This is a genomic window from Nonomuraea sp. NPDC001699, from assembly GCF_053596455.1.
Genome location: NZ_JBSFGF010000027.1, coordinates 1 through 57671, shown reverse-complemented (window position 1 = coordinate 57671; position 57671 = coordinate 1). Strand labels below are relative to the sequence as shown.

47 protein-coding genes (1 of these 47 running past the window's edge) are annotated in these 57671 nt (G+C 73.2%); 33 read left to right on the top strand and 14 right to left on the bottom strand.

Going from position 1 to position 57671, the window contains the following annotated elements:
* The 7 genes from sufD to ACWCSU_RS44695 all read left to right on the top strand — a co-directional run.
* A protein-coding gene (gene sufD / locus ACWCSU_RS44725) for a Fe-S cluster assembly protein SufD (RefSeq protein ID WP_449942520.1) crosses the window boundary here: on the top strand, positions 1-209 show its end. 913 nt of this gene lie to the left of the window's left edge; 209 of the gene's 1122 nt are visible here — the last part of the coding sequence; its start codon lies beyond the left edge, outside the window; the stop codon is at positions 207-209.
* Positions 206-523, top strand: a complete 318-nt coding sequence (locus ACWCSU_RS44720) for a non-heme iron oxygenase ferredoxin subunit (RefSeq protein WP_357705767.1) — start codon at positions 206-208, stop codon at positions 521-523. The genes sufD and ACWCSU_RS44720 overlap by 4 nt, the downstream gene beginning before the upstream one ends.
* Positions 524-527: 4 nt before the next feature.
* A complete protein-coding gene (gene sufC / locus ACWCSU_RS44715; protein WP_352325533.1) occupies positions 528-1274 on the top strand; it encodes a Fe-S cluster assembly ATPase SufC in 747 nt (248 codons plus the stop codon).
* Entirely contained in the window at positions 1271-2527 is a 1257-nt protein-coding gene (locus ACWCSU_RS44710; protein WP_357705768.1) for a cysteine desulfurase, read from the top strand. The genes sufC and ACWCSU_RS44710 overlap by 4 nt, the downstream gene beginning before the upstream one ends.
* A gap of 2 nt (positions 2528-2529) precedes the next feature.
* On the top strand, positions 2530-2967 hold the full coding sequence (gene sufU / locus ACWCSU_RS44705) for a Fe-S cluster assembly sulfur transfer protein SufU (protein WP_357705769.1): 438 nt from the start codon (positions 2530-2532) through the stop codon (positions 2965-2967).
* Entirely contained in the window at positions 2964-3323 is a 360-nt protein-coding gene (locus ACWCSU_RS44700; RefSeq protein ID WP_357705770.1) for a metal-sulfur cluster assembly factor, read from the top strand. The genes sufU and ACWCSU_RS44700 overlap by 4 nt, the downstream gene beginning before the upstream one ends.
* 306 nt (positions 3324-3629) lie before the next feature.
* A complete protein-coding gene (locus ACWCSU_RS44695; protein WP_449942519.1) occupies positions 3630-5537 on the top strand; it encodes a DEAD/DEAH box helicase in 1908 nt (635 codons plus the stop codon).
* Positions 5538-5613: 76 nt separating this feature from the next.
* On the opposite strand, the gene ACWCSU_RS44690 is transcribed toward ACWCSU_RS44695, so the two are convergent.
* Positions 5614-6636: an aminotransferase class V-fold PLP-dependent enzyme gene (locus tag ACWCSU_RS44690; RefSeq protein WP_449942518.1), complete on the bottom strand. Its 1023-nt coding sequence runs from the start codon at positions 6634-6636 to the stop codon at positions 5614-5616.
* Between the two features lie 149 nt (positions 6637-6785).
* Here ACWCSU_RS44690 and ACWCSU_RS44685 point away from each other — a divergent pair, with 149 nt between their 5' ends.
* The 6 genes from ACWCSU_RS44685 to ACWCSU_RS44660 all read left to right on the top strand — a co-directional run bounded on the left by ACWCSU_RS44685 (position 6786) and on the right by ACWCSU_RS44660 (position 11376).
* The gene (locus ACWCSU_RS44685) at positions 6786-7049 is read left to right on the top strand and encodes a phosphoribosyl-ATP diphosphatase (protein WP_189652386.1); all 264 of its coding nucleotides are present in this window, start codon (positions 6786-6788) and stop codon (positions 7047-7049) included.
* Between the two features lie 60 nt (positions 7050-7109).
* A complete protein-coding gene (gene hisG, locus ACWCSU_RS44680; protein ID WP_357705816.1) occupies positions 7110-7955 on the top strand; it encodes an ATP phosphoribosyltransferase in 846 nt (281 codons plus the stop codon).
* A 70-nt stretch (positions 7956-8025) separates the two neighbouring features.
* Positions 8026-8910: an ABC transporter ATP-binding protein gene (locus tag ACWCSU_RS44675; protein ID WP_357705773.1), complete on the top strand. Its 885-nt coding sequence runs from the start codon at positions 8026-8028 to the stop codon at positions 8908-8910.
* Positions 8910-9644: an ABC transporter permease gene (locus ACWCSU_RS44670; protein WP_357705774.1), complete on the top strand. Its 735-nt coding sequence runs from the start codon at positions 8910-8912 to the stop codon at positions 9642-9644. The genes ACWCSU_RS44675 and ACWCSU_RS44670 overlap by 1 nt, the downstream gene beginning before the upstream one ends.
* Positions 9641-10774 (top strand): sensor histidine kinase, encoded by a 1134-nt coding sequence (locus ACWCSU_RS44665; protein ID WP_357705775.1) that lies wholly within the window; start codon positions 9641-9643, stop codon positions 10772-10774. Before ACWCSU_RS44670 ends, ACWCSU_RS44665 begins: the two co-directional genes overlap by 4 nt.
* The gene (locus ACWCSU_RS44660; RefSeq protein ID WP_449942517.1) at positions 10771-11376 is read left to right on the top strand and encodes a response regulator; all 606 of its coding nucleotides are present in this window, start codon (positions 10771-10773) and stop codon (positions 11374-11376) included. The genes ACWCSU_RS44665 and ACWCSU_RS44660 overlap by 4 nt, the downstream gene beginning before the upstream one ends.
* Before the next feature lie 31 nt (positions 11377-11407).
* Here ACWCSU_RS44660 and ACWCSU_RS44655 read toward each other — a convergent pair whose 3' ends face one another.
* Positions 11408-12433, bottom strand: a complete 1026-nt coding sequence (locus ACWCSU_RS44655) for an EAL domain-containing protein (RefSeq protein ID WP_357705777.1) — start codon at positions 12431-12433, stop codon at positions 11408-11410.
* 119 nt (positions 12434-12552) lie between these two features.
* Here ACWCSU_RS44655 and ACWCSU_RS44650 point away from each other — a divergent pair, with 119 nt between their 5' ends.
* Positions 12553-13206, top strand: coding sequence for an acVLRF1 family peptidyl-tRNA hydrolase (locus ACWCSU_RS44650; protein WP_449942516.1), 654 nt, complete (start codon positions 12553-12555; stop codon positions 13204-13206).
* Positions 13207-13257: 51 nt separating this feature from the next.
* Here the strand turns inward: ACWCSU_RS44650 and ACWCSU_RS44645 are convergent, their stop codons facing one another.
* Positions 13258-14082, bottom strand: coding sequence for an NmrA family NAD(P)-binding protein (locus tag ACWCSU_RS44645; protein ID WP_449942515.1), 825 nt, complete (start codon positions 14080-14082; stop codon positions 13258-13260).
* 86 nt (positions 14083-14168) lie between these two features.
* Between ACWCSU_RS44645 and ACWCSU_RS44640 the strand changes: the two genes are divergently transcribed.
* From ACWCSU_RS44640 to ACWCSU_RS44620, 5 genes are all read left to right on the top strand, one after another.
* Positions 14169-14747, top strand: a complete 579-nt coding sequence (locus tag ACWCSU_RS44640; protein WP_449942514.1) for a TetR/AcrR family transcriptional regulator — start codon at positions 14169-14171, stop codon at positions 14745-14747.
* Between the two features lie 157 nt (positions 14748-14904).
* Positions 14905-16503, top strand: coding sequence for an ABC-F family ATP-binding cassette domain-containing protein (locus ACWCSU_RS44635; protein WP_449942513.1), 1599 nt, complete (start codon positions 14905-14907; stop codon positions 16501-16503).
* 113 nt (positions 16504-16616) lie between these two features.
* Entirely contained in the window at positions 16617-16832 is a 216-nt protein-coding gene (locus tag ACWCSU_RS44630) for a helix-turn-helix domain-containing protein (protein ID WP_125642298.1), read from the top strand.
* Positions 16833-16977: 145 nt separating this feature from the next.
* Positions 16978-17805, top strand: coding sequence for an enoyl-CoA hydratase/isomerase family protein (locus ACWCSU_RS44625; protein WP_357705782.1), 828 nt, complete (start codon positions 16978-16980; stop codon positions 17803-17805).
* A 102-nt stretch (positions 17806-17907) separates the two neighbouring features.
* Entirely contained in the window at positions 17908-19797 is a 1890-nt protein-coding gene (locus ACWCSU_RS44620; RefSeq protein ID WP_364098376.1) for an ABC transporter ATP-binding protein, read from the top strand.
* Here the strand turns inward: ACWCSU_RS44620 and ACWCSU_RS44615 are convergent.
* A complete protein-coding gene (locus tag ACWCSU_RS44615; RefSeq protein ID WP_364098373.1) occupies positions 19769-20653 on the bottom strand; it encodes a sulfotransferase family protein in 885 nt (294 codons plus the stop codon). The two genes, ACWCSU_RS44620 and ACWCSU_RS44615, sit on opposite strands and share 29 nt — an antisense overlap.
* A gap of 101 nt (positions 20654-20754) precedes the next feature.
* Between ACWCSU_RS44615 and ACWCSU_RS44610 the strand changes: the two genes are divergently transcribed.
* Entirely contained in the window at positions 20755-21648 is an 894-nt protein-coding gene (locus ACWCSU_RS44610) for a S66 peptidase family protein (RefSeq protein WP_449942512.1), read from the top strand.
* Between the two features lie 41 nt (positions 21649-21689).
* Positions 21690-22565, top strand: a complete 876-nt coding sequence (locus ACWCSU_RS44605) for a hypothetical protein (RefSeq protein WP_449942511.1) — start codon at positions 21690-21692, stop codon at positions 22563-22565.
* Between the two features lie 13 nt (positions 22566-22578).
* Here the strand turns inward: ACWCSU_RS44605 and ACWCSU_RS44600 are convergent, their stop codons facing one another.
* Positions 22579-25389 carry an AfsR/SARP family transcriptional regulator gene (locus tag ACWCSU_RS44600; protein ID WP_449942510.1) on the bottom strand — a complete coding sequence of 937 codons (2811 nt, stop codon included), beginning with the start codon at positions 25387-25389 and terminating at the stop codon, positions 22579-22581.
* A gap of 167 nt (positions 25390-25556) precedes the next feature.
* Here ACWCSU_RS44600 and ACWCSU_RS44595 point away from each other — a divergent pair, with 167 nt between their 5' ends.
* The 4 genes from ACWCSU_RS44595 to ACWCSU_RS44580 all read left to right on the top strand — a co-directional run bounded on the left by ACWCSU_RS44595 (position 25557) and on the right by ACWCSU_RS44580 (position 28522).
* Positions 25557-25727 (top strand): hypothetical protein, encoded by a 171-nt coding sequence (locus tag ACWCSU_RS44595; RefSeq protein WP_357705789.1) that lies wholly within the window; start codon positions 25557-25559, stop codon positions 25725-25727.
* A 77-nt stretch (positions 25728-25804) separates the two neighbouring features.
* Positions 25805-26323 carry a TlpA family protein disulfide reductase gene (locus ACWCSU_RS44590; RefSeq protein ID WP_449942509.1) on the top strand — a complete coding sequence of 173 codons (519 nt, stop codon included), beginning with the start codon at positions 25805-25807 and terminating at the stop codon, positions 26321-26323.
* Positions 26316-28115 (top strand): ABC transporter ATP-binding protein, encoded by a 1800-nt coding sequence (locus ACWCSU_RS44585; protein WP_449942508.1) that lies wholly within the window; start codon positions 26316-26318, stop codon positions 28113-28115. Before ACWCSU_RS44590 ends, ACWCSU_RS44585 begins: the two co-directional genes overlap by 8 nt.
* On the top strand, positions 28112-28522 hold the full coding sequence (locus ACWCSU_RS44580; RefSeq protein ID WP_449942507.1) for a S26 family signal peptidase: 411 nt from the start codon (positions 28112-28114) through the stop codon (positions 28520-28522). The genes ACWCSU_RS44585 and ACWCSU_RS44580 overlap by 4 nt, the downstream gene beginning before the upstream one ends.
* Before the next feature lie 44 nt (positions 28523-28566).
* Here the strand turns inward: ACWCSU_RS44580 and ACWCSU_RS44575 are convergent, their stop codons facing one another.
* From ACWCSU_RS44575 to ACWCSU_RS44560, 4 genes are all read right to left on the bottom strand, one after another.
* Positions 28567-30882, bottom strand: coding sequence for an excinuclease ABC subunit UvrA (locus ACWCSU_RS44575; protein ID WP_357705793.1), 2316 nt, complete (start codon positions 30880-30882; stop codon positions 28567-28569).
* Positions 30883-30973: 91 nt separating this feature from the next.
* On the bottom strand, positions 30974-31345 hold the full coding sequence (locus ACWCSU_RS44570; protein ID WP_449942506.1) for a hypothetical protein: 372 nt from the start codon (positions 31343-31345) through the stop codon (positions 30974-30976).
* A gap of 183 nt (positions 31346-31528) precedes the next feature.
* Positions 31529-34513, bottom strand: coding sequence for a BTAD domain-containing putative transcriptional regulator (locus ACWCSU_RS44565; protein ID WP_449942505.1), 2985 nt, complete (start codon positions 34511-34513; stop codon positions 31529-31531).
* Between the two features lie 152 nt (positions 34514-34665).
* A complete protein-coding gene (locus ACWCSU_RS44560; protein WP_449942504.1) occupies positions 34666-40680 on the bottom strand; it encodes a phospholipase A2 in 6015 nt (2004 codons plus the stop codon).
* 280 nt (positions 40681-40960) lie between these two features.
* On the opposite strand from ACWCSU_RS44560, the gene ACWCSU_RS44555 reads away from it, so the two are divergent.
* The 5 genes from ACWCSU_RS44555 to ACWCSU_RS44535 all read left to right on the top strand — a co-directional run bounded on the left by ACWCSU_RS44555 (position 40961) and on the right by ACWCSU_RS44535 (position 46265).
* Complete coding sequence (locus ACWCSU_RS44555; protein WP_449942503.1) at positions 40961-42724, top strand: ABC transporter ATP-binding protein; 1764 nt, start codon at positions 40961-40963, stop codon at positions 42722-42724.
* Positions 42721-44514 carry an ATP-binding cassette domain-containing protein gene (locus tag ACWCSU_RS44550; protein ID WP_449942502.1) on the top strand — a complete coding sequence of 598 codons (1794 nt, stop codon included), beginning with the start codon at positions 42721-42723 and terminating at the stop codon, positions 44512-44514. Before ACWCSU_RS44555 ends, ACWCSU_RS44550 begins: the two co-directional genes overlap by 4 nt.
* Entirely contained in the window at positions 44511-44891 is a 381-nt protein-coding gene (locus ACWCSU_RS44545) for a VOC family protein (RefSeq protein ID WP_357705800.1), read from the top strand. The genes ACWCSU_RS44550 and ACWCSU_RS44545 overlap by 4 nt, the downstream gene beginning before the upstream one ends.
* A gap of 42 nt (positions 44892-44933) precedes the next feature.
* Positions 44934-45764, top strand: a complete 831-nt coding sequence (locus ACWCSU_RS44540) for an NAD-dependent protein deacetylase (protein ID WP_449942501.1) — start codon at positions 44934-44936, stop codon at positions 45762-45764.
* A gap of 213 nt (positions 45765-45977) precedes the next feature.
* Entirely contained in the window at positions 45978-46265 is a 288-nt protein-coding gene (locus ACWCSU_RS44535) for a YchJ family protein (protein ID WP_357705802.1), read from the top strand.
* Here the strand turns inward: ACWCSU_RS44535 and ACWCSU_RS44530 are convergent.
* The 5 genes from ACWCSU_RS44530 to ACWCSU_RS44510 all read right to left on the bottom strand — a co-directional run bounded on the left by ACWCSU_RS44530 (position 46235) and on the right by ACWCSU_RS44510 (position 52656).
* The gene (locus tag ACWCSU_RS44530; protein ID WP_352329660.1) at positions 46235-47299 is read right to left on the bottom strand and encodes a DUF917 domain-containing protein; all 1065 of its coding nucleotides are present in this window, start codon (positions 47297-47299) and stop codon (positions 46235-46237) included. The two genes, ACWCSU_RS44535 and ACWCSU_RS44530, sit on opposite strands and share 31 nt — an antisense overlap.
* Positions 47292-48809, bottom strand: coding sequence for a hydantoinase/oxoprolinase family protein (locus tag ACWCSU_RS44525; protein WP_364098327.1), 1518 nt, complete (start codon positions 48807-48809; stop codon positions 47292-47294). Before ACWCSU_RS44525 ends, ACWCSU_RS44530 begins: the two co-directional genes overlap by 8 nt.
* 62 nt (positions 48810-48871) lie before the next feature.
* On the bottom strand, positions 48872-50191 hold the full coding sequence (locus ACWCSU_RS44520; RefSeq protein ID WP_357705804.1) for a purine-cytosine permease family protein: 1320 nt from the start codon (positions 50189-50191) through the stop codon (positions 48872-48874).
* Between the two features lie 84 nt (positions 50192-50275).
* A complete protein-coding gene (locus ACWCSU_RS44515; protein ID WP_357705805.1) occupies positions 50276-51592 on the bottom strand; it encodes a hydantoinase/oxoprolinase N-terminal domain-containing protein in 1317 nt (438 codons plus the stop codon).
* A complete protein-coding gene (locus ACWCSU_RS44510) occupies positions 51589-52656 on the bottom strand; it encodes a DUF917 domain-containing protein (RefSeq protein WP_449942500.1) in 1068 nt (355 codons plus the stop codon). The genes ACWCSU_RS44515 and ACWCSU_RS44510 overlap by 4 nt, the downstream gene beginning before the upstream one ends.
* Positions 52657-52745: 89 nt before the next feature.
* Here ACWCSU_RS44510 and ACWCSU_RS44505 point away from each other — a divergent pair, with 89 nt between their 5' ends.
* From ACWCSU_RS44505 to ACWCSU_RS44495, 3 genes are all read left to right on the top strand, one after another.
* Positions 52746-54164 (top strand): PucR family transcriptional regulator, encoded by a 1419-nt coding sequence (locus ACWCSU_RS44505; RefSeq protein ID WP_449942499.1) that lies wholly within the window; start codon positions 52746-52748, stop codon positions 54162-54164.
* An 87-nt stretch (positions 54165-54251) separates the two neighbouring features.
* Positions 54252-55187 (top strand): alpha/beta fold hydrolase, encoded by a 936-nt coding sequence (locus tag ACWCSU_RS44500; protein ID WP_449942498.1) that lies wholly within the window; start codon positions 54252-54254, stop codon positions 55185-55187.
* A 103-nt stretch (positions 55188-55290) separates the two neighbouring features.
* A complete protein-coding gene (locus ACWCSU_RS44495) occupies positions 55291-57294 on the top strand; it encodes a M14 family zinc carboxypeptidase (protein ID WP_397044650.1) in 2004 nt (667 codons plus the stop codon).
* The last annotated feature ends 377 nt before the right edge of the window (positions 57295-57671 follow it).

Sequence of the window (57671 nt, the reverse complement as noted above, 5' to 3'; positions counted from 1 at the left end):
CCGGCGAGGTCGCCGGAGCCGGGCACGCCTCGGCCTCGGGCCGCCTCGACGACGAGCACATCTTCTACCTCCAGGCCCGCGGCATCCCCTACGACGAGGCCCGCCGCCTGGTCATCAGGGGCTTCCTCGGCCAGCTCATCGAGAAGATCCAGATCGAGGAGATCCGCGACCGGGTGCTGGCCGCGGTGGAGGCGGAGCTCGCGCGATGAGTTTCGAGAAGGTCTGCCAGATCGCCGACATCCCCGACGGCGGCGTCATCGGCGTCGAGGTCGGGGAGACCCCGGTGGCGCTGGTGCGCAAGGGCGACGACGTCTTCGCCCTGCACGACGTCTGCTCGCACGCCGAGGTGAAGCTCAGCGAGGGCGAGGTCTACGACGGCACGCTGGAGTGCTGGCTGCACGGCTCGTGCTTCGACGTGCGCTCCGGCAAGCCGACCGGCCCGCCCGCCACCAAGCCCGTGAACGTCTACACAGTCAAGATCGACGGCGATGACGTCCTCGTCTCGCTCTCGAAGGAGTCATAACAACATGTCCACCCTAGAGATCCGTGACCTCAAGGTCGCCGTCGAGGACAAGGAAATCCTGCGCGGCGTCAACCTGACGGTGAAGTCCGGCGAGACGCACGCCATCATGGGCCCCAACGGCTCGGGCAAGTCCACGCTCGCCTACGCGATCGCCGGTCACCCCAAGTACACGATCACCGGCGGCCAGGTGCTGCTCGACGGCGTCGACCTGCTGGAGCTGTCGGTCGACGAGCGCGCCCGCGCCGGCCTGTTCCTCGCCATGCAGTACCCGGTCGAGGTCCCCGGCGTGTCGGTGTCGAACTTCCTGCGCTCGGCCGTCACCTCGGTCCGCGGTGAGGCGCCCAAGCTGCGCGAGTTCGCCAAGGACCTCAAGGCCGGCATGGACGCGCTGTCCATCGACGCCGCCTTCGCCCAGCGCAACCTCAACGAGGGCTTCTCCGGCGGCGAGAAGAAGCGCCACGAGATCCTCCAGCTCGAACTGCTCAAGCCGAAGATCGCCGTGCTCGACGAGACCGACTCCGGCCTCGACGTCGACGCGCTGCGCGTGGTCTCCGAGGGCATCAACCGCTTCCGCTCCACGGGCGAGACCGGCGTGCTGCTGATCACCCACTACACCCGCATCCTGCGGTACGTGAAGCCCGACTTCGTGCACGTCTTCGCCGGCGGCCGGATCGTCGAGGAGGGTGGGCCGGAGCTGGCCGACAAGCTTGAGGCCGAGGGCTACGAGCAGTACACGAAGGCGTCTGCATGACTTCCACCAGCTTGGACGTGGAGAAGATCAGGAAGGACTTCCCGGTCTTCTCCCGCGAGCTGCCCGACGGGCGACCGCTCGTCTACCTCGACTCGGGCAACTCCTCACAGAAGCCCAACCAGGTCATCGACACCATGCGCGACCACCTGGCGCTGCACTACAGCAACGTCGGGCGGGCCATGCACGTCCTCGGCGCGGAGTCGACCGAGGCGTACGAGGGCGCGCGCGACAAGGTGGCGGCGTTCGTCGGGGCGGGCTCGCGCGATGAGGTGATCTTCACCAAGAACGCCTCCGAGGCCCTCAACCTCGTGGCCTACTCCTTCGGCAACCCCGCCAACACCGACCCCCGCTTCGCCCTCGGCCCCGGCGACGAGATCGTCATCTCCGAGATGGAGCACCACTCCAACATCGTGCCGTGGCAGATGCTCGCGCAGCGCACCGGCGCGACGCTGAAGTGGTTCGGCGTCACCGACGACGGGCGGCTCGACTTCGACCCGGCCGTCGTCACCGAGCGGACGAAGATCGTCTCGATCGCCCACCAGTCGAACGTGCTCGGCACGGTCAACCCGGTCGCCGCGGTGGCCGCACGGGCGCACGAGGTCGGCGCGCTGATCATGCTCGACGCCTCCCAGTCCGTGCCGCACCACCCGGTGGACATGGCCGCGCTGGGCGCCGACTTCGTGGCCTTCACCGGTCACAAGATGGTCGGCCCCTCGGGCATCGGCGTGTTGTGGGGCCGTACCGAGCTGCTGGAGGCCATGCCCCCGTTCCTGGGCGGCGGCGAGATGATCGAGGCGGTCTGGATGGACCGCTCGACGTACGCGCCGATCCCGCACAAGTTCGAGGCGGGCACGCCGCCCATCGTCGAGGCCATCGGCCTGGGCGCGGCGGTCGACTACCTCACCGGGGTCGGCATGGACGCCATCGAGGCGCACGAGCGCTCGCTGACGGCCTACGCCCTCGACGCCCTGCGCGAGGTGCCGTCGCTGCGCCTGATCGGGCCCGACTCGCTCGACCAGCGCGGCAGCACGCTGTCGTTCACGCTGGAAGGCATACACCCCCACGATGTGGGGCAGATCCTGGACGACCAGTTCGGGGTGGCCGTACGCGTCGGGCACCATTGCGCGCGCCCGCTGCACCTGCGGTTCGGAATACCGGCGACCACCCGGGCGTCGTTCTACCTGTACAACACCACGGGCGAGATCGACGCCCTGGTGCGCGGCCTCCATCACGTTCAGAAGGTGTTCGCATAGCCATGATCGGCGAGTCGATGTACCAGGAGCTGATCCTGGAACACTACAAGCACCCGCAGGGGCGGGGGCTGCGCGAGCCGTACGACGCGGAGGTTCACCACGTGAACCCGACGTGCGGCGACGAGATCACGCTGCGGGTCAGGGTGGGCGACGCCGGTAAGATCGAAGACGTCTCCTACGACGGCCAGGGCTGTTCGATCAGCCAGGCGGCCGCCTCCGTGCTGCACGAGCTGACCACCGGCTCGACGGTCGAGGAGTCGCTGTCGGTGGTCGACGAGTTCACCCGGCTCATGCAGGGCCGGGGGCAGGTCGAGGCCGACGAGGAGGTGCTCGGGGACGCGGTGGCGTTCGCGGGCGTGGCCAAGTTCCCGGCGCGCGTCAAGTGCGCGCTGCTGTCGTGGATGGCCTACAAGGACGCTGTTGTGAGGAGTGCCCGATGAGCAAGCCTGTGGAGACTCCGACCGGTTTCGACGGTGACACCACCGTCGAGGAGGTCATGGAGGCGCTCAAGGACGTCGTCGACCCCGAGCTCGGCATCAACGTCGTGGACCTGGGGCTGATCTACGGGCTCAACCTCGACCCGTCCGAGGGCGGTCAGCCGGTGGCCACCATCGACATGACGCTGACCAGCGCGGCCTGCCCGCTGACCGACGTCATCGAGGACCAGGCCCACTCGGCCCTTGAGGGCATGGTCTCCGACGTCAAGATCAACTGGGTCTGGCTGCCGCCGTGGGGCCCTGACAAAATCACTGACGAGGGGCGTGAGCAGCTCCGTATGCTAGGCTTCAACGTCTGATCTTTAGCTGAAACGGCTGACGTTCGGCGTCAGCCGTTTCAGTGTGCCAAGGAGGGGTTTCGGAAGGTCCGTAACCAGCCAGGGAATATCCGCTAACATCCCCGGCGTTGGCACCAGGTATACACCAGACGCCTCATCTCGCGTCATCGCGCCGCCTGCGGCCGGTGCCCCGGTGTATCTCCCCTGTGAAGTCCCGCCTCGAAGGCGGGCGTACTGCAACGTGTACGGCATCAGGCCGTATGTCCCGGCTCGTCCTTTCGCAGAAGTGACGCGCCACTTCGACTGAAAGGCACGAATTTCGTGACCATGCTTGACTCTGTCATGCCCGCGTTCGACGAGACCGCCCCCGAGACGGGCCCGTCGGAGTTCGAACTGCTCGGCCTTCCCAAGCCGCTCATCAGCGGTCTGGCCAAGCAGGGCATCGACAGCCCCTTCCCCATCCAGAGTGCGACGATCCCCGACGTGCTGGCCGGCCATGACGTCCTCGGCCGCGGCCAGACCGGCTCGGGCAAGACCCTGGCCTTCGGTTTGCCGACCATGGCGCGCATCGCGGGGGTGCGGCCCGCTCCCGGCCACCCGCGCGCGATGATCCTTGTGCCCACCCGTGAGCTGGCGCTTCAGGTGCACGACGCGCTCGAACCGCTCGGACGCGGCCTCGGGCTGCGGATGAAGGTCGTCGTCGGCGGCATGTCCATGGGCAAGCAGATCGAGGCGCTGCGCCGCGGCGTCGACATCGTGATCGCCACCCCGGGCCGCCTGGGCGACCTGATCCGGCAGGGCGAGTGCTCGCTCGCGCAGGTCGAGGTCTCCGTCCTGGACGAGGCCGACCACATGTGCGACCTCGGCTTCTTCCCGGTCGTCACCGAGCTGCTGGCCCAGACCGCGCCCGAGGGGCAGCGACTGCTGTTCTCGGCCACCCTCGACGGCGACGTCGACAAGCTGGTGCGCCGCTTCCTCAAGGACCCGATCACCCACTCCGTGGCCCCGGCGACCTCTCCGGTCGACACCATGGAGCACCACGTGATGCAGGTCACGCGTGACGACAAGTTCGACGTCACGGCCGAGATCGCCAACCGCGAGGGCCGGACGATCATCTTCGTCCGCACCCAGCACGGCGTCGACCGGCTGTGCAAGCAGCTGGCCCGGGTCGGCATCAAGTCCGGCGGCCTGCACGGCGGCAAGCGCCAGAACCAGCGCACCCGCATCCTGGCCGAGTTCCGCGAGGGCTCGATCAACGTGCTGGTCTGCACCGACGTCGCGGCCCGCGGCATCCACGTCGACAACATCAGCCTGGTGCTGCACGTCGACCCGCCGCAGGACCACAAGAGCTACCTGCACCGCGGCGGCCGTACCGCCCGCGCGGGCGAGAAGGGCACCGTCGTCACGCTGGTGCTGCCCAACGAGCGCCGCTCGACCGACGCGCTGACCAGGCGCGCCGGCATCCACCCGTTCCGGCTCAAGGCCACCCCGGGGCACCCCCGGCTGGCCGAGGTGACCGGGGCCAGGACGCCGAGCGGCGAGGCCATCCCCGTGTGGGAGCCCGACGTGCGCAAGCCGCTGCGCCCGCGCCGTGAGGGCGGTCACGGCGGCGCCGAGCGCCGGGGCGGGCGTCGTCCGCGCCGCGAGTTCGACGGCGAGCGTCGTCCGCGCCGGCACGAGGACGGTTCCTTCGCCGGTGGCGACGACCGTCGTCCGCGCCGCCACGAGGAGTCCGGTGGCGAGGACCGTCGTCCGCGCCGGCACGCCGAGGGCGAGCGGCCGTTCGGCGGCGGGCAGCGCTCCTCCGAGCCGCGCACGTTCGGCGACGACCGCAGGCGCGGCGGCTTCCGCTCCGACGACCGTCCCGCGCGTCAGGACGACCGCGGCGGGTTCCGTCCCGCCGACGACCGTCCCGCCCGTCAGGACGACCGTGGCGGTTTCCGCTCCGACGACCGGCCGTTCCGTCAGGACGACCGCGGCTACCGGTCCGAGGGCCCGCGTGGCGGTGGCTACCGTGACGGCCAGCGCGGCGGCGGATTCCGTTCCGACGACCGTGGCCGCTTCGGCGCCGACCGCGGCCGTCCGGTCTCGGGCGACCGTGACCGGCCCGCCCGCTCCGACGAGCGCGCCCCCCGCGACGGCTACCGCTCCGGCGGCGGCTACCGTCCCGAGGAGCGCGGCAACGGCGGGTTCCGCCGCAACAACGGCGGCGGCGGCCGCCGCTTCGAGCGCTGATCCCGCCTGAACGACCGACTGCCCGTCGCGCCTCCCTCCGGGGAAGGCGCGGCGGGCTTCGTCGTTCACGGGGACGTCACGAGGTCAGGACGTCAAGGGCGCGGTCCACGTCGTCGGGGGTGTTGTAGACGTGGAAGCCCGCGCGGACGCGGCCGGCCCGTACGGCGGCGCGGATGCCGGCCGCCGCCAGCCGCTCGCCCGGAGCCTCCACCGACACGATCGCCGAGTCGGACGCCTCCAGCCCGAGCCCGGCCCGGAAGCGGTTGGCCAGCGCGACGTCGTGCTCGTGGACGCGCTGGACGCCGATCTCGTTGAGCAGTTCGATCGCGGGCGCCGCGCCCACGTAGCAGAACCAGGCCGGCGACAGGTCGAAGGCGCGGGCGTCGGAGGCCAGCCGCAGCGGCGGCCCGTAGAAGGAGCCGCCCGGGTCCTCGCCGGCGTACCAGTTGGCCGCCAGCGGGCGCATCCGGGAGCGCACCCGGGGAGACAGGTAGCCGAACGCGGCCCCGCGCGGTGCCATGAGCCACTTGTACGCCGCGCACGCCAGCACGTCGATCCCGTCGGCCACCGACACCGGCAGCCACCCGCACGCCTGGGAGCCGTCGGCGATGACCAGCGCGTCATGGGCGCGGGCGGCGGCGACGACGTCGTGCAGCGGCGTGACGTAGCCGGTGGCCGACTGCACGAGGCTGAAGGCGACGGCGTCGGTCCGGCTCGTGACGGCGTCGGCCAGGCGGTCGGCCGGCACGGTCTCGACCTCGGCCGCCACCGCCCACGGGAACAGGTTGCTGGTGAACTCGATCTCCGGCACCAGCACCCGCGCCCCCGGCGGCAGCGCGGTGGCCACCGTGGACATGATCTGCGACACCGTCGAGCCGATCGTCACGTCGGCGGGGTCGGCGTCGACCAGGTGCGCGAAGGCCGTGCGGGCCCGGCCGACGGAGGCGTCCCAGGGCGTCCAGTCGCTGCTGCCGTGCCGCCACTGGGTCAGCACGGCCTGCAGCTCCTCGAAGGCCGGACGCGGCGGAAGGCCGTACGAAGGGGTGTTGAGCCAGCCCGGATCGGCGTCCCAGAGCTTGCCCACGGTCGCGATGTCCATGACCACCAGCCTAGAACGGCCCTCCCCGGCCAAGCCGCCCCCGTACGGCGGGCAGGAAGTCGCCGTCTCGCGTGGCGGACTCCGGGCGGTGTCATCGTCGTGCGCAGACTAGGCTTGTCAGGCACGCCAACCGACCGACGAGAGAGACCATGAAGACCTTCGAAGAGCTGTTCGCCGAGCTGTCAGACAAGGCGCGTACCAGGCCCGCGGGCTCGGGCACCGTGGCCGCGCTCGACGCCGGCGTGCATGCCATCGGCAAGAAGGTCGTCGAGGAGGCCGCCGAGAGCTGGATGGCCGCCGAGCACGAGTCGAACGACAGGGCGGCGGAGGAGATCTCCCAGCTCCTCTACCACGTGCAGGTGCTCATGATCGCCAAGGGCATCGGGCTCGACGAGGTGTACAAGCATCTCTAGGGCGCTTCCGCGCCCGCCCCGGCGTCCCGTCGATCCATGAGTGAGGAAGAAGACCCGAACATGCTGCGTCTGGCAGTACCGAACAAGGGCGCGCTCAGCGATGCCGCCCAGAACATGCTCAAGGAGGCCGGCTACCGGCCCCGCAGGGACAGCAAGGAGCTCGTCGTCCTCGACGAGGACAACGGCTGTGAGCTGTTCTTCCTGCGTCCCCGCGACATCGCCGTCTACGTCGGGGAGGGCACCCTCGACCTCGGCATCACCGGCCGCGACATGCTGATCGACTCCGGCGCGCCGGTCGAGGAGATCATGCCGCTCGGCTTCGGCGGCTCCACCTTCCGCCTGGCCGCCAAGGCGGGCACGATGTCGTCGGTCAAAGACCTCGACGGGCAGCGCATCGCCACCTCCTACGCGGGGCTGCTCGACAAGTACCTGTCCGACCAGGGCGTCGACGCCCGCGTGATCAAGCTCGACGGCGCCGTCGAGACCGCGATCCGGCTCGGTGTCGCCGACGCGGTCGCCGACGTCGTGGAGACCGGCACCACGCTGCGCAACGTCGGCCTGGAGGTGTTCGGCGACCCGATCATGCGTTCCGAGGGCGTGCTGATCAAGCGGCAGAGCGCGCCGGAGACGCCGGGCATGGGCCAGCTCGTACGCCGCCTCCAGGGCGTCGTGCACGCCCGCGACTTCGTCATGATGGACTACGACATCCGCGCCGAGCGCATCGAGGAGGCCATCGCCCTCACGCCCGGCATGGAGGGGCCCACGGTCTCGCCGCTCCACCGCGAGGGCTGGGTCGCCGTCCGGGCCATGGTCCGGCGCAAGGGCCACCAGCAGGTGATGGACCAGCTCTGGGACATCGGCGCGCGGGCCATCCTGGTCACCGACATCTACGCCTGCCGCCTCTGACAAATGTCACGGTCAACCCCGGAAGGATCGCACTAACGGGGAAAAGGTAGCGCCCGTAGCGTTTGCTGACATGAACGCCATCGTGTTCGACCAGGTCAGCAAGCGCTACGGGGACGTGCTTGCCGTCGACGACCTCTCGCTCGCCATCGAGCCGGGCAGGACCGTGGCCCTGCTCGGCCCCAACGGCGCGGGCAAGTCCACGTCGATCAACATGCTGCTCGGCCTGCTGCGGCCCAGCAGTGGCACGGTCACCATCCACGGCCGCTCGCCCGAGCACGCGGTGCGGGCCGGTGAGCTGGGCGCGATGCTCCAGAACGGCGCCCTCATCCCCGAGCTGTCGGTCAGGGAACTCATCGACCTGGTCCGCAGGCTCTACCCCGACCCGCTGCCGCTGGAGGAGATCCTCAAGCTGGCCGACCTGTCGGAGCTGGTCAAGCGGCGCGCGAACAAGCTGTCCGGCGGCCAGACGCAGCGCGTGCGGTTCGCCCTGGCCATCGCGGGCGCGCCGAAGATCCTGCTGCTCGACGAGCCGACCGCGGCCATGGACGTGGAGTCCAGGCTGCGCTTCTGGGCCAGCATGCACGACTACGCCGCCGGCGGCAGGACCGTGCTGTTCGCCACCCACTACCTGGAGGAGGCCGACGAGCACTCCGACCGGGTGATCGTCATCGCCCGCGGCCGGCTGGCCGCCGACGGCACCGCCGCCGAGATCAAGGCGGGCGTGGGCGGGCAGGTCGTCCGCTTCACCCTGGGCGACCAGCCCGCGGCCGGGCTCGACCGGCTGCCCGGCGTCACCGCCGTCGAGGTCGCCGCCGGCACCGCCACGCTGCACACCTCCGACCCCGACGCGACCGTGGCCGCCCTGTACCGGGGCACCGAGCTCGACATCCGGGGCATCCAGCTCGCCGGCGCCGACCTCGAAGACGCCTTCCTCGCGCTCACCAGGGAGTCCTGATGCTGTTCTACGCCAAGACCGAGGCCATGCGCATGCTGCGCAACCGGCGCTACATCATCTTCGTCGTGGTCTTCCCTGTCGTGCTGTACCTGATCAACGCCAACATCTACGGCAAGCAGACCGACGGCGCCGGCGTGCGCTACAGCGTCGTGCTGATGGTCTCCATGGCCGCGTACGGGGCGCTGGCCTCGTCGATGATGAGCTCGGCGGTGCCGTGGGCGACCGAACGCCAGTCCGGCTGGCTGCGCCAGCTCCAGATCACCCCGCTGCCGAACTGGATGATCATCGCCACCAAGCTCGGCACCGCCATGCTGCTCGTGCTGCCCTCGCTGCTGCTGGTGGCCGTCGTCGGGGTCGTCCAGCAGGGCGTGTCGATGCCGGTCGGCCAGTGGGTGCCGCTGATGCTGGCCATGTGGCTGGGGACGATCCCGTTCATCGCGCTGGGCCTGGCGATCGGGTCGCTGCTGACGGCCGACGCGGCGCAGCCGGCCTCGATGATCTGCATGTTCGTGCTGGCGATCGCGGGCGGCCTGTGGTTCCCGCCCGAGGTGTTCGGCGAGACCATGCGGACCGTCGCCAACGTCATGCCCTCCTACCACTACGCCAGCCTCGGCTGGAGCATCGTCGCCGGGCACGGCGTGGAGCTGACGGACGTGCTGGTCGTCGCCGGATGGGCGGTCGTCCTGGGCGGGGCTGCCGCCTACCTCTACCGCCGGGCTACTGTTCGGGCATGAGCTTCGCCGACAAGCTGCACTTCGGGGACGGGCGGCCCTCGCCCAGACGGCGGCTGCTCGGCATGTCCGTCGGCATGGTCTACCTCGTCTTCCCGATCGCCGAGATCGTCGCGGGCGGCGTCACGGGCGCCCGCGCGGTGTGGGGGGCCGTGGCGCTGCTCGCCTTCGTCGGCTGCTTCGTCGGCACGGTGGTCAGCGCCAAGAGCTTCCACGAGCGCTCGCGGGCCACCTTCCCCCTGCTCGCGGTGACCTCGTCGATCGCGTTGGTCAGCGCGTTCGCCTTCGGCGGCGCCTGGCTCACCCTGCCGGTCTACACGGTCGTGCTCTACGGGTTCATCCTGCCGCCCGCCTGGGCGCTGGCCGGGGTGGGCGTGAACCTGGCGGTGGTCGTGGCGGCCGGGCTGGTGACCGGCGACGAGTTCGCCGGCGTCATCGTCCTGGGGCTTCAGGTCGTCACGCTGGGGGTGCTGTTCATCAGCATCCGCAACAGCAGGGTGCTGACGATGAGGCTGCACGAGGCGCAGGGCGAGGTGGCCAGGCTGGCGGCCACCGAGGAGCGCCTGCGCATCGCCCGCGACCTGCACGACCTGCTCGGCCACAGCCTGTCGCTGATCGTGCTCAAGAGCGAGCTGGCCGGGCGGCTGGCCGAGGAGTCGCCGCAGGTGCGGCAGGAGATCGCCGACATCGAGTCCGTCGCCAGGCAGGCGCTGGTGGAGGTGCGCGAGGCGGTCACCGGCTACCGGCAGCGCAGCCTGTCGGAGGAGCTCGACGGCGCGCGGTCGGTGCTGCGGGCGGCGGGCGTGCGGGCCGAGGTGCGGGTGTCAGGAACGCCGCTGCCCGACCTGCTCGACGGGCTGTTCGGCTGGGGGGTGCGCGAGGGCGTCACCAACGTCGTGCGGCACGCGCGGGCCGCCCGTTGCGAGATCCAGGTGACGTACGACGGATCAAGCGCCACCCTGGAGATCATGGACGACGGACGCGGCGGCGAGCCACAGGGCACCGGCAGCGGGCTCAGCGGCCTGCGCGAACGGGTGACGGGCGCGGGCGGCACCATGGAGGCCGGCAGCGCGCCCAAGGGCGGGTTCCGGTTGCGGGTGCTCGTCCCGGCCCAGGTGGGGACGGCCGCGTGATCCGGGTGATGCTGGCCGAGGACCAGGGGATGATCCGCGGCGCGCTGGCCTCGCTGCTCGGCCTGGAGCCCGACATCGAGGTCGTCGGCGAGGCCGCCGACGGGAACGAGGCCGTCGCCGTCGCGCTCGCCGTGAGCCCCGACATCGCGCTGCTGGACATCGAGATGCCCGGCAAGGACGGGCTCACCGCCGCCGCCGAGATCGCCGGCCGGGTGCCGGGCTGCCGGGTGATGATCCTGACCACGTTCGGGCGGCCCGGCTACCTGCGGACCGCGATGGAGGCCGGGGCGGTGGCGTTCCTGGTCAAGGACAGTCCCGCCAAGGATCTCGCGGCGGCCATCCGAAGGGTGCAGGCGGGGGAGCGGGTCATCGACCCGGGGCTGGCCGCGGCGGCGCTGAGCGCGGGGCCGAACCCGCTGTCGGCGCGCGAACGCGACGTGCTGGCCGCCGCCGCCGACGGCTCCACGATCGGGGACGTCGCCCTGCGCCTGCACCTGTCGGAGGGCACCGTGCGCAACTACCTGTCCTCGGCCATCCAGAAGACGCACGCGCGCAACCGCATCGAGGCCGTGCGCCGGGCCAGGGCACAGGGCTGGGTCTGAGGCCGGGTCTCAGGCCGGGTCCGGCCGGGGCTCAGGTCCGCATCGCGGCGATCTGCCGGATCAGGTCCGCCACCCGGACGATGCCCAGGCAGCGGTTGAGCTCGTCGGTCACCACCAGGTCGTCGTAGACGCGGGCCGCGTCCCGGCCGGCCGCCTGCATGGCGGCGATGGCCGGGGTCGTCCTCGGGACGGTGCGCGGCGGGTCGGCCAGGCGCTGGGCGGGCTTGGAGCCGTGCAGGGCGTGCCCGTACCGGGCGGCGAACGACAGCAGGAAGCGGCTGCGGTCGAGGCTGCCCTTGGGGCGTTGGTACTCGTCCACCAGGATGACGCTGGTGATCGTGGGCTCGTGCCCGAACGCCGCCACCGCCTCCTCCGCCCTGGCCCCGGCCGGCAGCGTCACCGCCGGGAGCAGCATCTCCTGCACGCGCGGCCCGAGCATCAGCGTGTCCGGCGACTCGTCGGCCACGGGCAGCGGCACCCGGATCTTGCCGTCCGGGCCGGGAGCCAGCAGCGGGCCGTGGGCCAGGCGCACGCCCAGCCCCCTGGCCACCGCCACCTGCCCCTCGCGCTCGACGCCGGGGGCCAGCACGTGCGCGCCGATCCCGCGGGCCAGCGTCACCACCGCGCGCGCCACCGCCGCCGCCCGGTGGTCGCCCGGCAGTCTGGTCACCAGCTCCTCGTCCAGCCCCAGCAGGTACGGCGCGGAGTCGGTGACGACGTCCAGCGCCGGGCCGCCCGCGCCCACGTCGGCGAAGCCCAGCAGGTAGCCGATCGTGCGCAGCCCGTCGAGGCCGACCTTGAGCAGCGGGCGGTCCGACTCCTGGCACGATCCGGTGAGCATCAGGATCGCCTCCCGGGGGTGCCTGCCCGCCCGCCGGAGGGCCTCGTGGAGGGGGGCCAGCGCCCCGGCGCCCGCGAGCACCACGTGCAGGGGCAGTTCCAGCACCATGGGCAGCGGTGCCGCCCGGAGGACGCCCGCCGGGTCGACGACCGCGGGCTGCGCGATGACTGCCCCGGTGTCAAGATCCACCATGGGGCTGGTGAGCAGGGAGGACACGTTCAGATGATCCGGCCGGCACGGGTACGGCAGAAGTCCCCCGAAACGAAGTTCACCGACATTTCCGCTATAGTTCCCCCCTTTCCGTGAAGGGAATGTCGTTCGGTTACCCTTCCCGCATGAGCGCGCGTCCGGCCAGAGGCGGCGGCCGGTGGGTGACGGTGCCGCCCGAGCGCGTGCACCCCTGGATCGACGGGTTCGCCGCCCGCCACGGGCCCTTCGAGGCCACCGGCGACGACCGCGTGGTCCGCCTGACCGCCGTCGACGGCGCGCTGGCCGAGCTGCACGCGCCGTTCCCGCCCATGGCCCCCGGCCCGCCGTACGTGACCGGGCTGGTCGCGCACGCGCGGGCCGCGCGGCGGGTGGGCGTCCTGCTGGTGCGGCTCGGCGGTTACGCGGCCGGGGTGTTCCACGGCGCCGAGCTGCTGGAGTCCAAGGTCGGCTCCCGGCTGGTGCAGGGGCGTACGGCGGCCGGCGGGTGGTCGCAGCAGCGCTTCGCCAGGAGGCGGCAGAAGCAGGCGGCCCAGGCGTTCGACAGCGCGGCGGACACGGCCGTGCGGGTGCTCGTGCCGCGGCTGGGGGAGCTGGCGGCGGTGGTGCTGGGCGGCGACCGGCGGGCGGTCGACGCGCTGCGCGGCGACCGGCGGCTCGCGCCGGTGTTCGCGCTGGAGAGCGAACCGTTCCTGACGGTGCCTGACCCGCGGCTCGCGGTCCTGCGCGAGACGCCCGCCCAGTTCCGCGCCGTGCGGATCCGCGTGGTCGACCCGTCCTGAGGTGACGGCGCGCGGTCGGTCGGCGGCGCTGGTCAGAAGGCCGGGGAGCGGTCAGGAGGCGGGGAGGAAGGCGTCGGCGTGGTCGGCGAGGAAGGCGGCCAGGGTGCGCGGCGGCCGGCCGGTGACCTCCTCGACGGTCGTGGTGATCTCCGCCCAGCCGGTCCGGCTCAGCGTCGCCTGCGCGGTGGCCAGCTCGGTGGCGAACGGCTCCGGGATGCCCTGCCCGGCCAGCCGCGCGGCCATCTCCGGCACCGGCAGGTCCACGTAGGAGACGGGACGCCCGAGCACGCCGGTCATCGTCGCGGCGATCTCCTCGTGGCTGGGCGACTCGGGCCCGGTCAGCAGGTAGGAGCCCGAGGCCCCCACCGGCCGGGTCAGCAGGGCGGCGGCCACGGCGGCGATGTCCCTGGCGTCGATGTAGTTCATGCCGCCGGTGCCCCAGGAGCCGTGGAAACGGTCGCCGCGCACCTCGCCGAGGAGGTTCTGCATGAACCCGGTCGGCTGGAGGATCGCGTGCGGCACGCCCGAGGCCCGCAGGTGCTCGTCGACCTCGCCGTGGGGTCCGGCGCTGAGCGCGGCTCCGGGGGCGGCGTCGCGTACGGAGACCTCGACGATCTGCGCCACGCCCGCCTCGGCGGCCAGGTCGATCACCTCGTTGAGCCGCTCGGCGAACGCGGGGAACGGCGAGCTGTTGAGGAACAGCCGGTCGCCGGGGGACAGCAGCCTGCCGATCGTCTCCGGGGCGGTGAAGTCGCCGACGGCGTGCCGTACGCCCAGGTCGGCGGGCTTACGGGACACCGCGAGCACGTTCTGGCCGGCGAGCTGGGCGACCAGGGCCCGGCCGATGGAACCGGTCGCACCGGTGATCACGATCATGATGACCTCCTAAGTGGAATCTCTTCGTCCGCTTGGCTGGACGGTACACTAAGCGGAAACAGTTCGTCCACTTAGGAGGTCGCCACGTGCGCGCGGACGCCAGAAGGAACCTGGTCAAGATCCTCGACGCGGCCGCCCAGGTCATGGCCGAACGCGGCGTCAACGCGCCCATGGAGCTCATCGCGCGGCACGCGGGCGTCGGCGTGGGCACCCTCTACCGCCGCTTCCCCGACCGCGAGGCGCTCATCGCCGCGCTCGGCGAGCATTACGTCCAGTCGCTGGCCGAGGCCCTGGAGCAGGCCACGGACGGCGAGCGGGACGCCTGGAGCGCGCTGCGCGGCTTCGTGCTGTGGGCCGCCGCCCCCGGACGCGTCGCACTGGCCGCCGCCCTGGCCCACCTGCCGCAGGAGGCGATCGCGGGCACGGCGGAGTTCGCCGAGAGCAAGGAGCGCTGGCTCGGCCTGCTCCAGGGGCTCGTCCGCCGGGCCCAGTCGGAGGGCGGCATGCGTCACGACGTGACCTGGGAGGACGTCGTCAGCCTGCTCAACGTCTTCGCCTGCCATCCGGACGGGTTGCCCGGCCCGGTGGCCGCCCGTCCGGAGAAGTATCTGCACCTCATGCTCGACGGGATGGCCGCCGGCGCGGCGACCCCTCTTCCCGGCTGAGACCGCCCGTCCCATGCGTACCGCGGGGCACCTGGAGCCCCTATAAGCAGAGGTAGCGCCTGGCACGGGGGCCCTACACTGATCTGTATGCATACTCCCGATTGACCGGCGGTCGCACGCCCAATCCTCGTTTCCTAGCTCGGGAGTGTCCGCCAACATGATCATCGCCAGTGACATCGAGCTGCGCGCGGGCGCGCGTCTGCTCATCGAGAACGCCTCCTTCCGGGTCAACCCCGGCGACAAGATAGGTCTGGTCGGCCGCAACGGCGCGGGCAAGACCACGCTGACCAAGGTGCTCGCGGGCGAGGCACTGCCCGCCGCGGGCGCGGTCACCTCCTCCGGCAGCGTCGGCTACCTGCCCCAGGACCCCCGTCAGGGCGACCTGCAGGTGCTGGCGCGCGACCGCATCCTGTCCGCGCGCGGCCTCGACGAGGTCCTGCGCAAGCTGCGCGAGGCCGAGGTCGGCATGTCCTCGGCCGACGAGCGCACCCGCGAGAAGGCCGTCAGGAAGTACGGCCGGCTCGAAGACCAGATGCACGTGCTGGGCGGCTACGCGGCCGAGTCCGAGGCCGCCTCCATCGCCTCCAGCCTCGGTCTGCCCGACCGGGTCCTCGGCCAGACGTTGCAAACGCTTTCCGGCGGTCAGCGGCGCCGCGTGGAATTGGCGCGAATTCTTTTCAGCGGAGCGGAAACTCTCCTTCTAGACGAGCCGACAAACCACCTAGATGCGGACTCAATCGGGTGGCTTCGTGATTTTTTGCGCTCTCATCAAGGTGGCTTGGTGATCATCAGTCACGACGTCGGCCTTCTTGAAGCCACGGTCAACAAGGTCCTCCACCTCGACGCCAACCGCTCGGTGATCGACCACTACAACGTCGGCTGGACGGCCTACCTGGCCCAGCGCGAGACCGACGAGAAGCGCAGGAAGCGCGAGCGGGCCAACGCCGAGAAGCAGGCGGGCGCGCTGCTGGCCCAGGCCGACAAGATGCGCGCCAAGGCCACCAAGGCCAAGGCGGCCCAGGACATGATGCGCCGGGCCCACCGCCTGCTGGCCGGCACCGAGGAGGAGCGCCAGAGCGACAAGGTCGCCCGCCTGCGCTTCCCCGAGCCCCGGCCGTGCGGCCGCACGCCGCTCATGGCCGAGGGCCTGTCGAAGTCCTACGGCTCCCTTGAGGTGTTCACCGACGTCAACGTGGCCATCGACCGAGGTCACAGGGTCGTCATCCTCGGCCTCAACGGCGCCGGCAAGACCACGCTGCTGCGCATACTCGGCGGCATCGAGTCCCCCGACACCGGCGACCTCAAGCCCGGCCACGGCCTGAAGGTCGGCTACTACGCCCAGGAGCACGAGACTCTCGACCCTTCTCGTACGCTGCTGGAGAACATGCGTTCGGCGGGCGGCGAGTTCACCGACACCGAGTTGCGCAAGGTCCTCGGCTCGTTCCTGTTCTCCGGCGACGACGTCGACAAGCCCGCCGGTGTCCTGTCCGGCGGCGAGAAGACCCGGCTGGCGCTGGCCATCCTGGTGTTGTCGAGCGCCAACGTCCTGCTGCTCGACGAGCCCACGAACAACCTCGATCCGGTCAGCCGCGAGCAGGTTCTCAACGCTCTGAGGTCGTATTCAGGAGCAATCGTCCTCGTCACCCATGACGAGGGTGCCGTTGACGCCTTGTCACCGGATAGGGTGATCTTGCTGCCTGACGGAACTGAAGACGCGTGGAGCGACGAATTTTCCGATCTTGTGGCACTTGCCTGATCTTAATTTGAGTGGGTACGGATCTTTTCCCGTGGAGTAGGTAGCCGATCCCGCTGAAATGACTGATCATGGCGGAGTAACGCTGCGGAAGTCCGGCACTACAGGAGGTACTCGTGGCCGAGACACTGAAGAAGGGCACCCGGGTCACCGGGGCCGACCGGGAAAAACTGGCCGGCGATCTCAAGAAGCGCTATGCGCAGGGCGAGAGCATCCGCGCCCTGGCCGCTTCGACCGGTCGGTCCTACGGGTTCATCCACCGCATCCTTAGCGAGTCCGGTGTGACTCTGCGCGGGCGCGGCGGGGCGACTCGAGGCAAGTCCAAGCGCTGACGGCTGCCTCGGTACGTGCGACCGCAGCCGCCCGTCCCTTGTCAGTCGCTGTCGCGCCCGAGCCAGAATCATATTCTGTAAGCTCGGGCGCGACGGTCAGCCTTGGTCTCGCACCCCGTGCGCGACCGGACGGAGGGAGCAGGCGATGGCGGAAGCACAGGCGCAACAGCGCGGGGGGAACGCGGAGGACGTCTCTGCCGAAAGGCTGGCGGAGATCGGGCTTCGTCATGAGGTGGACGGTGAGATAGCGACGATCACGCTGGACCGGCCGGAAAAGCGCAACGCACAGACGTTCGCGACATGGTCGGCGCTGGCTCGCATCGGCGAGAGCCTGCCCGAGCAGGTGCGCGTCGTCGTCGTCAAAGGTGAGGGACCGTCCTTCTCGGCAGGAATCGACCTGCGGATGTTCACACCAGAGGGAGTGCCCGGACAGGGCTCGTTCAGTTCGGCCGCCGCAACCGACGGCGAGACCTTCGAGCAGCGCATACGTCAGGCCCAGGACGGGTTCCTGTGGCTGCGCCGCCCGGAGATCGTCTCCATCGCCGCCGTGCAGGGGCACGCGATCGGCGCGGGGTTCCAGCTCGCGCTCGCCTGTGACCTGCGCATCGTGGCCGACGACGTCACCTTCTGCATGAAAGAGCCCGCACTGGGCCTGGTCCCGGATCTGACGGGGACCAAACCGCTGGTCGAGCTGGTCGGACTGGCCAAGGCGATCGACATCTGCCTGACCGCCAGGAACGTGTACGCCGAGGAGGCCATGCGCATCGGCCTCGCGGAGCAGGTGGTCGCCGGGGGCGACCTGGACAAGACCGTACAGAACAAGATCGCGGAGCTGCTGTCGACGAACCGGGACGCGGCGGTGGCGACGAAGCGCCTCCTCCAGGGGGCGCGGGCGCGCTCCCTGGAGGAGCAGAGTGCGGCCGAGGGCAGGGAACAGGCCAAGCGCATCACATCCCTGTTCGGACCGCGTTAGAGCCACCGCTCGGGGGCGGGGCTCTGGTTCGCCGTGAGCGGATCGTGGAATCGCCGGGTGTCCTCGTGACGCTGACCCGGGGGAGGAGGAGGGATCCCCCGTATGGCGATGATGGGAGGGGGCTTCGGCCCTCATGTCTGGACGTCGCTGCGCCGTGACGGCTCGGTGACCAAGCAGCGCATCGCGCCGGGCACGGTCCGGCGCATCGGGCGGCACGCGCGCCCGCACACCAGGAAGATCGTGGCGTTCCTGCTGCTCGTGACGGTGGGGGCGGTGATCGTGGTCGCCAACCCGCTGCTGATGAAGGCGATCATCGACGACGGCATCCTGACCGGGCGCACCGGCGTGGTGATCGGCCTGGCCGTGGCCATCGCCGCGCTCGCGGTCCTCGACGCCGGGCTGACGCTGGCGCAACGCTGGTTCTCCGCGCGCATCGGCGAGGGGCTCATCTACGACCTGCGCACCGAGGTGTTCGACCACGTGCAGCGCATGCCGGTGGCCTTCTTCATGCGGGCCCAGACCGGCGCGCTGGTCAGCAGGCTCAACAGCGACGTGATCGGCGCCCAGCGGGCGCTGACCAGCACGCTGTCGTCCGTGGTGTCCAACGTGGTCAGCCTGGTCCTGGTGCTGGGCGCGATGCTGGCGCTGTCGTGGCAGGTGACGCTGGTCGCGCTGGTGCTGCTGCCGATCTTCATCGTGCCCGCCAAGTACGTCGGCCGGCGCATGTCCGCGCTCACCCGCGAGCAGATGCAGCTCGACGCCGAGATGAGCTCGGTCACCACCGAACGCTTCAACGTGGCCGGCGCCATGGTCGCCAAGCTCTACGGCCGGCCCGAGGACGACGCGGCCACCTACGCCGCCCGCGCGGCCCGCGTCCGCGACGTCGGCGTGACCGTCGGCATGTACGGCACGGTGTTCCGGGTCGCGCTCGGCCTGGTCGCCGCCCTGGCCACCGCGCTGGTCTACGGCATCGGCGGCGTGCTCGCCGTCGGGGGCGCCTTCGAGCTGGGCACCCTGGTGGCCCTGACCGCCCTGCTGATGCGCCTGTACGGCCCGCTGACGTCCCTGTCCAACGTGCACGTCGACGTGATGACGGCGCTGGTCAGCTTCGACCGCGTCTTCGAGATCCTCGACCTCAAGCCGATGGTCGCCCAGCGGCCCGGCGCGCGGCCGGTGCCCGAGGGGCCGGTCACCATCGACTTCGACGACGTGCGCTTCCGCTACCCGTCGGCCGAGGAGGTCTCGCTGGCCTCACTGGAGTCGGTGGCCCGGCAGGACTCCGGGGGGCCGTCGCAGGAGGTGCTCAAGGGCGTCTCGTTCACCGCCCGTCCCGGGGAGATGATCGCTCTGGTCGGCCACTCCGGCGCGGGCAAGACCACCATCACCTCCCTGGTCTCCCGCCTCTACGACGTCGGCGCGGGGGCCGTCCGGATCAACGGGCTCGACGTGCGCGAGGCCACGCTCGACTCGCTGCGCGACACCGTCGGCGTCGTCATGCAGGACGCCCACCTCTTCCACGACACGATCGGCGCCAACCTCCGCTACGCCCGGCCCGGCGCGAGCGACGAGGAGATCCGGGACGCCCTGCGCGCCGCACAGATCGGCGACCTCGTCGAGGGGCTGCCCGACGGGCTCGACACCGTCGTCGGCGACCGCGGCTACCGGCTGTCCGGCGGCGAGAAGCAGCGGCTCGCGCTGGCCAGGCTGCTGCTGAAGGCGCCACGGGTGGTCGTGCTCGACGAGGCGACCGCGCACCTCGACTCCGAGTCCGAGGCGGCCGTGCAGCTCGCGCTCAAGAAGGCCCTGCAGGGCCGTACGTCGCTGGTCATCGCCCACCGGCTGTCCACGATCAGGGAGGCCGACGAGATCCTCGTCGTGCACGACGGGCGGGTGGCCGAGCGCGGCCGGCACGAGGAGCTGCTGGAGCGCGGCGGCCACTACGCCGAGCTCTACCGCACGCAGTTCAGCTCGGGAGGTAGCCCAGCCGGGTGAGCTCCTGGCGAGCCACCTTCTCCACCAGCTCCAGGTCGGCCGGCCGCAGCCGCTCGCGCCAGGCGCCGACCTCGGGGGCGCGGGAGCCGTACAGGGCGATCTTGGACACCCGCGTCTCCAGGAAGCCGGTGAGCGCGGCGATCGTCTCGGCGGGCTTGAGCGCCAGGTCCTCGTAGCGGACGGTGAGGAGCTGCTGCTCGGGCAGCTCCCGGCGCAGCTCGGCGCTCAGCCGCACGGCGCTGCGCCAGCGCAGCGCCGCCTTGCCCGCCGCGGGCATGCCCTTCCACCGGTCGAGGTGCTCGTCCTTGTTGACGCCGAGGAAGGTGTTGGGGAACTCGGTGCTCTCGGAGAGCATCGCGGGCTTGAACCAGGCCAGGCACGCCGGGTCGCCGAGCATGCCGGCGACGGCGTCCCTGCCGTCCCTGATCAGCTGGACGAAACGGGCGTCGGGGAACGCCTGGAGCAGCACGAGCGCGCTGTAGAGCAGGTCGGGGCTGCCGTCGCCGAACCGCGTCACCTCCTCCGCCGCCACGCACGGGCCGCTGCCGGTCACGCCGCCCGCCTCCCGGCACGGCTCGGCGCACTGCGCGCACGAACGCGGGGAGACCTGCCAGGACTCGGCCAGCGCGTCGCGCAGCACGCGGACCGCGCCCGACGTGCGGCCGATGGACGGTTTGCGGGCGAAGGCGTACACGACGTGCGCCACGTTCGCGCGGCCCATCGTGACGTGGAAGCCCGGGGAGCGTTTCAGGGCACGGGCCAGCAGGTCCGCGCCGGAGTGCGGGGCGCCGAGCAGGAAGACGGGCCTGCGGACCTTGATGCCGTTGACCACGAGGATGTGGGGCGGAAGTCGCATACTGGACCACAAGTGTGACACCGTTTGGCAGGTGAACGAGCCAATCAGCGTTTCGGTGCTTACGCGGGCCCCGGCGCTCCCAGGCGTCCAGGAGTTGATCGATGCAGCAAGGTGACACCGTCGCGATCGTCATGCCGTCGGGGCCGCCCTCGGCCGTCCTGCTCGGGCGGGGTGTCGAGCGGCTGGAGGCCCGCGGTCTGAAGGTGGTGGCCGGGCCGCACGCGCTCGACCGCCAGGACCTCGACTACCTGGCCGGCGACGACGCCGCCCGCGCCGCCGACCTCCAGGCCGCCTGGTGCGACCCGGCCGTCTCGGTGGTCTTCTGCGGCAGGGGCGGCTACGGCGCGGCCAGGCTGCTCGACCTGCTCGACTGGGACGCCATGCGCGCGGCCGGGCCGAAGGTGCTCGTCGGGTCGAGCGACATCACGGCCCTGCACAACGCCTTCGCGATCGAGCTGGGCGTGCCGACGCTGCACGGCCCGATGCCGGCCTGCGACCTCATCGCCGGCGAGCAGGGCCCCGAGCCGAGCTCGTGGGAGAGCCTGTGGGCGGCGCTGGCCGGTGAGCGCGCGACCGTGCGCGGCGACCGGGTGCTGGTGCCCGGCCGGGCCGAGGGCGTGCTCACCGGCGGCAACCTGTCGCTGCTCGCCTCGATGTGCGGCACCCGGTACCAGCCCTCGTTCGACGGCAGGCTGGTGCTGCTGGAGGACATCGGGGAGGAGCCGTACCGGATCGACCGGATGGTGACGCAACTGCTCCAGGCGGGGGCGTTCGACGGGGTGCGCGGGATCGTGCTGGGGTCGTGGGTGGACTGCGGCGATCCGTACCCGGTGCTGGTGGACCGGCTGGCGCCGCTCGGGGTGCCCGTGGTGGCCGGGCTTCCGGTGGGACACGGGTCACCACAGATGAGCGTGTGGCTGGGGGAGCTTGGGGCTATCGATACCGAATCGTGCTCCCTGGCTGGTCCGTTCCGCGATGGGGAGCAGGCAAGGTAGGAAGACACGTAAAGGGACGAACCCGACAGAGGGGACGGTGTGTGAGCTTCTTCAGGCGCGACCCTGAGCCCTCCCGCCGGCCGATCGAGGACGTCGACCTCGACTCCCTGCTCGGCCTCGTGGCGGAGTCCCTGGGGTTCGTGTGCGAGTTCGCCCGCGACGGCGCGTCGCTGACCCTGCGCGGCGACGGTATCGCCGAGCTGGTCGTGAAGCTGACCGGGCTGCGCCGCGAGGCCGGGCGCCGGGCCAGGGAGGACTGGCCGGTGCTGGTCTCCGAGCACCTCGCGCACGCCCTCGCCACCGCCGACGAGCGCTACGACGCCTGCGACCTCGACCAGGTCGCGTCCCTGCTGCGCACCCGGGTGGAGGCCGTCGACGAGGTCGCCGACCTGACCCGGGTGGTGGGGCGGCACCTCAACGCCGACCTGGTGGAGCTGCTGACCGTCGGCTCCCGCCTGGTGCGGCCCGAGGAGGCCGGCTGCTGGCCCGTCCCGACCGCTCAGGCGCTCGACCTGGCCGTCGCGAACGTCCGGCGGGAGGAGCGGCTGCGGGCCGAGACCATCGAGCTGGGCGGCACGCCGGTGACCCGGCTGACCGGCATGACCCCGGCGGCCGCCACCCATCTGCGCTGGCTCGGCGACCACCTCGCGGTGCCCGCCGACGGGGTGCTGGTGGTGCTGCCGGACCCGTACACGATGCTGGTGCACCCGGTGGACGGCATCGGGGTGGTGCGGGCCATCGAGCGGCTGCGGGTGCACGCGGCGCGTACGGGCGGGATGAGCTCGCAGGTCTACTGGTGGCACCAGGGGCGGCTGACGCTGATCCGGGCCGACATCGTGGTGCAGCAGGGGCAGACGAGGCTGGTGGTGGCGCCGCCGCCGGAGTTCGCCCGCATCATCGCCCGCCTGGCCGTCTGACCCGCCGGACGGCTCACCGGCCCCGCGGCGGGTGTTCCCCGTGGCGCAGGGCCGCGCAGCGGGCGCGGACCGACTCCGCCTGGGCGTCCCCGAGGGTGTCGTAGCACTCCAGGGCCCGCCTCCAGGCGTTCAGGGCCTTGGCGGGGTCGCCGGCGGCGGCGTGCGTGTCGCCGAGCCGCACCAGCGTCTCCGCGGCCGGGTGCGGGTCGTCGCAGGCCAGCAGGAGCTCGGCCGCCCGCTCGTAGCAGGCCACGGCCCGTCCGTGGTCGCCCATGGCGTCCAGGACGTAGGCGACGCTGTCCCAGGCGTGGCCCTCGCCCTGGGCGTAGCCGAGGTCGGCCAGGATGCGCTGTGCCCGGCTGCAGTCCGCGTACGCCTGGTCGTACTCGCGGCGCTGGGCGCGCCACCAGCCGGCGTTGTTCAGCGCGCGGGCCTGGCCGATGGCGTCGCCGCCCGCCTCGAACAGCTCCAGAGCCCGCAGCGCGTGGCGCAGCTCCTCGCCGGGCCGCACCCGGCTGACCGGAACGGCCAGGCCGAGGTGCAGGTGCGCCTCCAGGACCGGCTCCCCGAGGTCGCGGTGCAGCTCGACGGCCCGCTCGAAGTGCGCGACCGCCAGCTGGTCGGCACCGAGCTTGGCGTGGGCGCGGGCCAGGCGGCTGTGACAGCCCGCCTGGGCCAGGAGGTCGCCGAGCCGCTCCGCGCACTCCAGCGCCACCTCCTGGACGCCCAGGATCTCCTCCCAGGGGCCACGGCGCTGCATGAACTCGCCGAACCCCCAGGCGAGCTGCCAGGCGTGCCGGTCCAGCCCGGCCCGCGCCGCCTCCGCCACCAGCGCGGGCAGCGCCACCGACTCGGCGGCGTACCAGCGCAGGGCCTCCTCCGGGGCGGTGAAGCGCTCGACGGTGACGCCGCGGGCGGGCCGCGCCGGGGCGAGGTGCTCGCGGTGCGGGTAGCAGGCGGCGCTGGCCGCGCAGGCCGAGTGCAGGTAGTGGTCCAGCAGGCGGCGCGTGGCGGCCCGGCGGGTGGCCGGGCGGTCGGCGGCCCGTGCCTGCTCGGCGGCGTACGCGCGCAGCAGGTCGTGCAGGCGCGGCCGGCCGCGGGCCGACAGCTCGACCAGGTTGGCGCGGTCGAGCTGGTCGACGAGCCCGCGGGTGCGCTCCACGGGCAGGCCGGCCAGGCTCGCGACCGCGGCCAGCGCGAGGTGCGGTCCGGCCTGGCCGCCGAGCCGGCGGAACAGCCGCGCGGCCTCCTCGGGCAGCTCGCGGTAGGACCGGCCGAACACGGTCCGCAGGTCGATCGCGGGATCGGTGTCGGCGAACGGCTCCAGATCCGTACCCGCGCGGTCCAGACCGGCGGCGATCTCGGCCAGGGGGAGGTCGGAGCGGCGGACCGTACGGGCCGCCACGATGGCCAGGGCCAGCGGCAGGCGGCCGCACCTGTCGACGATCAGCTCCGCGGCCTCGGGTTCGGCGGCCAGGCGGTCCGCGCCCACCCGGGCGGCCAGCAGGCCGTGCGCCTCGTCGGCGGACAGGACGTCCAGGTGCAGCAGGGACGCGCCCACGGTGACCGACAGCGCGGGCAGCTCCGTCCGGCTGGTGATCACGGTCAGGCAGCCGGGCGCCGTGGCCAGGAGCGGGGTGACCTGCTCGGCGGCGCGGACGTCGTCCAGCACGACGAGCACCCGGCGGGTGGCCAGCAGGCTCCGGTAGAGCCCGGTCCGGTCCTCGACGCCCAGCGGGATCCGGGTCTCCGGCACGCCGAGCGCGCCCAGGAAGCGGGACAGGACGGCTGAGGCGTCGGCCGGGTCGAGGGCGCCGAGGTGGGCGTGGAGCTGGCCGCCGGGGAACCGGTCGCGGTGGTGGTGCGCCCAGTGCAGCGCCAGCGAGGACTTGCCGACGCCGGGCGGTCCCGAGATCACGCAGACGGCCACGGAGCCGGCCAGTCGCTCCAGCTCGGCCTTGCGGCCCACGAAACCGGCGAGCCGGGCGGGCAACTGCGCGGGAACCGGCGGCGCGTCCACGCCCGGCGCGGTCCCGCCCGGAGCGTCCCCGCCCGGCGGGCCCGGCGGGGGCTCCGGTGCCGCCTGACGGCGTGTTCCGGTTGTCCGGCCTGTCCCGCCTGTTCGGAGGAGCAGGTGGTGGAGGTCGCGGAGGGCGGCGCCGGGTTCGACGCCCAGTTCCTCGGCGAGGGTGCGGCGTACGCCGGCGTAGCGGGCCAGTGCCTCGGCGGTCCGGCCGCCCTCGTGCAGCGCCTCGATGAGCGCGACGGCCACCAGCTCGTCCAGCGGGTACGCCTCGGCCAGCGGCGACAGTGCCGCGACCGCGGCCCCGGGGTCCTCGGCCGACACCGTACGGGCCCAGCGCAGCACGACCTCCTTGCGCTCCTCCCACAACCGCCGGCGCACCCGTTCGGTCCACTCGCCCGGCAGCCCGGTCAGCGGGTCGCCGCGCCACAACGCCAGCGCCTCCTCCAGCGGCGGACGAGGATCGGCCGCCGTCGCCGCCACCTCGGCCAGGCTCCGGAAGCGCCGCAGATCCACGCCCGGCTCGGCCACGTCGAGCTGATAGCCGCCGACCCGGCGCAGCACGCGGCCCTCGTCGCCGAGCACCTCGCGACGCAGCCGGGTGATGATCGTGTACAGCGTGTTCCGCGCGCCCGGCGGCACGCGTTCGCCCCAGATCCGGGCCTCCAGCGTCTCGGCGGGCACGACCCGGCCCACCTCCCAGGCCAGCGCGGCGAGCGCGAGCGCGGCCTGCGGAGGCCGTACCGGCCTGGTCTGATCCGCGCGCTCCAGCTCCACCGGTCCGAGCAACCGAATCATCATGATCTTCGAGCCTAATCAAGGGGGACCGGTTCATCCCGCGTTGTCACGTCTTCGAGACGGCATTGAGAAGTCATTGAGAAGTCGCTCAGACGGCCGGGTGAGGCTGCCCGGGTCAGTTCGTCCTCCCGCCGGGCGGATCCGGCGGGGATCACGGAAGGCAGGGGTACATGCGTATTCTCACCGGACTCTGCGACCGTCTCGTCGCGCGTCTCGTCCCCCAGGTGACCGCCGCGGCGGCCGGTTGCTGGGTCGAGCGGAAGAACGGTCTGTGCCGCCGCTGCTGCGACTACGGCGACAAGGGCGTCAGGTGCAACGGCTGGTCGACGTACTGCCTGTAGGCACCGCGATCTGACGTGACGGGCCGGGCTCCGCCGACGGGGTCCGGCCCACTGTCCCCCGTGACGAGGAGGTCTCAGTGATTCACGCCCTGGCGGCGGCCGTGCTGGTGCTGGCGGCGCTGACCGTGCTCAACCTGATGGTGGGCCTGGGGATCGTCCGCCGGTTGCGGGCGCACGCCGAACGGCTCGACGCCCTGGACGGATCCGCCGGCGGCCCGCCGCCCTCGCTCGAACCCGGCGACACGGCCGCGGAGTTCCTGCCGGGGGCCGACCTGCCCGCGCGCACGCTGGTCGGCTTCTTCTCCCCGTCCTGCGCGCCGTGCGAGGAACTGGCCCCCCGGTTCGCCGAACTGGCCGCCACGATGCCGCGCGCGCGGGTCGTCGCCGTGATCGCGGGCCCGCCCGGCGAGGCGGAGCCCATGCGCGCGCTGCTCGACCCGGTGGCCACGGTCTTCGCCGGCGAGCCCGACGGCGGGCAGCCGGCGCGGGCGTTCAAGGTCGAGGTCTTCCCCAAGGTCTTCCTCGTCGACGACAGCCGTACCGTGCTCGCGGCCGGACACGACCTGGCCGGCGTGACGGCGGTCGCGCGTGGCTGAGCGGTCCGGGCCGCTCGCGGTGGCCCGGCTGGCCTGGAGCAGCGCGCCGGCCATGGTCGTCGGCTACCTGGCGGCCACCCTGGCGCAGGCCGCCGTCCCGATCGCGGCGGCCTGGTTCACCAAGAGCGTGTTCGACGTGCTGACCGCCCACGACGGATCGGTGACGGGCCCGGCGCTCGGGCTGGCGGCGAGCGGGCTGGCCGCCGGCGTGCTGCCGAGCCTGTCCGGCTACGCCAACGCCGCCCTGGGCAGGGCCGCCGGGCTGCGCGCCACCGACCGGCTGTTCGCCGCCACCGAACGCTTCGCCGGACTGCGCCACTTCGAGGACCCCGCGTTCCTGGACCGGCTGCGGCTGGCGCAGCAGGCCACCGTCACCTGTCCCACGCTGCTCGGGTCCGCCTTCGACGTCGGCAGGGCCGCGCTGACGGTCACCGGGTTCCTCGGCGTGCTGGCCGTGGTCGATCCGTGGCTGGCGGCCGTCGTGCTGGCCTCGCTGGTGCCGGCGCTCGCCGTACAGCTGCGCCTGGCCAGGAGGCCGGTGGCGATGCTCTGGCAGACCAGCCACGCCGAGCGGCGGGAGCTGTTCTACGGACAGCTCCTGACCAGCGCCGAGGCCGCCAAGGAGGTCCGGCTGTTCGGGATCGGCGGGTTCCTGCGCGGGCGGATGCTGACCGAACGGGCCCGCATCGACCGCGCCGAGCGCCGCCTCGACCTGCGCCGCCTGGCCGCGAACGGCGCGCTCGAACTGCTGGCGGCGCTGGTGGCCGGAGGCGGGCTGCTCTGGGCGGGCGTGGCGGCGGGCGCGGGCCGGATCGGCGTCGGCGACGTGGCCATGTTCATCGGCGCGATGGCCGGCACACAGGCGGGGCTCAACACGATGGTGCAGATGATCGCGCAGATGGCGCAGAGCCTGCGCCTGTTCGGCCACTACCTGGACGTCGCCGGCACCCCCTCCGACCTGCCCGTGGCGGCGGCCCCGGCGCCGGAGCTGCGGCACGGCATCGAACTGCGCGACGTGTGGTTCCGCTACGGCGACGAGCATCCCTGGATCCTGCGCGGCGTGAGCCTGTTCATCCCGCGCGGCCACAGCCTCGCCCTGGTCGGCCTGAACGGCGCGGGCAAGAGCACCCTGGTCAAGCTGCTGTGCCGCTTCTACGACCCCACCAGGGGCACGATCCTGTGGAACGGGACCGACCTGCGCCGCCTCGACCCGGCCACCCTGCGCGCCCGCATCGGCGCCGTCTTCCAGGACCACATGGCCTACGACCTGACCGCCGCCGAGAACATCGGCCTGGGCAACCTCGCCCAGCTCGGCCACCGGCCCGCCATCGAGGCCGCGGCCCGGCAGGCCGGCGTGCACGACACGCTCGCCGCCCTCCCGCACGGCTACCGAACCCCGCTGACCAGGCTCTTCGTCGGCGACGACGGAGAGGGAGACGGCGCGCGGGCCGGGGTCGAGCTGTCGGGCGGGCAGTGGCAGCGCGTCGCCATAGCCCGCGCGCTGCTGCGCGACGCCCCCGACCTGATGATCCTCGACGAGCCCAGCTCCGGCCTGGACCCCGAGGCCGAGCACGACGTGCACGTCCGGATGCGGGCCGGGCGGGCGGGGCGTACCGGGGTGCTCGTCTCGCACCGGCTCAACACCGTCCGCGACGCCGACCTCATCGTCGTGCTGGAGGAGGGACGGGTGGCCGAGCGGGGACGGCACGAGGAGCTGATGGCCCGGCGGGGCCCCTACGCCCGGCTGTTCACTCTGCAGTCCGCCGGTTACGTCGAGGAGCCGGCCGGATGAGCTACCTGGCCGGGCTCGTGCTGGTGGTGGCCGCCGCCTTGGTGTGGGCGCGACGGCGGTTCCTGTCGGTACGGGTCGAGGGCGTCAGCATGGAGCCGACGCTGCGGCCGGGGCAGCGGCTGCTGGCCCGGCGGGTCGAGGGGACGACCGGCGACATCGTGATCGTGCGCAACCCGAACGCCACCGCCCCCAACCCGCCGTTGCTGGTCAAGCGGCTGGTCGCGGGCGGGGGCGAGCGGCTGCCCGCCGTCCTGGGCGGCGGGCTCGTGCCCGCCGGGCGGATCGCCGTCCTCGGTGACAACCCGCGGCGCAGCGTGGACTCGCGGCACTTCGGTCTGCTGCGCGCCTCCGACGTGGTGGCGGTCGTCAGGTCCCGGCAGCGGGGGAGCGGCGGCACGCCGGGATGACGCGCGGACCTCCCCGGGCCCGGCGGCCCGGGAGGTCCGGCCCGCTACGGGGCCTGGTGTCCCACGTAGTCGCGCAGGTGCACCGCGGTGAGCGAGTCGCCCTCCGCCACGAGCCGCGCCGGGGTGCCGGTGAACACCACCTGGCCGCCGTCGTGGCCGGCGCCCGGACCGAGGTCGATGATCCAGTCGGCGTGGGCCATCACGGCCTGGTGGTGCTCGATCACGATGACCGTGTTGCCGTCGTCCACCAGCCGGTCCAGCAGGGCCAGCAACTTGTCCACGTCGGCCAGGTGCAGGCCCGTGGTGGGCTCGTCCAGCACGTACGTGGTGCCGTTCCTGGCCATGTTGATGGCCAGCTTGAGCCGCTGGCGCTCGCCGCCCGACAGCGTGGTGAGCGGCTGGCCGAGCCCGACGTAGCCCAGGCCGACCGAGTGGAGGCGGTCGAGGATCGTCCTGGCCTGGCCGGTGGTGAAGAACTCGCGCGCCTCGGCCACCGGCATCTCCAGGACCTCGCTGATGTTCTTGCCGCGCAGCCGGTACGTCAGCACCTCCGGCGTGAACCGCCGGCCCTCGCACGCCTCGCACACCGACGCCACGTCGGCCATCATCGCCAGCTCGGTGTAGATCAGGCCGATGCCCTTGCAGGCCGGGCAGGCGCCTTCGGAGTTCGCGCTGAACAGGGCCGGCTTGACCCCGTTGGCCTTGGCGAACGCCGTGCGGATGGGGTCGAGCACGCCCGTGTAGGTGGCCGGGTTGCTGCGCCTGGACCCGCGGATCGGCGACTGGTCGGCCACCACCACGCCCTCGCGGCCGGAGACGTACCCGTGGATGAGCGAGCTCTTGCCCGAGCCGGCCACGCCCGTGACGACCGTGAGCACCCCGAGCGGGATGTCCACGTCGACGCCCCGCAGGTTGTGCAGGGTCGCGCCGCGGACCTCCAGGTGCCCCTTGGCCGGGCGGACGCCGGTGCGCAGCGCGGCCCGGTGGCCGAGGTAGCGGCCGGTCAGGGTGCCGGAGTCGCGCAGGCCGCCGAGGTCGCCGGCGTAGCAGATGCGGCCGCCCCCGGTGCCCGCGCCGGGACCGAGGTCCACGACGTGGTCGGCGATCTCGATCACCTCGGGCTTGTGCTCGACCACGAGCACGGTGTTGCCCTTGTCGCGGAGCTGGAGCAGCAGGTTGTTCATCCGCTGGATGTCGTGCGGGTGCAGCCCGGCGGTCGGCTCGTCGAAGACGTAGGTGACGTCGGTCAGGCTGGAGGTCAGGTGCCGTACCATCTTCACGCGCTGGGCCTCGCCGCCCGACAGCGTGCCGGACTCGCGGTCGAGGCTGAGGTAGCCCAGGCCGATCTCGACCAGCGAGTCCAGCGTGTCGCGCAGCCCGAGCAGCACCGGGCCGACGCTCGGCTCGTCGATGCCCTTGACGAACTCGGCCAGGTCGTTGATCTGCATGGCCGAGCAGTCGGCGATGTTGCGGCCGCCGATGAGGGAGGACCTGGCGGCCTCGTTCAGGCGGGAGCCGCCGCAGGCGGTGCAGCCGGTCAGCTTGAGCGCCCGGTCGGCGAAGGCCCGCGCCTGCGGCTGCATCGACTCGCGGTCCTTGGCCAGGTACTGGCGCTTGACCTTGGTGACGAGCCCCTCGTAGGTGAAGTTGCTCGTGCCGTACTTGATCTTCGTGGCGGGCTTGTCGAGCAGGTCCGCCCACTGCTCGGGGGTGAAGTCGCGCAGCTTGGTGTCGGGGTCGTACAGGCCGGAGCCGACCATGATCTGCCAGTACCAGGTGTCCACCGCGAAACCGGGGACCTTGATCGCGCCCTCGTTCAGGGTCCTGTCCCGGTCGACCAGCTCGTCGACGTCGACGCCGGCGACCTTGCCGAGCCCCTCGCACTCGGGGCACATGCCCTCGGCGCGGTTGAAGCTGAACGCGAACGGCGGCCCGACCTGCGGAGAGCCGAGCCGGCTGAACAGGATCCGCAACATCGTGTACGTGTCGGTGGCGGTGCCCACGGTCGAGCGGGCGTTGGCGCCCATCCGCTCCTGGTCCACGATGATCGCCGCGCTCAGGTTCCGCAGCGAGTCGACGTCCGGACGGGCGAGGCTCGGCATGAAGTTCTGGACGAACGTGGTGTACGTCTCGTCGATCAGCCGCCGGGACTCCGCGGCGATCGTGTCGAAGACGAGCGAGGACTTCCCGGACCCGGACACGCCGGTGAACACCGTGAGGCGGCGCTTGGGCAGGTCGAGGTCGACGCCGGTGAGGTTGTTCTCGCGGGCGCCGCGTACCTGGATGATGTCGTGGCTGTCGGCGGCGGTGTGATCGGAGGAGCGGGCGCGTACGGCGTCGGTCTTGGCGCTGGTGGCCACGGAATCCCTTCTTGTCACATCAAATGGGGAGCAGGGTAGGCGATCGTACCGTACGCCATACGGTGGCCGTGGGCTCCTGGAAAACCGGCGATCAGCGGGACCGGGCGATCAACGACATGACGAGCGAGGCGGCCAGCGGCAGCAGCGTCAGGCCGGCCAGGAACAGCAGCCCGACCGGCCACAACCCCTGCCCGCCCGACCGCAGCTCGCCCACCACCCCGGCGGCGAAGTGCACGAAGAACGGCGCGGCGGCGACGGCCCCCCACAGCGGATGCGGGACGGCCCATGCGGCGAGCCCGGCCAGGACCGCCAGCGCGGCGAAGGCCGGAAGCAGCGCGGGCGAGTCGAGGACGTCCTTGGGCGCGTCCGGGGCGACCGCGGGCGCGGTCAGCACGCACACGGCGACGGCGGCGACGCCTCCGGCGATCAGGATCACTGCCCACAGCAGGGCGGAACGCGGCATCTCACTCCTCACACTGGTCCTGAGGGCCAGCATGCCCGCAGCGGGACCGGGGACACGAGCGCTCACCTACTCAACCCGCCTGAGGAGAACAGGCAAGCGTCGGCTCGACCCGCCTGAGGAGAACAGGCAAGCGTCCGGCTCGACCCGCCTGGGGAGAACAGGCAAGCAGGCGGGCCGCCTGGCTCAGCCCGGCTGCGGGGAGCCGGCGAGTTCTTCGGCCTCCAGGCGGGCCGTGGCCGCCGCCGCGTGGTCGCCCGCCGCCGTGTACGCCTCGGCCAGGCTGCCCAGCGCCCCCGCCAGGAACTCCTGCCACCCCCGCGTGCGCCACAGCCGCACCGACTCCTCCAGGTGCGTGACCGCCTCGTCCACCCGGCCCTCGGCCAGGTCCACCCCGCCCAGCACCCACAGCGCGTCGGCCCGGTGGTGGGCCAGCCGGTGGGAGCGGCTCAGCAGCTCGGCCGCCTCGGCGACCGCCCTGGCCCGCGGGTCGTGGTGCCCGGCGTACAGCTTGGCCAGCGCGACCAGGCCCATCGCCTCCAGCAGCGGGTCGCGGATCTGCCGGTAGATGGCCAGCGCCCGGACCATGTACTCCAGCCCGGCCTCGAACTCCTTGGCGTGGGCGTGGGCGAGCCCGAGGAACTGCAGGGTCGTGGCCTCGAAACGCGGGTTGCCGAGCTTGGCGGCCAGGTCGAGGCCGCGCAGCAGGTGGACGATGGCCATCTTGATGTCCCTGGTGCCGTAGGCCACGGCCATGCACACGTGCGCCCTGGCCTCGCCGCCCTGGTGGCCGCTGCGTTCGGCCAGTTCCAGCGCGAGGCGGCCCGAGCGCAGGCCCTGCGCCATGTCGCCCCTGGCGGCCTCGCCCCAGGCGCGCAGCACGTACGCGTCCGACAGGCCGCGCCGCTCGTCCAGGTCGGTGAACAGGGCGATGAGTTGTTCGGCGCCGTCGTACTGGGCGGCCATGGCCTCGCCGGTCTCGGTCCAGGTGGTGGCGTGCATGAGGCCGCGCCTGATCACCGCCTCGCCCAGCCGGTCGCCGGCGGCCAGGCACGCGGCCAGCACCCGCTCGTGCAGCGCCCGCCAGTCGTCGAACAGGCCGCTCACGTCGAAGTAGCGTTCGGCGCAGCAGGCGGTGTCCCAGGCGACCTCGGCCAGGCCGAGCGCGCACGCCTGCCGGATCGCCGCGACCAGCGCGGTGCGTTCGGTGTCGAACCAGGCCATCGGGTCCTGCCGGATCTCCCACGGCGTGCCGTCGGGCGAGCTCCAGCGCGCGGCCGAGCCGTGGATGATGGCCGAGGAGCTGCCCTGGACGCGTTCGGTCGCCTGCTCGGCCAGCGCGAGCCAGCCGCCGAAGGCCCGGCCGAGCGCCGCCGCGACCGCCTCGGGCCGGTCCTCCAGCTCGGCGCGCTCGCGGGCGTACAGGCGGACGAGGTCGTGGAAGCGGTAGCGCGGCTGCCCGGCCGGGTCGACGCCGCTGATCAGCACGAGCTGGCTGTCCACCAGCGACTCCACCAGCTCCTCACCCACCGGTACGGGCACGTCCAGCAGCGCGCCCGCCACCCATCCGGCGAAGTCGGGCACCTCCAGCGCGCCGAGCAGCCGGAAGGCCCGCCGCGCGGCCGGTTCCAGCCCCACGTAGCTGAGCGCCAGGCTGGCCCGGACCGCCAGGTCGCCGGTCGCGAACTGGTCGAGCCGCCGCCGCTCGTCCTTGAGCTGGCCGGCCAGCCGGGTCAGCGGCCAGTGCGGCCGGGCCACCAGCCGGGCCCCGGCCACCCGTACGGCCAGCGGGATCCCGTCGGAGAGCCGGACGATCTCCGCCGCCGCCTCGGGCTCGGCCTGCACGCGTCCGGCGCCGGCGATCCTGGCCAGCAGGCGCACGCCCTGCCGCAGGTGCAGCACCGACAGCTCGATCAGGGCCGCGCCGGACAGGCCGCTCAGCCTGGCCCTGCTGGTGATGACGACGGCGCAGCCGGACGTGCCGGGCAGCAGCGGGCGCACCTGCTGCTCGGAGGCGGCGTTGTCGAGCACGATCAGCATGCGCCGCTCGGCCAGGCTGCTGCGGAACAGCGCGGCCCGCTCGTCCACGGTCTCGGGCAGGGTGGAGCGCGGCACGCCGAGCGCGGTGAGGAAGGCGGCCAGCACCTGACCGGGGTCGGCGGGGCTGGCCTCGGCGCCGTGCAGGTTCGTGTGCAGCTGGCCGTCGGGGTAGTGGCGGGCGATGCGGTGCGCGGCGTGCACGGCCAGCGTGGTCTTGCCGACGCCGCCCATGCCCGCGATCACGCACATGCGCACCTGGCCGGGGCCCTGCGGCGGTTCGTCGCCGAGGAGGGCGGCGAGCTGGGCGAGCTGCTCGTCGCGGCCGGTGAAGTCGGAGATGTCGGTCGGGAGCTGGGCGGGCGGCCGCGCGGCGGGCGTCGCGGCGCCGGCGGGGGCCGGGTCGAGGGTGCCGGTGAGGATGGCCTGGTGCAGGCGGTTGAGCTCGTCGCCGGGGTCGAGGCCCAGCTCGGCGGCGAACACCCGGCGGGCCTCGCGGTAGGTGGCCAGCGCCTCGGCCTGCCGTCCTGACCTGGCCAGGGCGAGCATGAGCTGGCGGCGCGGGCGTTCGCGCAGGGGGTGCTCGGCGACCAGCTCGGTCAGCTCCGCGATGAGCACGGCGTGCAGGCCGCGGGCCAGGTCCGCCTCGATCCGCTGCTCCAGCGCCGCCAGGCGCTCCTCCTCCAGGCGGCGGGCGTGGTCGCGGAGCCCGGCGGTGAGGTTCAGCCCCGCGTACGCGGGGCCGCGCCACAGCTCCAGCGCCTGGCGCAGCAGCGCGGCGGCCCGTTCGTGGTCGCCGCCGGTCAGCGCGGCGCCGCCCCGGCCGGCCAGGGTCTCGAAGCGTTCGGCGTCCAGCTCGCCCGGGTGCACGGCCAGGACGAAGCCGGCGTCGGTGCGGGTGATGCGGTCCTGGCCGAGCGTGCGGCGGAGCTGGTGGACGTACAGGCGGAGGTTGTCGGCGGCGGTGCGTGGCGGGCGCTGCTGCCACAGGGCCTCGACGAGGGTGGCGGGGGAGACCGGGCGGCCGGCCCGGCACAGGAGCTCGGCCAGCAGGGTGCGCTGCTTGCCGACGCCGAGCGGCAGCGGCCCTTGGTCACCCGAGACGTGAAGCGGCCCAAGTACGGCGAACTCCATCGCGCTCCCGGCAAGGACGTTGGTGCACAAGGAAGATCAAAGCTGCTTCAATGTGCATCAACGTCCGACTCCCGTCAACCCTGTGCCGACCGGGAGAAAAGGGCACCGGCGGGAGCCTTTCGTGGTAGCTCCCGCCGGTGGCTCATCCTAGGTCACGGGTGGCCGAAGGCGACCACCGAAAGGAAGTACGCGTACGCGATGCTGCGACATGTCCCCTTGAAGAAGTAGTGGGAGCAGACGCCCCAGTACAGGACGTAGTAGAAGATGTAATCCACCTGGTACTTGCTATGGACGTACCCCATGTTGCGCAGGGCGTACCCGTAGTCGTGCATCATGCACGCCTGGCGGAAGTCGTAGCCGAGCGGCTTGTCGGGGGACTTGGTGCAGTAGTCGTAGTACACGCCGCGCACCCACCAGCCGGCCGGCGTCTTCTTCCACTGCACGTAACGCCAGCTCCCGTGGTAGTAGGCGTAGCTGACGCCGCAGTGGTTGAAGGCGAAGTGCCAGAAGTTGGTGCACCAGTACCACTTCTTGCCGTCCAGGTCGGCGTTGGAGGTCGGCGACTGGTTGGCGTAGTCGTAGGCGTTGGCGCTGCCGCCCTCCACCGGGTCGGTCTGCAGGAACCGTCCCAGCTTGGGCTGGTAGAGCCGGACGCCCATGAGGATCGTGCCGTCGGGGGTGTCGGCGGCCCGCTCGGCCGCGCCGTGCCAGCCGTACCGCATCGCCGGCTGGCCGGCGCGCGGGTTGCCGAACTCGTCGAAGTCCAGCGCCAGCGGCACTCCGCCGGCGTAGACCACGTTGATGTCGTCGTGCAGGTTCGTCAGTTGCAGCCGCACGTCCCCGGTCGCCGAGGTGACCGCGGCCAGGCCGCCGGAGATGGAGTGCACGTTCCTGGTGACGGCGCCGCCCTCCACGACCCAGGCGGGCGTGTCGTCGTCGGCGTCGAAGTGCTCGACCCGCTTGCCGGCCGGGCTCCACGTGCCGCCGGACAGCTGCTCCAGCGTGGTGGTGTTGCGGCGCAGCTCCGGGTCCAGCGTGTACGACTGCCGCACCGAGCCGGACGTCATCTGCCTGACCAGGTCGGTGGTGTAGTACTCCGCCTTCAGCCCGGCCGGCGTGGCCGTCGTGCGGCCGTAGGCGTCGTACTCGTAGCCGGCGTCGGCCAGCCGGTCGCCGCCGTCGTAGGCGTGGTTCTCGGTGACCGCCCCCGAGCCGTCGCAGGCGCTCGTGGTCAGCCCGGTCCTGTTGGAGTTGGCGTCGTAGCCGTAGGCCCGGCGCGAGCAGGTGCCGCTGACGGTGTCGTCCACCGAGGCGATCCTGCCCAGCTTGTCGTAGCCGATCTTCTGCGCGGACAGCCCGTTGTGCGTGACCTGCTGGCCGTGGATCGACCAGGTCACCGAGTCGTCCAGCAGCCGCACCCCGGCCGCGGTCTGGTAGACGCGGGCGGAGGGCGCGCCCGACGGGTCGCGGGTGAGGTCGTAGGAGATGCCTCCCGGCAGGTTCTCGTGGCTGATCGAGCCGTCGACGGTGTACGTGGCGGTGAACGTCCCGGCCACCGAGTCGGTCATGGTGGCCAGCGCGCCGCGCACGTCGTCGTAGGCGTAGGTGACCGTCGAGGGGGCGCCGTCGGTCTTCTTGGTGATGCGGTCGAGGGCGTCGTACTCGACCCTGGTCACGCCGCCGTCGGCGTCGGTGTAGGCCGTCTGGCGGCCCAGCGCGTCGTACTCGCGGGTGATCACGGTCCCGTTGGAGGCCGTGGTCCTGACGGCCCGTCCGGCCGCGTCGTAGGTGGTGCTCACCTCAGGCACCGCCGTGCCGGCCCCGCCGCTCACGACGGTCTTGACGATGTCGCCCGCCGGGTTGTACGTGGTCGTCGTGGTCCTGGTCACCCCGTTGGCCGTCTCGGTCACCGACGACACGCGGCCGCCGGGCTCGTAGGCGTACACCTTGGTGACCAGCTCGGCCGGACGGGTGCCGTTGTCGCCGACGCCCGTCTTCGATTTCGTCCGGCACAGCTGCCCGGCCCACTCGGCCCTGCCGCCGCACGCGCCGGTGCCGTCGGCGGTGTAGTACTCGCTGGTCGTGGTGCCCGCGTCGTCGCCGGACGACTTCGGCATCGTGGTGGCGACCACCCGGCCGTCGGAGTCGTACACGGTCGTCTTGGTGATCGCCAGACCGCCGGGGTCCTCCACGGTCTTGACGCTCTTACCGGTGTTCCAGTCGTAGTACGTCCGGTTCGTCCGCACGTCGGCGTCGGAGGCCGCGCCGGGCACGTACGCGCCCACCGCGACCGTCGTGGCCAGGTTCGACACCTTGGCGTCGGCCGGCCGGCCCTCGTCGAAGGTGTTGACCGTGTGCTTCCTGGCCGCGGCCTGCGTGCCGTTCAGCGTGACCAGGTGCAGCGGGCCCAGCTCGGAGACCATCCGCTGCCCGTCGGAGCTGTAGGCGGACTCCTCGGCCAGCAGCCGCGCCCGGTCGGCGGTCGAGGCGTTGAGCAGCCCGAGCCGGGTCAGCTCGGTCCCGGCGTTCGGCGACTGCCCGAGGGCGAGCGCCCTGTTGCCCGCCGACAGCGACAGCACCGTGTTGCCCTGCGCGTCGTACTGGCTGGTCGAGACCGCGCCGCCGGGCTCCACCCGGTTGACCGTCTGGCCGGAGGCGTTCAGGTAGGTGATCGTGGCGCGGCCGTAGTCGGAGGCGGCCAGCCCGCCCCGCCCGGTGTGGTTGGCCGGCACCTGGTCGGCCGGGAAGATCGCGGTCGCGTCCACCGGGGAGTCGCTCTGCCCCCAGGCGGCCGTGGCCGTCTCGCCCAGCCCGTACGGCGCCCCGGCCCCGCTGATCGGCACGTCGTAGACCACCGACGTGACCGCGGTGCCGTTCGTCTCGCTCGGCGTGCCGGGCCGCAGCGTGGGCCGGGAGACGGCCAGCAGCATGCCGTCCGCGGCGGTGTCGGCGTTGCCCGCCTTGCCGTAGGTGAACGTCCACGGCAGCTCGCCCGGCGGGGTGTAGCGGTTCACCCGGCCGCCGAGGTCGTAGTCGTAGCGCGTCCTGATCTCGGGGGTGGCCGGGTTCCACTGCTCGCGCAGGCGGCCCAGGTCGTCGTAGCGGTACTCCGACAGGCCCATCGGCGCGCTCGCGCCGCCCTCCCACAGGCTGATCGCCTTGACCTGCCCGGCCACGTCGCCGAGCTGCGCGCCCGCGGTCGTGGTCGCGGCGTAGTCCAGCTTGATCAGCCGGCAGCCCTGGGGCAGGCTCGCCAGCGTGTCCACGTCGCAGTCGGCCTGCGTGTACGACGGCGCGATGATCTTGACCGGCCGGGCCAGCGCCTTGCCGTCGGAGCCGGTCACCGACTGCCACACGAACGCCGTGCTGCCCTTGCCGCTGGCCGGGTAGACCGCCCGCACCAGATAGATCGGCGCCGCGGCGTCCACCTTGGCGAACACCGTGCGCTCGGCCGAGTTCGTGTCCGACAGGGTGTAGCGGTCGGCCGCGGCGTCGAAGGTCAGCTTCAGGCTCGCCGCGTCCTGCTGCGGCTCGTACGAGCCGTCGGCGTTCTTGGTGAAGGCCAGCGCCGAGCCCTCGCCGCTCAGCTCCACCGAGGTGGAGGAGGTGGCCCGGAGCTGGGCGAACGTGCCCTGGCCCGACTGGGCGAGCCCGGTCGGCGTCCACTCGGTGCCGAAGACGGCCGCCACGCCCGGCAGTGCCGAGCCCTTGCGCGGGTCACGCGAGGAGAACGAGCGCATCAGGCCGATGCCATACACATTGGCGTCGGTCGCGGCCATCCTGAAGTCGCCGGTGAGCGTGTTGACCGAGCCCGGACCGACCGGCTGGGTGGAGGCGCCCTCGCCGTCCCGGTCCACGACCAGGTCCACCGGCTGGGAGGCGGCCGTGCCCGAGGAGGTGGTGAACTCGGCCCTGATCTCGATCGAGCCGTCCTCGGTCAGCGTGTGCGTGGTGTCCCAGACCAGCTCGGGCGAGGCGCCCGCGCTCATCGCCACCGGCCAGGCGACCGCCGACCCGTCGGACTTCCTGCGCACGTCGGCCGCCGGCACCTGGTGCCAGGAGTCGGCCTCGCCGCGCCGGTAGGAGAAGGTGACCGCGCTCAGCCCCGCGCTGCCCGTCGCCGCCAGGACCGTCCGGCGGGCGGTGGACTGCCCGTCCTTGGGCGAGGTGACCGCCGAGCCGCCCGCGTTGAACGCGTACGTCGTCGCCTCCGACAGGTTGCCCGCCTTGTCCTTGACCCACGCCTTGAGGGTGTGCGGGCCGTCGGCGGGCGGCGTCCAGCTCACGGTGTGCGGGGAGCCGGTGCTCGCCGCCGACTGCTGGGTGCCGCCGTCGAAGGACCACGACACCGAGGACACGTCGGCCGAGGCCGGCGTGATGGTGAACTGGCCGGCCTGACCGGCGCCCTTGGCCCACGCGTCCTCGGGGTAGTCGCCGGAGGACACCTCGGGGGCGGGCGGCGGGGCGGCGTCCACCGTGAACGCGAACCAGGCCGACCAGGGGCCGTAGTCGGTGCCGTCATGGGAGCGCACCCGCCAGGCGTAGGACGTGCTCGCCAGGGCCGTGCCGACCTTCCAGGACGCGGTGGCGCCGTTCGCGACGTTCGCGGCCGAGCCGCCGGTCACCTTGGTCGCGTGGTCGGCCGTCCAGACCTCGAAGTCGGCCCGCTGCGCCTGCCCGTCGGCGTCGCTCACCTTGGCCGACAGCGTCGGCTGCGCCGCGCCCACCATGGCCGGGCTGGCGCACACCGAGCAGGGCGCGACGGCCAGGGCCGACGGCGTGCCCGGCAGCGAGTTGTAGGTGATGGCGATGTTCGGGTTGTTGGCGAAGCGCTTCCAGTAGTAGTTGTCGGTCTCGCTCCCGGCCTTGACCATGAAGGTGACCGACGTGCCGTTCGCGCTCACCACGCTCTGCACGGCGCTGGTGACGTCCCAGCCGACCCAGGCCGCCGGGCAGGTCGACGCGCCGCCCTGACCGGCCGACGACCAGCCGTAGGCGACGTTCTTGGCGCCGACGTTCAGGTTCGAGGCGGGCTGGTTGTTCCACGTGGTGCCCGAGCCGACGGCGGCGGTCCTGTGCAGCTCGACGTTCCGCGCCGAGCAGGACCAGGCCCACGTCTCCTTGATGTTGAAGGTGGCCGCCGTGATGTGCTTGCCGGCCAGGCCCGACAGGCCCATGTTGAAGAACGAGCGCCGCTTGTAGCCGCCGCCGTTGCTGGTGCCGGCCGTCGCGTCGTTCGTCGAGTTCCAGTACGCGCTGGTGGGATAGGCCGAGTCCACGTACGTCCAGCCGGACTTGGCCGAGGTGAAGCTCGGGTCGATCGTCACCGGGAAGACCATGGCGGGGTCGGCCAGCAGGGCGGCGTCGGGGGTGACGCGCAGCTCGCGGCCCGACAGCCGCACGCCCATCCTGGCCCGCCGGCCCGGCTGGGCGGCCAGCGCCGGGGTGGCCGGGTTGCGGGTCATGGCCGACTCGGTGGCGGCGTCCCACATCTCCGGGGCCGCCGAGCCGAACACCGGCTCGCCTTCGGCGTCGAGGATCGAGACGTTGCCGTGCTTGTCGGTCCTGGCCTCGCCCTTCTTCACCGACGTGGCGAACGTCAGCTCCTTCAGCGCCGGGTTCGCCGCCGCCTGCCGGGTCTTGACGACGAGCTTCTCGGCGAAGCCGTCCACGTCCGCGGTCAGCACCAGGTCCACGCCCGGCAGCACCTCGGGGTAGGTGGCGGTGGCGCCGTCCAGCACCGGCTTGGGCAGGGCGCCGAGCGGCGCGCCGAGGCTGAGCCGGGTGCCCCGCTCGGTGGCGGTCACCAGCGGGCCGTCGCCGCCGCCGGAGAAGCGGTAGGAGACCGCGGCGGCCTTCGGCGCCACCGTGCCGTCCTGGTCCAGGGCGAGCGTCGGGTCGGCGGGCACCCACGCCTCGCCCCGCCTGACCCGGACCGGGCGGTAGCGGTGCTCCTGGGTGACCGTGCCGGCCGGGTTGACGAAGAACTCGTCGGTCTCGGTGGTCAGCGAGACCGCCTTGATCCGCTTGCCGCAGACCGTGGCGGCCAGCCGGGCGGAGATCTCGGTGGGCATCTCGTCCGGGCAGACCGCGGTCGCCGCGGCCTTGGCGGGCGCGGGCGGGGCGGCCCGCGCGGGGAGCGGCGCGAGGGCCGTGGACGTCAGCAACAGGACGAGGATCGGCGGTAAGGGAGTCAGCCGCCTGCGTTTCTTCAACACCGTCCAACCTCCGCGGGGGGTGTAAGGCTGTTCGGTGCTCAGCGTGATCAGCGGCTGTATAGGCGGCGTATAGATCCCGTAGACGGCCGAAAACCCGTTGCGGCGCGGCGCGGGCGGCTGTTGTACTTCCCGGCGGCACCAGTAACCGGCCGGAGGAGCGGCACGATGAGAGCAGCGTTCATGACCTTTCAGCACAGGAATCCCACCTATTCAGAGGGCATGACGCTTCTTGACATCTCCGCGTACCGAGACGTTTCCGCATGTAGATAGACCCGCCCGGCAGGCGCTGCGCCACCTGCTCCCCGGCCCGCGCGCCGCGCTCGCGCTGGCCGCCGCCACCGCCGCGGCCACGGCGCTGCCGCTGGCCGCGCCCCAGATCACCCGCCGCTTCGTCGACGACGCCGCAGGCGGCGCCGGGCTGCGCCACCTGATCCTGATCGCGCTCGGCTACCTCGCCCTGGCCGCCGCCGGTCAGGCCGCCCGCATGGCCGCCGCGTGGCTCGCCGGCCGCCTGGCCTGGGACGGCACCAACCACCTGCGCGAACACCTGGCCGGGCACGTGCTCGGCCTCGACCTGGCCTTCCACGCCCGCCACTCGCCCGGCGAGCTGATCGAACGCGTGGACGGCGACGTGGCGGCCGTGGCCGACTTCGTCGTCGCCTTCGTGCTCGACGTCGTGGCCGGGCTGCTGCTGCTGGCCGGCGTGCTCGCCGTCGTGTTCACCGTCGACTGGCGGCTGGGCGCGGCGCTGCTGGCGTACTGCCTGGCGGCCGGGCTCGGGATGGCCGTCGCGCAGCGGCTCGCCGTGCCGTCGGCGACCCGGTCGCGGGAGGCGAGCGCCGCGCTCTACGGCCACCTCGAAGAGCGGCTGGCCGGGGCCGAGGACCTGCGGGCCAACGGCGCGGGCCGGCACGCGCTCGGCCGCTTCCACCAGGTGGCCGGGGCCTGGTTCCGCGCCGAGTGGCACGGCTCCCGCATCGCGGGCGGCCTGCTCGCGGCCACGAACGTGGCGTTCGCGGCCGGGACCGCGCTGATGCTGGCCCTGGCCGCCTGGCTGCTGGACGCGGGCGCGCTCACGGTCGGGGCCGCCGTGCTGCTCTTCCAGTACACGATGATGATCCGCACGCCGTTCGAGCGGCTCATCGACCAGCTCAGGCAGTTCCAGGGGGCGCTGGCCGGGTTCGCCCGCATCGGCGCCCTGCTGGCCGAGCGGCCCGCGCTGCCCGCGCCCGCCGCGCCCCGGACGCTGCCCGCCTCCGGCGCGCTCGCCCTGCGGCTGGACGACGTGAGCTTCGCCTATCCCGACGACGGCGAGACCACGCTGTCGGGCATCACCCTCACCCTGGCCCCCGGCGAACGCCTGGGCCTGGTGGGACGCACCGGCAGCGGCAAGACCACCCTCGCCAAGCTGCTGCTGCGCCTGTACGACCCGACCGGCGGCACGGTCGCGCTCGGCGGTCTGGACCTGCGTGAGGCAGACCCGGAGTCGCTGCGCCGCCGGGTCGGCGTGGTCACCCAGGACGTCCGGCTGTTCGCCGGCAGCGTCCGCGACAACCTCACCTTGTTCGGCGCGCTCTCCGGTGACGACGACGACCGCCTGCGGGACGTGCTGGCCGGGGTGGGGCTGGGCGGCTGGCTGGCGGCCCTGCCCGGCGGGCTCGACGGCGAACCCGGCGGCCTGTCCGCCGGCGAGGCACAGCTGCTCGCCTTCGCGCGGGCGTTCCTGGCCGACCCCGGTCTGGTCATTCTCGACGAGGCGTCCAGCAGGCTCGACCCGGCCACCGAACGGCACGTCGAGGACGGCGTACGGCGGCTGCTGGACGGGCGGACCGGCGTGCTCATCGCCCACCGGCTCTCCTCCCTGGCCCACGTGGACAAGGTCGCCGTGCTGGACGGCGGCAAGCTCGTCGAGTACGGCCGCCGCGCCGACCTGGCCGCCGACCCGCACAGCAGGTTCGGCAGGCTCCTGGACGCCGCGGGGGTGAGCCGATGAGCCCGCGCCGGGCCCTGGGCGTGACGGGCCGCCTGATCGGCTTCGACCCGCGCCTGTACGTGCTGCAGATCCTGCTGTGGCTGCCGGTCCACGTGCTCCCGCTCGGCGGCGGGCTGGTGCTGCGGCAGCTCTTCGACCAGGTCAGCGGGCACAGCCCGGCGACGTTGCGCGAGTCGTTGTGGCTGTGCGCGGCGTTCGCGGGCGTCGAGTTGCTGCGCGGCGTCGTCCTGACGTTCGCCTGGGCCTACGGCTCCTACTGGTGGGACGCGGCGGCCACCCTGCTGCGCGCCAACGTGCTGGGCTCGGTGCTGACGGCGCGCGGCCCGGTCGCCGCCCGCCTGCCGAGCTCCCCGGGCGAGTCGCTGGCCCGGCTGCGCGACGACGTGGCCGAGCTGGTGGAGCTCGCCGACGAGTCGGTCCCCCTGGCCGGAGGCGTGCTGTTCGGCGGGGCGGCGCTGGCCGTCATGGTCTCGATCGACCCCGTCGTCACCGTGACGCTGGTCGTGCCGATGCTCGCGATCGGCCTGCTGAGCAGGCTCATGGGACGGGTGGTCGGGCGGCGGCACCAGCGGGCCAGGGAGCTGGGCGCGGGCGTGACGGCCTTCGTCGGCGAGCTGTTCGGCGGCGTGCTCGCGATCAAGACGGCCGGGGCCGAGCGGGCGGCGCTGGACCGGCTGCGTACGCTCAACGCCCGCCGCCGCGACGCCGCCGTACGCAGCCGCCTGGCCACCGACCTGATGGAGGCCGCCACGGGCACCACGGTCGAGCTGGGCGTCGGCATCGTGCTGTTGCTGGCCGCCGGGGCGATGCGGCGGGGCGAGTTCACCGTGGGCGACCTGGCGCTGTTCACCAGCTACGTCGGCTGGCTGACGGCGCTGCCGCGCACGATCGGCTCCGTCCTGTACCGCCTGCCCAGGGCGGAGGTCTCGGCCGAACGGCTGACGGCGCTGCTCGCCCCGCACCAGGACGCCGCCGACCTGACCCGCGACCGCACCCTCCACCTCCGCCACACCCCACCGCCCCCTCCTGCGCAGACGCCCCCGGTCGGCGAGGTGCTGGAGGTGCTGGAGGCACGGAGGCTGACCGTGCGGCACCCCGGCGGGCGCGGCGTGCACGGCGTGGACCTGACGCTGCCGCGCGGCACGTTCACCGTCGTCACCGGGGCCGTCGGCGCGGGCAAGACCACACTCGTACGCGCCCTGCTCGGCCTGCTGCCCCTCGACGCCGGGACGATCACCTGGAACGGCCGCCCGGTGCCCGACCCCGGCTCGTTCCTGGTGCCGGGACGGGCGGCGTACGCGAGCCAGATCCCGCGCCTGTTCTCGGAGACCCTGCGCGAGAACCTGCTCCTCGGCCTGCCCGCGGGCGGCGACGACCTGGGCCGTGCCCTGGAGCTGGCCGCCTTCGAGGAGGACCTGGCCGCCATGCCGGACGGCCTGGAGACCGTCGTCGGCCCCCGGGGCGTGCGCCTGTCCGGCGGCCAGGCACAGCGGGCCACCGCCGCCCGCGCCCTGGTCCGCGCCCCCGAGCTGCTCGTCGTGGACGACGTGTCGTCCGCCCTGGATGTCGGGACCGAGAACCTGCTGTGGGAGCGCGTCGCCCGGCACGGCCCCGCCACCCTGCTCGTGGTCTCCACCCGCCGGGCCGCGCTCGAACGCGCCGACCAGGTGGTCGTCCTCGACCGGGGCCGCGTCGCCGGTCACGGGACGCTGCCGGAGCTGCTGCGCACCAGCCCCGAGATGCGCAGACTATGGAACGGGGAAACGATCGAGGAACGAGGGACCACATGAGGATCGACCGCTTGGACCACCTGGTGCTGACCGTCGCCGACGTCGAGGCCGCGGTGCGCTTCTACACCACGGTGCTGGGGATGGAGGCGGTGACGTTCGGAGAAGGGCGGCGGGCGTTGGCGTTCGGGCAGAGCAAGATCAACCTGCACGAGGCCGGCCACGAGTTCGAGCCGAAGGCCGCCCGGCCCGCGCCGGGCAGCGCCGACCTGTGCCTGATCACCGCCGACCCCATCGAGACGGTCATGGACGAGCTGGCCGCCCACGGCGTCGGCATCGAGGAGGGGCCGGTGGAGCGCACGGGCGCGCTCGGTCCCATCCGGAGCGTCTACCTGCGCGACCCCGACGGGAACCTGGTCGAGCTCAGCAACTATCTCTGACCGGGCATCATGGATGGTGTGCAAGAAACTGCGACAGCACCCGTGACGGCGCCCGTGACGTCACCGGCGATCGCGTCGCTGACCGAGCTGGTCTCCGGCGGCGGCGTCGTGGTGCTCAGTGGCGCCGGGCTGTCCACCGAGTCGGGCATCCCCGACTACCGGGGGCCGACCGGGCGGTCCCGGCGCGCCGAGCCGATGACGTACCAGCGCTTCACCGGCAGCGCCGAGGCGCGCCGCCGCTACTGGGCGCGCAGTCACGTCGGCTGGCGGCAGATCGGCCGGGCCGCGCCCAACGCCGGCCATCGCGCGGTGGCCGAGCTGGAGCGGCGCGGCCTGCTGGCCGGCATCGTCACGCAGAACGTCGACGGCCTCCACCAGGCCGCCGGCGCCGGCCGGGTGATCGAGCTGCACGGCGGCCTCGACCGCGTCGTCTGCCTGTCGTGCCGGGAGCGCACCCCGCGCGCCGAGCTGGAGCGCCGGCTCAGCGCGGCCAACCCGCGCTGGGCCGCCGAGGGCCACGCCAACCCCGACGGCGACGCGGCCCTCACCGACGCGCAGGTCGCCGGGTTCCGGGTGGTCGACTGCGTCTCCTGCGGTGGCCTGCTCAAGCCAGACGTGATCTTCTTCGGCGAGAACGTGCCCAGGGATCGGGTGGCGGAGTGCTTCGCCCTCGTGGACGGGGCGCGTTCGCTGCTCGTGCTGGGGTCGTCGCTGGCGATCAGGTCGGGGCTGCGCTTCGTCACCAGGGCCGCCGAGCTGGGGCTGCCCGTCGCCATCGTCAACCAGGGCCCCACCGGCGCCGACGCCGACGCCACCCTCCTGCTCGACGCCCCGCTCGGCGCGACCCTGACCGAGCTGACCGCCCGGCTCTGACCCCACACCCGCACCCGGCGGACCGCAGGGCGGCACGGGGGCGGCACGGAGGTGGCGCGGGGGTGGTGCGGAACGGCGCAGGGGCGGTGCGGGGGCGGCACAATGGGGGGCATGCCTCCTCGTCCATGCCCCTGCGGTCTGCCCGCGTCCTACGCGGACTGCTGCGGGAGATACCACCGCGGTGAGGGGTCGGCCCCCACCGCGGAGTCGCTCATGCGGTCCAGGTTCAGCGCGTTCGCCGTAGGGGACGAGTCCTACCTCATGGCCACCTGGCACCCCGCCGACCGCCCGGCCCGCCTCGACCTCGACAGGAAGGTCGCCTGGGTGGAGCTGGAGGTGCTGGAGAGCACCGGCGGCAGCCCCGTCCACACCGAGGGCACCGTGCGCTTCCGCGCCCACTTCGTCAACCGGCGGGTGCCGGGCGTGCTCGACGAGCACAGCAGGTTCGTCCGGCTCGACGGGCGCTGGGTCTACGCCGGGGTCGTCGCGAGCGGCCGGTAGTCGCAGTCGTAGCCGAAGTACCGCGGCCCGGCCAGCTCCAGCCCGCCCGGCGACGTCCAGCGCGGGTCGCAGGGCACGGCGATGACCGTGACGCGCAGGCCGTAGCGCATGGCCTCGGTGGTGACCGGCTCGCCCGAGTCGGTGTCCAGCACGCAGATCAGGTCGGGCGTGGTGGCCACGATCTCGCCGTCCCGGCGGGCCAGCAGGTGCTCGTTCTGGAAGCTGAGCTCCAGCGTGCCGGTGCCCTCCAGGCGGGCCTGGCCGCGGGCGAAGCCGCCGGTCGTGCGGCGCTCCACGTCCACGACCTTGCCGGTGAACAGCTTCAGGCCGCCCAGCACGTCCAGGGCCGCCGCCACCGGGTCGGCGTGGCCCGCGCGGGCCAGCCGCACGGCCCGGCCCAGGTCCTCGGCCAGCGTCAGCGTGGCCGGCACGAGACCGTCGCGCAGCTGGTCGCCGCGCATGACGGTGTCGGCGCAGGAGACCTGGCAGCCCATCTGCACGCACGCCGCCCGCGCCAGGCGCTCGGCCCACACGTTGGAGACCGTCTCCAGCACCAGCGTGTTGCCCTTGTCGTCGGCCAGGGCCATCGGCGTGTTCGGCACGCCGATCAGCGTCGGCAGCACCATCTGCGCCTCGGGGAAGGCGCGGCCCATGGCGTCGCCGTCCACGATCGGCAGGCCCGCCTGCGCGGCGGCGGCGATCGGGATCATCGAGTTCACGCCGCCGACCTCGATCGGCACGATGTGCGTGGCCGGACGCCCGAGCACCGCCTCCAGGGCGCGCAGCGCGGTCAGCTCCTCGGTGCCCGCCGGCAGCTTCTCCAGCAGCACGGTCGGCGCGCCCATGCCCGAGACCGCCACGACGGTGGCGTCCGCGGGCACCTCGTCGATGGCCACCAGCGGCACGGGACCGTGCCTGCGGATGGCCTCGCGGGCCAGCAGCTTGCCCACGTACGGGTCGCCGCCGCCGCCGGTGCCGAGGATGCCGGCCCCGCGGGCCATGTCGTCCAGCCGGTCGATTCCGATCTCACGCATCGATCTTCTCCAGGTCCAGGTCGCCGACGGCCTTCACCCTGATCCGGGTGGCGTCGCCGGGCAGGTAGGCGAGCGGCAGCTCCTCCACGTCCACGATCCGCACGCTGCCCGCGCGGGCGCCGCCGCGCTCGGCACGGATGATCGCCTCGCTCTTGGCCTCCTCCAGGATGCGCTCGCGCGGGCCGGAGAAGACCCGGTCCACCTCGCCGCCGACCTGGGCGATGGCCGCGCCGACCGCGTTGGCCACCTCGAAGTGCGCCGGGCGGCGCACGTCGTCGAAGCCCGGCAGGTCCTGGATGAGCACGCTGCCGCCGCCGACCAGCACGACAGGCAGCGGCGCGGACGAGGTGCGCATGCGGTCCACCGCCTCCGAGACGCGTTCGGCGATGAGCTTGAGCGGGCGCTGCGGGTCCACGTGCGCGACCTTGGCGCGGTCGCCGATGTCGGCCAGCCCGGCGGCCACGGCCAGGTCGGTGGCGGTCAGCGTGCCGCCGCCGAACACCAGCGCCTCCTCGGTCAGCCGGTAGCCGACGCTGCGCGGGCCGGTGGTGCCGTCCTCGGCGACCAGCGAGCCGCCGCCGATGCCGATCGACAGCACGTCGGGGATGCGGAAGTTGGTGCGCACCTCGGCGACCAGCGCCTCCCCGGCGGCCTCGCGCGGGAAGCCGCCGACCAGGATGCCCACGTCGGAGGTGGTGCCGCCGATGTCCACCACCGCGCAGTCGGTCAGCCCCGACAGGTACGCGGCGCCGCGCATCGAGTTCGTCGGCCCCGACGCGAACGTGGCCACCGGGTAGCGGCGGGCCTGGTCCACGTCCATGAGCGTGCCGTCGTTCTGGGACAGGAACAGCGGCGCGTCGATCCCGGCCACCCGCAGCGCCTCGCCGAAGGCGGCCACGGTGCGGTCGGCCAGCGGGCGCAGGGCCGCGTTCACGATCGTGGCGTTCTCCCTGGCCAGCAGGCCGACCCGGCCGATCTCGCAGGACAGCGACAGGTGCACCTCCGGGCCCAGCTCGGCGGCCAGGATCTCCGCGGCCTGCCGCTCGTGGGCGTCGCTCACCGGGGAGAAGACCGAGGAGATCGCGACCGTGCGCAGGCCGCGCCGCCTGATGTCGGCGGCGACGCCGCGCAGCTCGTCCGGGTCGGGGGCGGAGATGGGGGCGCCGTCGTACTCGCAGCCGCCGTGGCACAGGTAGACCGCGCCCTCGGCCGCCTGGCGCAGGCGTTCGGGCCAGTCCACCATCGGCGGCAGCGCGGCGGTGGCGGGCAGGCCCAGCCGGACGGCCGCGACCGGCTCCAGCCGCGCGGCCTCCACCAGGGCGTTGACGAAGTGGGTGGTGCCGATCATCACCGCGGACACCCGGGTGGCGCCCAGGCCGGCCAGGGCCGCGGCGACGCCGCCCGTGACGTCCGCGGTGGTGGGGGACTTGACGGTGGCCAGCACCTGGCCGTCGTCGCCGATGAGGGCGGCGTCGGTGTTGGTGCCGCCCACGTCGATGCCGATACGCATCAGGGAGGACTCTCTCTTCTCAGACGGTGAGGCTCAGACGGTGAGCGCTCAGGCGGTGAGGCTCAGACGGTGAGCGCGGGCCGCTCGACGGGGACCTCGCGGGTGCCGCGGACCAGGCCGAGCCGGCCCGCGACGACGTAGCCCAGGCCCGCGAGGATCAGGGAGTTCAGGGCCGGGATGCCGATCCACTGGTAGTGGTCGCTGAGCCAGCCGACGAGCGCGGAGGCGCCCCAGATGACCAGCGTGGCGGGCACCCAGGTCGGCTCGGTCTCGGGCAGCGTGCCCGTGGCGCGCGAGGCGTCCAGCACCGGACGCCAGCGCCGCACCACGAAGTACTCGGCGACCATGATCCCGGCCACGGGCGGCGTGATGACGCCGAGGATCAGCAGGAAGTCGGTGAAGCGCTCCAGGATCCCGGCGGCGGCCAGCACGCTGCCCAGCACGCCGATGCCGACGGTGACGGCGACCCGGTTCAGTCGCACCCCGATCGTGGACTCCACGGCGTTGAGCAGGCCGAGCGCGGCGGAGTACAGGTTCCAGTTGTTGATCTTCACGGTGGCCGAGATGAGGACGATGACGCCGATCACGCCGGAGGACGCCGTGATGATCGCGATCACGTCCGAGGACTTGACCGCGTAGGCCAGGAGCACGCCGGCCAGACCGAGCACGTACTCGCCGAGGGAGATGCCGACGAGGGTCTGCTTGACGACGTCGCCGGTGTTGCGGTTGAACCTGGTCATGTCGGGCGTGGTGACCGCGCCGATGATGTAGGAGCCGGCCACGATGGTGGCGCCGGTCGCGATGCTGATCGGCTCGCCGAACGGCGGCGACGCCACCAGCGACCCCAGGTCATGTCGCGAAATTTCCACCCACATCGCCCAGCCGGCCAGGCCGAGGAACGCCGGCACGGTGATGAACGCCGTCATCCCCATCGCCTTGAACCCCCGGATGACCAGCAGCGTCACGCCGATGCCCGCGATCATGGCCCACACCCAGAGCGGCAGCCAGGACATGATCGAGTGCAGGCCCGAGGCGAAGACCGCGGTCTGCACGCCGAACCAGCCGAACAGGCTCAGGGCGATGATCACCCCGATGATCGTGGAGCCGTACCGGCCGAAGCCGGTCCAGCGGGCGAGCATGGAGGTGGACAGGCCCTCGCGCATCCCGGCGATGCCGACGAAGATGCACACCACCTCCAGGATCACCGAGCCGAGCGTGAACGCCCAGAACGCGCCCCAGAACGACAGCCCGGCGCCGAGCGTGGCGCCCAGCAGGAACTGCGTCAGGTCGGAGAGCTGGCCGAAGCGTTGCACGGCCACGTTGAACCAGGAGTAGCGGGCCGATTGCGGCACCCGCTCCAGGGGGTAGTCGGAGTCGGTCATGGCGGTCTTCCTTCGCGTCGGGGGGTCGTGGCGGGGGCTCACGAGCGGGCGGTCACAGCAGGTGGTCTCAGGGCGGGCGGGTGGTCACAGGAGCGAGGGCGGCCCGGCGGCGCGGGCGCGCAGCCGGACGAACGGGCCGGGCAGGTAGGCGAGCGGGATCTCCTCCACGCCGATGAGCCGCACCCGCCGCGGATCGGCCCCGGCGCGGACGGCCGCCGCCCTGGCCTCCTCGGCCACGGGTTCGAGCGCCGCGGACAGCGCCGAGCGGTCGGGCAGGCGGACGATCCGCTCGTACTGGCCGCCGACCGGGCTGACCGCCGCGCCGATGGCGCCCGCGGCCGGCCCGTGCGCGGGATGCAGCCCTTCGGGCACGGCCTGCTCCCCGCCGCCCACGACCACGAGCGGCAGCAGCCCGGCGCCCGGCTGCAGCCGGTCCACGGCCTCGGCCAGCTCCTGCGGGTCGACCGGCCGCGGCACCCTGATCAGCCCGGGGATGCGCAGCCCGACGGGCACGCCGCCGATGTCCGCGCCGCCCACGGCCTCCTCGGGGTAGCCGCCGGCCAGCACGCCGACGCGGACGCGGGCGGCGCCCACGTCGGCGACCACCGCGTCACCGAGTCCGGTCAGCGCGCCGGCGCCGCGCAGCACGCTCGCCGGGCCGCTGCCGAGGCTGAGCGCGGGATGGCGGGCCAGGTGCTCCAGGCTCATCAGCGTGCCGTCGCCGCGGGTCACGAACGCCGCCGCCCCCGGGCACAGGCCCGCCAGCGCGGCGGCCAGCCCGCCGGAGACCGCGCCCGCGAACCCCGACAGGGCGGCGTCCAGCACGGTCGCGTTCTCGCGTTCCAGCAGGCCGAGCGAGCCCAGGTCGGCCGACAGCGCGATCGGCACGCCGCCGCCCAGCTCCGACCGGACGATCTCGGCGGCCTCGCGCTCCTGCTCGCCGTCCAGGGGCGAGAACAGGCCCGCGACGGCGACGGCCTGCGCGATGCCCGCCACGCTCGCGGCGAAGCGGGCCACGGCGTCCCGGTCGAGTGGCGTGCGGTCCTCAAGGTCGAGGCCGCCGCCGCCGTCCACGACGGCGGTGCCCGCGTTCACCGCGGCGCGCAGGTCGGGCGGCCAGCCGGACAGCGGGCGCACCGCGGTCGCCGAGACGCCGGCGATGCGCAGCACGGCGACCCTGCGCAGCCCGGACCGCCTGGTCACGGCGGTGGCGGCGCCGCGCAGGCCGACGGCGACCTGGGTCGGCCCGCCGTCCAGGGGCAGGCGTCGCAGCGCGGCGCGCACGCTGGCCACCGGGTCGCCGGGGATCGACGCGATCTTGACGGTGGCGCGCACGGCGCCGTCGTCGGCGACGACGGCCGCGTCGGTGTTGGTCGGCCCGACGTCCACCCCGGCCCTCACGTCCCCGCCTCCCGTTCGGTGGGGGAGGGGCTCAAGGCCGTGCCCGCCGGGGTTTCCGGCGTCGCGGGAGACGGGGAGGCGGCCGGTGGGGGAGGGGCGGCCAGGCCGGTGAGACCGAACGCGGCGGGCCCCGCCAGCCGCAGCCCCTCGGGGGTGTGCCAGACCGGGTCGCAGGGCAGGCGCACCACGCTGACCCGCAGCCCGTACCGGACCTGCTCGGCCTGGACGACCTCGCCCGTGCGGGTGTCCAGCATCGCGATCACGTCGGGCACCACGGCCAGCGGGCGGCCGTCCTCGATGACGGCCAGGAACTCGCTGCCCGCCTGGATGCGGACCAGCCGCCCCTGGTCGGGCCCGAGCCCTTCGACGAGGATCGACCCGGCCGTCTCCGCGACCTTGCCGGTGACCAGCGGGTCGGGCAGCCGCGTCCCCAGGCGCACGGCCCGGGTGACCGAGCCGAGCGCGGTGGAGGCGGCCACCTGGCCGCCGCGCATGATGTACTCGCTGGTCGCGACCTGGCCGCCGAACGCCTCCAGCGACGCCCGTACCAGGCGTTCCAGCCAGCCGCCGGTCACCCGGTCGACGACGACGGTCCGGCCGCGCTCGTCGCACAGCACGGCGGGGGTGGGCGCGATGCCGCGCAGCTGCATCACCGTCTGGTCCATGCGGGGGAAGGCGCGGCTCATGCCGTCGGCGTCCACCAGCGGCAGCCCGACGCGGGCCGCCCAGGCCACCGCCAGGCAGCCGTTCGCGCCGCCGATCTCGCTGGCCAGCACCGCGCCGACGGGCGCGCCGTACAGCTCCTCGATCTTGTCGCGCAGGTAGACGGGCTCGTCGGTGCCGCCGACGCGCTCGGACATGACGGCCGAGGAGCCCGCGGTGCCCACGGGCATGACCAGCAGCTCGGGGTCCAGCTCGGCGGGCTGGACGACGCGCACCGGCCCGTGGTCCTCCAGCGCCTGCAGCGCCGCGGCGCGGGCGATGGTCACGGGGCCGCCGCCGCCCGAGCCGAGCACGGCGCAGCCGCGGGCGAAGGCGGGCAACAGCCCGGTGTCGAGGTCCATGCTGACGAGGTTACGAAGCCGCAGGTAAAGCCGGATGTTCCGGCAGCACCTTTTTGGCGGGCTTCGTGTGCCGATGGCACACTGATGGCATGTTCCTGCTGGAAGAGCTGCGCCCGCTGGCCGGGCCGGGCGCGCCGGCGGCGGCCTCGGGCGTGCGCCTGGTCGAGGACCTGGGCCTGATCGCGGGCCAGCCGCCGGGGTCGGTGCTGGTCCTGACGGGCGCGGCCTCGCGGCAGGCGGCCGGCTACCGGCTCGACGTCGCGCTGCGCGACGCCGCCGCGGCCGGCGCCGTGGCGCTCGTGCTCACCGCGGCGGTTGGGGAGAGCACGGAGGGCACGGGGAACGCGGTCGACCGGAGCGCCGCCGCGCTGGCCGAACGCGGCGGCGTCGCGCTGCTGGCGGGCGACGGCGACCTGGCGGAGCTGGCGGTGGCCATCGACCGGGCCATCGCGGGCGACGCCGCCGAGGCGCTGGTCCGTACGGCGCGCGCCGCCGAGGCCGTGGCCCGGGCGGGCGGCGTCCCCGAGCGCATCGCCGAGGCGGCCGGGGCCGCCCTGGGCCTTCCCGTCCAGGCCGACGGCGGCGCCTTCGCCGTCGGGGCGCACGACCCCGCCGGCACGCACTTCGAGCGGGCCGCCGGCATCGTCCTCAGGCTCGCCGCCCTGGCCGCCGCCGCGGGCCCGTCCGACGAGCTGCCCGGACGGTCCCGCGCCCAGCTCCTCACCGAGCTGCTGGTCGCCCCCGAGAAGCAGGCCCAGGAGCTGGCCCCCCGCGCCAGGGCCCTGGGCCTGCCGATCGACGACTGGCACGTCGTCCTGCGCCTGGAACCCCCGACGGACAGCGCGAGAGACACCGCCACGGACGACCCGGCGGCCGGCGGCCAGGAACGCTACGCCCTGCTGGAGACCGTCGCCTCGCGGGCCGTGCGCGCGGCCCGCGAGCTGGGCGGCGCCGCCTGGAACGCCGCGCTCGCCGGGGACGCGCTCATCGTGGTCCGCAGCCAGCGCCGCGACCAGGGCAGGGCGGGCCTGCGGGAGGCGGTGCGCGACGCCGCCCGTCTGCTGGACCGGGTCCGCCCGGCGGGCGCCGAGCTGCGTTGCGGGGTCAGCACCGCCCACCAGGGCCTGGTCGGCCTGCGCACCTCTGCCTCCGAGGCGCGTACGGCCCTGCGCCGCAGCTCCCTGCCGCTGGCCACCTACGACCTGGCCGGTCTCGACCGGATGCTGGAGGAATGGTACGCCTCCGACGCCGCCCAGCACGCCGTCAGGGAACTGCTGCAGCCGATCCTCGACCTCGGCGGCGAGCGGGCCGCTCACCTCCTGGCCATCCTGCGCGCCTACCTCGACCACAACGGCTCGCCCGCCCGCGCCGCCGAGGAGCTGCACCTGCACCGCAACGCCGTCAGCAGGAACGTGCGCCGCATCGAGACCCTGCTCCAGGCCGACCTGGACGACCCCCGGCAGCGCCTGGCCCTCCAGCTCGCCTGCCGCGCGGCCTCCTCCCGCTGAAGGACGGCGCCCCGGGACCCTGCTCCCAGCCCGCGTTCGCCCGCCAGGACGAGGAAACCCGGCGGCCCGGTCCCTAGATTCGGGGACATGATCGTGAGAGCGCGCCGCCCGCTCACCTGGTTCGCCGGCCTGGTGCTGGCGGTCGCCTGCGCGGGCCTCGGCTACGAGACCGCCGCCCGCCGCGGGGACGCCGCGCGCTACCCGCCGCCGGGCCGTCTGGTGGACGTCGGCGGCCACCGCCTCCACCTGCGCTGCACGGGCTCCGGCGGCCCGGTGGTCGTGCTGGAGGCGGGCCTGGTCGAGTCCGGCGCGAGCTGGGAGGTGGTCCAGCGGCGGCTGTCCACCGGGCTGCGCGTGTGCTCCTACGACCGGGCCGGTTACGCCTGGAGCGAGGACGGCCCAGAGCCGCGCACCGCGGGCCGGGCGGCGGCGGAACTGCGCGCGCTGCTCGCCGCCGCGGGCGAGCCCGGTCCGTACGTCCTGGCCGGGCACTCCTATGGCGGCGAGATCGTCCGCCTGTTCGCCGCCCGGTACCGGGAGCTCACGGCGGGCGCGGTGCTGATCGACGCCACCGACGAGGGGGCCGCGGCGGCCATGCGGGTGTCCAGGCCGCTGGTGGCCGCCCAGCTCACCGCCAACCAGGCGCTGGCCAGGATCGGCCTGCTCCGGCTGGCGGGGGATCTCCTGGTGCCCGGCGACGCCACCCCCGCGGGCCGCGCCGCCGCCCCCGTCGTCTACGGGCCGGGCAGCATGGCCGCCGCCAGGGCCGAGGCGTGGGCCTCGCTCGACAGCGCGCGGGAGGTCGCCGACGCGGCGGCGGCCGAGCGGGGCGGGCCGCCGGTCGTGGTCGTCATCCCCTCCGGCGGGCCGCCGGAGGCCCTGGACCAGGCCCGGCGGTTGGCGGCCCGGTCCAGGCGCGGCCGCGTGGTCGTGGCCGGAACCTCCGAGCACTACGTGCAGTACCGGCAGCCGGAGCTCGTCGTCGCCGCGATCCGGGAGATCGCCGCCTCCGCCGGACGGTGAAACTGGGTCTTGCCGGTTCGGTCAAGTCGGCTTTCAATGATCGGGACACCGGTGATCCTGGAGGAGCCGAATGCGTGGCTTGAGGGCGTCCGCAGTCATTCTGATGATCGTCGTCTCGACGTTCCTCGCCTCCGGGCCGTCGTCGCTGCCGGCGGTGGCCGGGCCGGCCGACCCCGAGCCCGCCTCGCTGGTCACGCTGTCCGTGCCCGACAAGGCCGCGATGGAACGGCTGGTCGCCTCCGGCGCCGACCTGACCGAGCGGGTCCGTCCGCAGGCCGACGGCAGCGTCCAGGTGGACGCCGTGCTCACGGCGAGCAAGCTCGCCGAGCTGAGGTCGTTCGGCGTGGGCCTGGCGTCCGGCACGCCGCCCGCGGCCCGGCAGGCTCCGGCCACCGCCGCGCAGGACCAGATCGTCATCGAACGGGCCGTCTGGTACAAGTCCCGCGACGGGTACTTCCTGTCGGTCGAGGCGAGCAGCAGCGCGGGCGAGCCGGCCGCGCTCACCGTCACCTGGACGGGCCGCCGCGGCGCCACCGGGCAGGTCGCGATGGTCCCGTTCGTGGACGCCGGGGTCTACATGGGCCACCAGTTCAGCACGCCGGCCCCGGTGACGGTCGAGCCGCAGCGCGTCACGGTCACCTCGGCGACGGGCGGCAAGGCCGAGGCCCGCGTACGGGAGTGGCCCGACGGCGAACGCCCCGACCACCGGGCGCCGGGCTACCAGAAGGACTTCGTCACCCAGTACATGCCGCCCGCCCAGCTCAACGAGCGGATCCAGGCGCTGCACCGGCGCTACCCGTCCCTCACCGACGTCATCCCGCTGCCGAACCTCACCAACGGCTACCGGCGCCGCGCCCAGGCCCTGATCGGCACGCCGCCCGGCGCCGCCGTCGTGGTCACCTCCGACGCCTACGGCTCCGAGGGCGGCAACGACCTGTCCGTCGAGCTGGCCGCCCCCGGCGCGCCGGACCGGCCGCTGCAGGTGAGCGTGAACGGCAAGCAGGTCACGGTGAGCCTGGCCACCGACGGCTCAGGGACGCCGGTCAGCACCGCCGCCCAGGTCGTCGCCGCGGTCAACGCCACGGCGGGCACCGGCGTGAAGGCCGCGACGTACCGCACCGACCCGGGCGCGGGCGTCATGGCCGCGGCCCCCGCCACCCGGCTCACCGACTCGCTCAAGGCGCCCGCCGACGTCTCCCGCAAGCCCATGCGGGTGCTGGCCCTGCGTGTCGGCGTCCACCGGGACGGCTCGCGCACCGGCGTGCTGGCCTACGCCCAGGAGCACGCCAGGGAATGGGTGGCGCCGCTGGTCACCGTCGAGGCGGCCGAGCGGCTGCTGCGCAACTACGCCCGCGACCCCGCCACCCGCAAGCTGCTGCAGCGCACCGACATCTTCATCGTCCCCACGGTCAACCCCGACGGCGCGAACTACAGCTTCTACGACTTCAACGGCCAGCGGAAGAACATGACCAACCACTGCCCGGCCGCGCAGTCCGACCCGGCGCAGCGCAACACCTGGGGCGTGGACGTCAACCGCAACTACGCCGTGGGCTCCCTGTCGGACGGCTACTTCGGCGCCTCGGCCAACTGCCAGAGCGGCACGTACGCCGGTCCGGCCGAGCATTCGGAGCCGGAGAGCCGCAACGTGATGTGGCTGGCGGACACGTACCGCAACATCCGGTTCGCCATGAACGTGCACAGCTACGGCGGGTACTTCATGTGGCCGCCCGGGGCGTACAAGCTCGACGGCCGCGTGGCGCTGCCCAGGCCGAGCGCCCAGGAGGAGGCGTACTTCATGCGTTCGGCCCGGACGATCGAGCAGGCCATCGCCGGCGAGCGCGGCACGGTGATCTGGCCGCAGCAGACCGGCCCCGTGACCGACGTGCTCTACTCGGCGGCCGGCAACTCCGCCGACGAGCTCTGGTACGACCACGGCATCTACGGCTGGGACTTCGAGGTCGGCGCCGACCTGTGGAACCCGGCGGCGCGGACGTGGGAGGGCGTGGGCTTCCAGCCGCCGTTCGAGGAGGGGCACGCCGAGGCGATGGAGTTCGCCGCCGGCCTGATCTCGCTCGTGGGGGTGGCGGCCGACTACCGCGAGCGGTGATCCGCCGTATGTCCAGGTCATGAGGGGAATGGGCGGGGCTTGCCTGTCGTTTGCATACGCATACCCCGGTGTGCTTTGACGGTGATTGAGGCTGTTTGCCGGGGGTTTACGGTTCAGAGGTAGATCATTGCCCGTTTTGGGGTGTTTGGTTTGCGTTTGTCCGTTTCTTGGGTTAACGTTGTACCCATCGGCGGGTGAGAGACCCCTTTCTTGACCAGGGTCCGCCCGCGTTGCGCTCCACGTAGCGACCGACGGCCATCGCGCCCGGCTACGACCTCTCTTGTTCACTGATGCACCTCCTGCGAGCGCACACCCCCCTCTCGTGATCCCACGTCACCAAGGAGACCACCTGATGACTGCTCGCCTGCGTTCTTTCG

Bases quoted from the DNA above. Each gene is read 5' to 3' on its own strand.
- ACWCSU_RS44720 (WP_357705767.1), top strand. From the start codon at position 206: ATGAGTTTCGAGAAGGTCTGCCAGATCGCCGACATCCCCGACGGCGGC.
- sufC (WP_352325533.1), top strand. From the start codon at position 528: ATGTCCACCCTAGAGATCCGTGACCTCAAGGTCGCCGTCGAGGACAAG.
- ACWCSU_RS44710 (WP_357705768.1), top strand. From the start codon at position 1,271: ATGACTTCCACCAGCTTGGACGTGGAGAAGATCAGGAAGGACTTCCCG.
- sufU (WP_357705769.1), top strand. From the start codon at position 2,530: ATGATCGGCGAGTCGATGTACCAGGAGCTGATCCTGGAACACTACAAG.
- ACWCSU_RS44700 (WP_357705770.1), top strand. From the start codon at position 2,964: ATGAGCAAGCCTGTGGAGACTCCGACCGGTTTCGACGGTGACACCACC.
- ACWCSU_RS44695 (WP_449942519.1), top strand. From the start codon at position 3,630: ATGCTTGACTCTGTCATGCCCGCGTTCGACGAGACCGCCCCCGAGACG.
- ACWCSU_RS44690 (WP_449942518.1), bottom strand. From the start codon at position 6,636: ATGGACATCGCGACCGTGGGCAAGCTCTGGGACGCCGATCCGGGCTGG.
- ACWCSU_RS44685 (WP_189652386.1), top strand. From the start codon at position 6,786: ATGAAGACCTTCGAAGAGCTGTTCGCCGAGCTGTCAGACAAGGCGCGT.
- hisG (WP_357705816.1), top strand. From the start codon at position 7,110: ATGCTGCGTCTGGCAGTACCGAACAAGGGCGCGCTCAGCGATGCCGCC.
- ACWCSU_RS44675 (WP_357705773.1), top strand. From the start codon at position 8,026: ATGAACGCCATCGTGTTCGACCAGGTCAGCAAGCGCTACGGGGACGTG.
- ACWCSU_RS44670 (WP_357705774.1), top strand. From the start codon at position 8,910: ATGCTGTTCTACGCCAAGACCGAGGCCATGCGCATGCTGCGCAACCGG.
- ACWCSU_RS44665 (WP_357705775.1), top strand. From the start codon at position 9,641: ATGAGCTTCGCCGACAAGCTGCACTTCGGGGACGGGCGGCCCTCGCCC.
- ACWCSU_RS44650 (WP_449942516.1), top strand. From the start codon at position 12,553: ATGAGCGCGCGTCCGGCCAGAGGCGGCGGCCGGTGGGTGACGGTGCCG.
- ACWCSU_RS44645 (WP_449942515.1), bottom strand. From the start codon at position 14,082: ATGATCGTGATCACCGGTGCGACCGGTTCCATCGGCCGGGCCCTGGTC.
- ACWCSU_RS44635 (WP_449942513.1), top strand. From the start codon at position 14,905: ATGATCATCGCCAGTGACATCGAGCTGCGCGCGGGCGCGCGTCTGCTC.
- ACWCSU_RS44625 (WP_357705782.1), top strand. From the start codon at position 16,978: ATGGCGGAAGCACAGGCGCAACAGCGCGGGGGGAACGCGGAGGACGTC.
- ACWCSU_RS44620 (WP_364098376.1), top strand. From the start codon at position 17,908: ATGGCGATGATGGGAGGGGGCTTCGGCCCTCATGTCTGGACGTCGCTG.
- ACWCSU_RS44615 (WP_364098373.1), bottom strand. From the start codon at position 20,653: ATGCGACTTCCGCCCCACATCCTCGTGGTCAACGGCATCAAGGTCCGC.
- ACWCSU_RS44610 (WP_449942512.1), top strand. From the start codon at position 20,755: ATGCAGCAAGGTGACACCGTCGCGATCGTCATGCCGTCGGGGCCGCCC.
- ACWCSU_RS44600 (WP_449942510.1), bottom strand. From the start codon at position 25,389: ATGATGATTCGGTTGCTCGGACCGGTGGAGCTGGAGCGCGCGGATCAG.
- ACWCSU_RS44595 (WP_357705789.1), top strand. From the start codon at position 25,557: ATGCGTATTCTCACCGGACTCTGCGACCGTCTCGTCGCGCGTCTCGTC.
- ACWCSU_RS44580 (WP_449942507.1), top strand. From the start codon at position 28,112: ATGAGCTACCTGGCCGGGCTCGTGCTGGTGGTGGCCGCCGCCTTGGTG.
- ACWCSU_RS44570 (WP_449942506.1), bottom strand. From the start codon at position 31,345: ATGCCGCGTTCCGCCCTGCTGTGGGCAGTGATCCTGATCGCCGGAGGC.
- ACWCSU_RS44565 (WP_449942505.1), bottom strand. From the start codon at position 34,513: ATGGAGTTCGCCGTACTTGGGCCGCTTCACGTCTCGGGTGACCAAGGG.
- ACWCSU_RS44550 (WP_449942502.1), top strand. From the start codon at position 42,721: ATGAGCCCGCGCCGGGCCCTGGGCGTGACGGGCCGCCTGATCGGCTTC.
- ACWCSU_RS44545 (WP_357705800.1), top strand. From the start codon at position 44,511: ATGAGGATCGACCGCTTGGACCACCTGGTGCTGACCGTCGCCGACGTC.
- ACWCSU_RS44535 (WP_357705802.1), top strand. From the start codon at position 45,978: ATGCGGTCCAGGTTCAGCGCGTTCGCCGTAGGGGACGAGTCCTACCTC.
- ACWCSU_RS44530 (WP_352329660.1), bottom strand. From the start codon at position 47,299: ATGCGTGAGATCGGAATCGACCGGCTGGACGACATGGCCCGCGGGGCC.
- ACWCSU_RS44525 (WP_364098327.1), bottom strand. From the start codon at position 48,809: ATGCGTATCGGCATCGACGTGGGCGGCACCAACACCGACGCCGCCCTC.
- ACWCSU_RS44520 (WP_357705804.1), bottom strand. From the start codon at position 50,191: ATGACCGACTCCGACTACCCCCTGGAGCGGGTGCCGCAATCGGCCCGC.
- ACWCSU_RS44510 (WP_449942500.1), bottom strand. From the start codon at position 52,656: ATGGACCTCGACACCGGGCTGTTGCCCGCCTTCGCCCGCGGCTGCGCC.
- ACWCSU_RS44505 (WP_449942499.1), top strand. From the start codon at position 52,746: ATGTTCCTGCTGGAAGAGCTGCGCCCGCTGGCCGGGCCGGGCGCGCCG.
- ACWCSU_RS44500 (WP_449942498.1), top strand. From the start codon at position 54,252: ATGATCGTGAGAGCGCGCCGCCCGCTCACCTGGTTCGCCGGCCTGGTG.
- ACWCSU_RS44495 (WP_397044650.1), top strand. From the start codon at position 55,291: ATGATCGTCGTCTCGACGTTCCTCGCCTCCGGGCCGTCGTCGCTGCCG.